The following is a 57,671-nucleotide window of genomic DNA, read 5'->3' on the forward strand; positions in this document are numbered from 1 at the left end:
GATCGGCCACATTGCAGCGAGTTCTGCGGGATCTGCGGTGCAGAGCCGACGCGGGCACCACCGGTCTCTCGGGATCGGCCACATTGCAGCGGAAGTGCTCGGGTTGGATGTGCGGGCGGCCGCGGGCGCACTACAGGTCTCTCGGGATCGGCCACATTGCAGCGTGGCCCCCGCCCCCGCGCCGAGGGGTCGCGCGGGGCACCACCGGTCTCTCGGGATCGGCCACATTGCAGCCAATTCGGACGTCCGCGCGGGCATCGCCTGCCCGGCGCACCACCGGTCTCTCGGGATCGGCCACATTGCAGCGCGAACACGGTGAACGCCGCCCACGCCGCGGTGGCGCGCACCACCGGTCTCTCGGGATCGGCCACATTGCAGCGATGCTGTCGATGATCACTGCGCGCCTACCTTGTTCGGCACCACCGGTCTCTCGGGATCGGCCACATTGCAGCATGCCGCCCTCCGCGTCCTCGGCGATCGGGAACATGCCACCACCGGTCTCTCGGAATCGGCCACATTGCAGCTACGGGTATCTGCCGCTCACCGGCGACACCATGTTCACCACCACCGGTCTCTCGGGATCGGCCACATTGCATCCAGAAGTGGAACAGAATGACGGCGAGCCGCACCACCATCACCGGTCTCTCGGGATCGGCCACATTGCAGCGACGACTATGAACACCGCCACTTCGGCCCCAGCGACCACCACCGATCTCACTATCGGCTTTGCAGGGTTGCAGCGAAACGATCGAGTAGGCGCTCGGCATCTGCTTGCTGGTCAGCGAGGCGCCGGCCGGGCACCTCGGCCGGGCCCGGCTGGACGCCGTCGCCGTCGCCACCGATGGATTTGAGCCGGCCGAGGTACACCTGGAGCTGCGCTGAGAGGGCAACGTGATCATCGAGCGGGCGCGGGGCGACGCCGCGGGGCTGGTCGGCGACGACCCCGACGTGGCCCGGTGGCCGGGGCTGGTCGACATGGTCTCCGCCGTGATCGCCGAGCAGGAGCAGGACTACCTGGACAAGGGGTAGCTGTCGGACCGCGACTCGCCCCACCGGTGGGCTCTCTCCGGCCGCTCGCCGAGCGTGCTAGTCAGTGTTGCCAAGTACCAGTACTTAGTGATACCGTCTACTAGTACTCAGCAACACAGAGTAGAAGGTGAGATCGACCGTGGGCAATCAGATGACGGAGATGCTCAAGGGCACTCTGGAGGGCATCGTTCTCGCGGTCCTGGCGATGCGGCCGGCGTACGGCTACGAGATCACGGCGCGGTTGCGGGAGCAGGGCTTCACCGATCTGGTCGAGGGAACGGTGTATGCGCTGCTCATCCGGGTCGAGCAGCGCGGCTTCGTCGACGTGCAGAAGGTGCCGTCCGAGAAGGGGCCGCCCCGAAAGGTGTATTCGCTGAACGCGCAGGGCCGCGAACAGCTCGACGGGTTCTTCCGGACGTGGAGCTTCCTCTCGGACCGGATCGGGCTGCTGCAGGCCGACATCGACCGCGCCACCACGACAACCGCCACCCCCAAGGGAGAGAACTGACATGGTCGCCAAGTGGATCGAAACCCTGACCGGATCGCTCGAGCAGAAGAAGCAGTACCGGCACGAAAAGGCCCGTATCGATCGCCTTTCCGATCCTTACGGGACCGCAGCGAAGGCGATGCACCGGTATCTCATGTACTACGGCGGCGTGACCGACGGCGACACCCTGATCACGATGTTCGGCGACCTGGCCGATCTCTGGGAACGGGCCGCCGCCGATGCGACGCCGGTGCGGGAGATCGTCGGCGACGATCCGGTCGATTTCGCCGAGACATTCGCCCAGGCGTATTCCGGCCGGCAATGGATCGACAAGGAACGCGCTCGCCTGACCAAGGCGATCGAGGACGCGGAGCAGCAGGAGCGGACATGACGACAGCGACATCCATCCGGGTGCAGGGCATCGAGAAGTCCTTCAAGGATGTGCATGTCCTTCGCGGGGTCGACCTGGACGTGCAGGCGGGCAGCATTGTCGCCCTGCTCGGCTCGAACGGCGCCGGCAAGACCACGCTCGTGCGCATCCTGTCGACGCTGCTCAGGGCGGACGCGGGCCACGCATCCGTCAATGGCTTCGACGTCGCAACGCAACCAGGCGACGTGCGCGAATCGATCAGCCTGACCGGCCAGTTCGCCGCCGTCGACGAAATCCTCAGCGGCCGGGAGAATCTCGTGCTGATCGCCAGGCTGCGGCACCTGGGCAACCCGGGGGTCATCGCCGACGGCCTGCTTGCCCGGTTCTCCCTCACCGACGCGGGCGAGCGAAAGGTGGCGACCTACTCCGGTGGAATGCGCCGCCGGCTCGACATCGCGATGAGCCTCATCGGCAACCCGCCGGTCATCTTCCTCGATGAACCCACCACCGGCCTGGATCCGCAGGCGCGGGTCGAGGTCTGGCAGACCATCAAGGATCTCGCCGACGCGGGCACCACGGTGCTGCTCACGACCCAGTACCTGGACGAGGCCGAGCAACTCGCCGACCGCATTGCGATCCTCCACCAGGGCACCATCATCCAGAACGGCACGCTCGCCGAACTCAAGCGACAACTACCGTCCGCCACCGTCGAATACGTCGAGAAGCAACCCTCCCTCGAGGACGTCTTCCTGGCCCTGGTCGGCGGGACCGGCCGGCCCGAGAACGGCCGGCCCGGGAACGGCGAGGCCGACGGCGCCGTCGGAACCGTGACCGGAAAGGACATTCCATGACCACGCACGTCATCGGCGACACCGGCGTCCTCACCGGCCGCTCGCTGCGGCACATCGTCCGCAGTCCCGACACCATCATCACCACCGCGATCACCCCGATCGCGCTGATGCTGCTCTTCGTCTACGTGCTCGGCGGCGCCATCAACATCGGGTCCGACGAGTCGTACATCGACTACATGCTCCCCGGAATCCTGCTCATCACGATCGCGTCGGGCATCGCGTACACCGCCTACCGGCTGTTCCTCGATCTGCAGGGCGGCATTTTCGAACGCTTCCAGTCCATGCCGATCGCCCGGCCGAGCCTGCTCTGGGCCCACGTGCTCACGTCCCTGGTGGCCAACCTCGTCTCGGTCATGGTCGTCATCGGGGTCGCGCTGCTGATGGGCTTCCGCACCGGCGCATCCCCGGGCGCCTGGCTCGCGGTCGCCGGCATCCTGATCCTGTTCACCCTCGCGCTCACCTGGATCGCCGTGATCGCCGGGCTCTCGGCGAAGACCGTGGACGGCGCGAGCGCGTTCAGCTACCCCCTGATCTTCCTGCCGTTCATCAGCTCCGCCTTCGTGCCCACCGCATCGATGAGTGGCCCGGTCGCCTGGTTCGCCGAGAACCAGCCGGTCACGGCCGTCGTGAACACGATCCGAGCCCTGTTCGCCCAGCAACCCGTGGGCAGCGACATCTGGATCGCCCTGGCCAGCCTCGCCGGCATCCTGGCCATCGCCTACGCCGTCGCCATCGCCATCTACCGGCGCAAGTTCAACTAACGGCCGAGCCGAACCGGCCGGACCGCCCGGGTAAGTTCCACGCATGTTCTCCAAGATCCTGGTGGCCAACCGCGGCGAGATCGCCGTCCGGGCGTTCCGAGCGGCCTGGGAGCTGGGTATCGACTCGGTGGCGGTGTTCCCCTGGGAGGACCGCAACTCGGTGCACCGGCAGAAGGCGACCGAGGCGTACCAGATCGGCGAGCGCGGCCACCCGGTGCGGGCGTACCTGGACATCGACTCGATCGTGCGCACCGCGGTCGCCGCCGGGGCCGATGCGGTCTACCCGGGTTACGGGTTCCTGTCCGAGAATCCCGATCTGGCCCAGGCCTGCGCGGACGCCGGCATCACGTTCATCGGGCCGTCGGCCCAGGTGCTGGAGATGGCCGGGAACAAGGCGACCGCGGTCGCGGCGGCCACCGCCGCCGGGGTGCCGGTGCTGCCGTCCAGCGCCCCGAGCGCCGACCCGGCAACGTTGATCGCCGCGGCTGACCTGATCGGCTTCCCGGTGTTCGTCAAGGCGGTCGCCGGCGGCGGCGGCCGGGGCATGCGCAAGGTGGACACCCCCGCGGACCTGCCGGAGTCGCTGGCCACCGCGATGCGGGAGGCCGACTCCGCGTTCGGCGACCCGACCGTGTTCCTCGAGCGAGCGGTGATCGACCCGCGACACATCGAGGTGCAGATCCTGGCCGATCACCGCGGCCCGCAGGGCGACCCGGCCGGCACCATCCACCTGTTCGAGCGGGACTGCTCGGTGCAGCGGCGGCACCAGAAGGTGATCGAGGTCGCGCCCGCGGTCGGGCTGGATCCCGCACTGCGGCAACGGATCTGCGACGACGCGGTCGCGTTCGCCCGGCACATCGGGTACGTGAACGCCGGCACCGTGGAGTTCCTGGTCGAGGGGGACGGACCGGACGCCCGCTACCACTTCATCGAGATGAACCCGCGCATCCAGGTCGAGCACACGGTGACCGAGGAGGTCACCGACGTCGACCTGGTCGGCGCGCAGATCCGGATCGCGTCGGGGGAGACGCTGGCCGATCTGGGCCTGTCCCAGGAGGGCATCCGGGTCAACGGCGCCGCCCTGCAGTGCCGGATCACCACCGAGGACCCGGCCAACGGCTTTCGCCCGGACACCGGCAAGATCAACACCTACCGCTCGCCCGGCGGCGGCGGGGTCCGGGTCGACGGCGGCACCGTGCACTCCGGCGCCGATGTCTCCGCGCACTTCGACTCGCTGCTGGTCAAGCTGACCTGCCGCGGCCGCGACTGGAAGCAGGCAGTGGCCCGCGCCCGGCGGGCCCTGGCCGAGTTCCGGGTCCGTGGGGTGGCCACCAACATCCCGTTCCTGATGGCCGTGCTGGAGGATCCCGACTTCGCCGCCGGGGGCGTCACCACCAGCTTCATCGAGACCCACCCCGAGCTGCTCACTGCCCGGCACAGCGCCGACCGCGGCACCCGGCTCCTGTCCTACCTGGCCGACGTCACCATCAACAAGCCGTACGGCTCGCGCCCACGCGGCCTGATCGAGCCGCACTTGAAGCTGCCCGCGGTCGACAAGAAACATCCGGCGCCGCCCGGCACCCGGCAGGCCCTGGTCGATCTCGGACCGGACGGCTTCGCTCGACGACTCCGCGATGCCCCCGACCTGCTGGTCACCGACACCACGTTCCGCGACGCCCACCAGAGCCTGCTGGCGACCCGGGTGCGCACCCGCGACCTGGCCATGATCGGCCCGGCGGTCGCTCGGCTCACCCCGCAGCTGCTGTCCATCGAGGCCTGGGGCGGCGCCACCTACGACGTCGCGCTGCGCTTCCTGTCCGAGGATCCGTGGGAGCGGCTGGCCACCCTGCGCGAGGCCATCCCCACCATCGCCCTGCAGATGCTGCTGCGCGGCCGCAACACCGTCGGCTACACGCCCTACCCGCAGGCCGTCACCGACGCCTTCGTCACCGAGGCGGCAGCGACCGGGATCGATATCTTCCGCATCTTCGACGCGCTCAACGACGTCAGCCAGATGCGCCCGGCCATCGACGCGGTCCGGGCGACCGGCACCGCGGTCGCCGAGGTCGCCCTGTGCTACACCGGCGACCTGTCCAACCCGGCCGAGAAGCTCTACACGCTGGACTACTACCTGCGGCTGGCCGAGCAGATCGTGGACGCCGGCGCGCATGTGCTGGCGATCAAGGACATGGCCGGGCTGCTCCGCGCGCCGGCCGCGCACACCCTGGTCACCGCGCTGCGCGAGCGGTTCGACCTGCCCCTGCACCTGCATACCCACGACACCGCCGGCGGGCAGTTGGCCACGCTGCTGGCGGCGTCCGCGGCCGGGGTCGACGCGGTCGACGCGGCCAGTGCGTCGATGGCCGGCACGACCTCGCAGCCGCCGATGTCGGCGCTGGTCGCGGCCACCGACTTCACCGGCCGGCAGACCGGCCTGGACCTGCACGCGGTGCAGGAGCTGGAGCCGTACTGGGAGGCGGTGCGCGCCCTGTACGCCCCGTTCGAGTCGGGCCTGCGGGCGCCGACCGGCCGGGTCTACCAGCACGAGATCCCCGGCGGCCAGCTGTCCAACCTGCGGCAACAGGCGATCGCCCTGGGCCTGGGCCACCGGTTCGAGGAGGTCGAGGCCACCTACACCGCGGCCAACGCGATGCTGGGCAATCTGGTCAAGGTCACCCCGTCGTCCAAGGTGGTCGGCGACCTGGCCCTGCACCTGGTCGGCGCCCGGGTCGATCCGGCCGAGTTCGAGGCCGACCCGGGCCGCTTCGACATCCCGGACTCGGTCATCGGGTTCCTGTCCGGCGACCTGGGTGACCCGCCCGGAGGCTGGCCCGAGCCGTTCCGCAGCAAGGCACTGGCCGGCCGCCGGTACTCACCGCCGGAGGCGACGCTGTCCGACGCGGATGCGGCCGACCTGGCCGCGAACCCCCGCCCGACCCTGAACCGGCTGCTGTTCCCCGGACCGGAGCGCGAGTTCCGGCAGTCCCGGCAGCAGTACGGCGACCTGTCCGTGCTGCCCACCGTCGACTACCTCTACGGCCTGCAGCCCGGCGCCGAGCACGTGGTCGACCTGCAGTCCGGGGTCCAGCTGTACCTGGGCCTGGAGGCCACCGGCGCGCCCGACGAGCGAGGCCTGTGCAACGTGGTCACCACGCTCAACGGCCAGCTGCGGCCCTTGCAGATCCGGGACCGCAGCGTCGACGTCGACGTGCCGGTGGCCGAGCGGGCCGACCCCGGCAACCCGTGGCAGGTCGCGTCGCCGTTCGCCGGCGTGGTCACCCTCGCGGTGAACGAGGGCGACGAGGTCGAGGCGGGCGGCACGGTCGCCACCATCGAGGCGATGAAGATGGAGGCGTCCATCACCGCGCCGCGGGCCGGCCGGGTGCAGCGCACCGCGATCAACGCGGTGCAGCAGGTGGAGGGCGGCGACCTGCTGCTCGTGCTCACCGACCGCGCCTGAACCCGGCGCGCGGCAGAGACGACGGAGAACACCGATGACCAGGATCGTCGCCGGCCGCTGGCGAGGTCGGCGGCTGGCCGTGCCGAAAGGGGTGACCACCCGGCCCTCGTCGGAACGGGTCCGGGAGGCCCTGGCCGGATCGCTCCAGGCGACCGGTGGGCTCGACGGCGCCCGCGTCCTCGACCTCTGGGCGGGCACCGGGGCGTTGGGGCTGGAGCTGGCGTCCCGGGGCGCGTCGTCAGCGGTGTTCGTGGAGAAGGACCGGATGGCGCTGACCGCCCTGCGGGCGAACGTCGACACCTTCCAGGACGCGCTCGGCCCGACGCTCGGCGTCGTCGCCGGTGATGTGCGCACCGTGCTGCCCAGGCTGACCGGGCCCATCGACATCGTCGTGGCCGACCCGCCCTACGACCTGCCCGATGCCGATGTCATCACAGTGCTGATCGCGCTCGTCGCCGCCTGTGTGCTGGCCGAGCACGCCGACCTGATCGTCGAACGCAGCGCCCGATCCGGAGAGGTGCCCTGGCCCGAGCCGTTGACCGCCGTCCGGGCGAAGAAGTACGGCGACACGCTCCTCTGCTACGGTCGCGCGCCATGAGCGAGGCTTGCCGAGTGAATGATGGGCACGGTCATGGTGGCGACCGATCCGGTCCGACCGAGCTCGCGAGGTGTCCCGGATCGGTGGAGCCATGAGCGAGGCGCCGCCGTCCACCGGTACCCATGCGGTGTGCCCCGGCTCGTTCGACCCGCCCACCCTCGGCCACCTGGACGTGATCGGCCGGGCCGCCGGACTGTTCGACCGGGTTACCGTCGCGGTGCTGGTGAACCCGGACAAGCGGGGCATGTTCGCCCTCGACGAGCGGCTCGAGCTGCTCCGGCAGACCACCGGCCACCTGCCGAACGTCGACGTCGACACCTTCCGCGGGTTGCTGGTCGACTATTGCCGGGCGCACGGCATCGCGGCCATCGTCAAGGGCCTGCGGGCGGTGTCCGACTTCGACTACGAACTACAGATGGCCCAGATGAATCACGGCCTGACCGGGGTGGACACCCTGTTCATGCCGACCAGCCCGGCCTACTCGTTCGTCTCGTCGTCGCTGGTCAAGCAGGTCGCGACGTATGGAGGCGACGTTCGCCACCTGCTGCCCGATGTGGTCGCGGACGCCCTGGCCGGCAAGCTCGCCGCACGCTGAACCACCCCGGACGCGCCGGCCGCCACCCATTTCCCAGGTGTTTCGGATTCGAATCGGTGACGTCCCGCACGGTCGCCGCCGGGCGTGTTGGCGGGGCTGCGGGTCCGCGGCTTGTCAGACTGGGGAGGCGTCGCCCGGCCGACCCGCCGGGCTCCGTGAGCCTGCCAGTCGACCCGTAGGAGGTTGCTATGTACCGGGTTTTCGAGGCACTCGACGAGCTGGTCACCATCGTCGAGGAGGCCCGCGGTCTGCCGATGACGGCATCCTGCGTGGTGCCGCGTGGTGACGTGCTGGAGCTGCTCGACGACGTCCGGGACGCGCTGCCCGGCGAGGTCGACGACGCCCAGGACGTGCTCGACCACCGCGACCAGATGCTCAACGAGGCGTCCGACCGGGCCACCACAATGGTCACCGAGGCGCAGGCCGAGGCGGATCGGCTGGTCGGTGGGGCGCGGGCCGAGGCCGAGTCGACCGTGACCGGCGCCCGGGCCGATGCGGACCGCACGGTGCACGACGCGGCCGCGCACGCCGAGGGCCTGGTCGCGCGGGCCCGCGACGAGGCCGCCCGCATCGTGCAGTCGGCGCAGGAGCAGCACGATTCGATCATGACCAGGGCGCACGCCGACGCCGAGCGGGCCATCGCCGCCGGCCGGGCCAGCTACGAGCAGTCGGTCGCGGACGGCAAGGCCGAGCAGGCCCGGCTGGTCACCCAGACCGAGGTCGTGCAGGCCGCCTACACCGAGTCGGCCCGCATCCTGGACGAGGCGCACGCCAACGCGGACCGGATGCGCAACGACTGTGACACCTACGTCGACAGCACCCTGGGCAACCTCGAGGAGACGCTGACCACGACGTTGCGGACGATCGGCCGGGGCCGGACCGCCCTGCGCGCCGGGGGCGTCGCCGACCTGCGCGAGGACCGCCTCTTCGCTCGAAGCTGAACCGGACATTACGATTCCGAGGCATGGTCGTCGATCAGCCTGAGCCGAGCCGCTACGAGTCGCTGACGATTGACGACGAAGGGTTCATCCGGCTTGTCTGGCCGGCTGACGTGACGATCACCGGGCCGTCCGCGCGGGCGGCGTTCGAGGCGGTGAACCGGCTCAGCGCCGACCGACGCCGGCCGATGCTGGTCGACATGGCGACGACCAAGTCGGTCGCCCGGGAGGCCCGGGCGGTCTTCGGCGAACGGAGCGCGGCCTCCCGGATCGCCCTGCTGGGCCGATCGCCGGTCGACCGGGTCATCGCCAACTTCACCCTCGGCGTGAGCCAGGTGCCCTGCCCGACCCGGTTCTTCACCGATCGGGCCAAGGCCCTGGACTTCCTGCGGATCGGCCTGCAAACGAGCGTGGAGTGAGCGACCCACCGGACGAGGACCGCCGGCTCGATGATCTGGTGGACCAGATCGTCCAGCTCGCGGCCGGCGATCTGTCGGTCCGGCTGGAGCCGTCGCCGGCCCGGGACTCGGTGGATGCGGTCATCACCGGTTTCAATCTGCTCGCCGACGAGCTGGACATGATGTACCGCACCCTCGAACAGCGCGTCGCCGAACGAACCGCCGAGCTCGCCCAGGCCAAGCAGGAACTGGAACGGCTGGCCCTGTACGACCCGCTGACCGGCCTGGCCAACCGAAGCCTGCTGGCCGACCGGATGGGCCAGGCGGTCGCCCGGGCCGAGCGCGGCGCCGGCCCGCCGGCCGTCCTGTTGCTCGACCTGGACGAGTTCAAGACGATCAACGATGGGCTCGGGCACACCGTCGGCGACCTCCTTCTGGTCGAAATCGCCCGGCGGTTGACCGCGGTGGTCCGGGACACCGACACGGTCGCCCGGCTCGGCGGCGACGAGTTCGCCATCCTGCTCCCGGACATCGACGAGGTCCAGGCCTTGCGGATCGCCGAACGGGCACTGGCCGAGCTGCAGAAGCCGTTCGCCGTGGGCGACCGAGCCGTCTGGCCGGCGGCCAGCATCGGCATCTGCTTCGGCACCCGCGGGCAGTCGGCCGACCTGCTGCTGCGCGACGCGGACACCGCGATGTACGCGGCCAAGGCCAGCGGCAAGGGGACCGTGCAGGTGTTCCGACCGGAGATGCACCATGCGGCCCGGGCCCGCCTGCAGATCGCCTCCGAATTGGGATCGGCCGTCGCGCAGGACCAGCTGAGGTTGATGTACCAGCCCATCGTGGACCTGCGGTCGGGAGTTCCGGTCGGCGCCGAGGCTCTGGTCCGGTGGCAGCATCCGACCCGCGGGCTGCTGCAGCCGGTGGACTTCATCGGCGTCGCCGAAAGCAGCGGGCACATCGTGGACATCGGCCACTGGGTGCTCCGGACGGCCATCGCCGAACTGGAGCACTGGCCGGATCGGCCGTCCCGGGAGTCGTTCAAGGTGCACGTCAATCTGCTGCCGGTCGAGGTGCGCTGGCCCGGGCTGGCCGAGCTGGTCGCCGACACCTTGCGCGAGCACGCCGTGCCGGCCGGCCAGCTGGTCCTGGAGATCTCCGAGACCGGCCTGATGACCGGGGACATCGGTGACCTGGAGGCGTTGCTGGCGCTGCGCCGGCTCGGCTCCGCGATCGCCATCGACGACTTCGGGACCGGCTACTCCTCGATCAGCTACCTGCGCCGCCTGCCCATCGACTCGGTGAAGGTGGACCAGTCGCTGATCGCCGACATCACCACCGATCCGACGCAGGTTCGATTCGTCGGTGCGATACTCCAGCTGATCGAAGCGGCCGGCCTGGCCGCGGTCGTGGAGGGAATCGAGAGCGTGGAGCAGATGAACCGGTTGACCGAGTTGGGCTGCCGGTACGGACAGGGGTTCCTGTTCGGCAGGCCCGTGCCCTGGAGCGCCATCATGAGTTCCCTGCTCGGGCCGACTCGCCCGGCCGTGTCGTGACCAGCGTCCGGTGCTGAGATCCGAACGGATCGCCGGGTGGGGACGCGACGCCCTGTTGCTGCCCCGGGTCGCCCTGCTGGCGGCCCGGGCGCCCCGCGACTGGCGGCGGGGCTGGGACCGGTACTGGGGCAGCGTCACGACCACCGGGGTCGGCGGCGACGTGCTGTGGGACACCGGCGACCTCGACGAGGTCCCGACCTATCGCACCCTGATCCTCGAGCAGCTGGACACCTCGCTCCCACTGGTCGACGCGGGTTGCGGGAATGGGCGGTTCACCCGCGGGTTGGCGCCGTTGTTCCCGACGACGATCGGCGTCGACCTCGCCCGGACCGCGATCAAGCTGGCCCGGAGGGAATCGGCCGGGTGCGCGGACCTGAGCTTCGACACCCTGGACCTCACCGTTCCCGACGCGGCCCGGCCGCTCGCGGCGGCCATCGGCGGGGATGCCAACGTCTTCGTTCGCGGGGTGTTCCACGTGCTCGCGCCGGCGGACCGGCCGGTGGCGGCGCGGAACCTGCGCACCCTGGTCGGCTCGCGGGGTCGGGTGCTGCTGGCCGAGACGAACTTTCCGGGCTCGAAGATGGACTACCTGCGGCACCTGGGCGCGTCGCCCCGGCACATTCCCGACCCGCTGCGCCGGGCAATCGTCGACACACCCGCCCCCCGACACTTCGGCGACGCCGAACGAAGGACTGCCTTTCCGGCGGCGGACTGGGCCGTCGTCGACGACGGCGTCGTCGACATCCTGGCCATCCCGATGCACGACACCCCGACGCCGGCCGTGGAACACATCCCGGGGTACTACGCCATCCTCGCGTCGACCGCGGTGTCGAACTCCGAAGCGTTGAACGCTGAGCCATCGAACACCGAGCCGACACGCCGTTGACGCCCGCGTGCGAGCGGCCAGCTTCTCACACAGAGTAGTTTCCTGTCGCTCAATGTCACAGAATCTCAGGTTTCCCGGCTATCATTTCGGGAAAGTCCAACGGAGGTCTGACCCCGTGTCTCGGGGCCGACTCCACGGGGAGTGTTCGGGGGAATGACCGGTGTCCACTGCTCCCGACCCTGCAGCTCCCGACCCCGCAGCTCCCGACTCAGCAGCCGACGCCCTTGCGGAGACGGTCCGCTCGGATGACGCTCGGGCCGACGCGGACGGCGATTCGTCCGAACCCTCGGACTCCGCTCCCCGGCCCGGGGAGGACCGTCGGCTGAACCAACTGATGGACAAGATCGTGCTGCTGGCGGCCGGCACCCTGGGCGTGCGGCTGGAGACCTCATCGGCCGAGGATTCGGTGGACGCGGCCATCACCGGATTCAACCTGCTGGCCGAGGAGCTGGAGACGGCACAGCGGACCCTGGAGGACCGGGTCGCCGAACGGACCGCCCAACTGGACGCGGCGCGCGAGCAGCTCGAGCGGCTGGCGTTGTACGACCCGCTCACCGGTCTGGCCAACCGGACCCTGCTGGGTGACCGGATGAGCCGGGCGGCGGCGCTGGCGGAGCGGGGCGCCGGCCCGCCCTGCGTCCTGCTGCTGGACCTGGACGAGTTCAAGACGATCAACGACGGCCTGGGCCACGGCGCCGGGGATCAGATCCTGGTGGAGGTCGCCCGCAGGCTGAACTCGGTGGTCAGAGCCGTCGACACCGTGGCCCGGCTGGGCGGTGACGAATTCGCGATCCTGCTGCCCGGCATCGCCGAGGACCAGGCGCTCCGTATCGCCGAACGGGCGCTGGTGGCCTTGCAGGAGCCGTTCACCGTGAGCGATCGCGCGGTGTGGACCGGCGCCAGCATCGGGGTCTGCTTCGGCCACCGCGGTCAGGATCCCCAGCTGATCCTGCAGGACGCGGACACAGCCATGTACGCCGCCAAGTCGGGCGGGCGGGGCCGGGTCGAGGTCTTCCGGCCCGAGATGCATCACGCCGCCCGGGCTCGCCTGCAGGTCGCCTCCGAGCTGGGCACGGCGGTAGAACTGGACCAGCTCCGGGTGGAGTTCCAGCCGATCAGCTCGCTGACCACGGGCGCGGTGGTCGGCGCCGAGGCGCTGATCCGCTGGCAGCACCCGACGCGGGGTCGGCTCATTCCGGGCGAGTTCATCGCCGTCGCCGAGGACAGCGGCCAGATCGTCGAGGTCGGGCACTGGATCCTGCGGGCGGCGATCCAGCAGCTGGCTCTCTGGCAGGACCTGTTGGGGGACAAACCGTTCCGGTTGCACGTCAACCTGTCACCGGTCGAGGTCCGCTGGCCCGGCGTGGCCGGCTTCGTCGCCGAGTGCCTGCGCCAGCACGATGTACGGCCGGAACAGCTCGTGCTGGAGATCCCGGAGTCGGTGCTGGCCAGCGGTGACGTCACCGGGATGGAATCGCTGATCGCGTTGCGCCGACTGGGCGTCGGAGTGGCGGTCGACGACTTCGGGACCGGCTACTCCTCGATCAGCTACCTGCGTCGGCTGCCCATCGACACCGTCAAGGTGGACCCGACGATCATCTCCGACCTGGCCGACGACGAGGCCCAGGTGCGGTTCGTCGGAGCGATCCTGCGGCTGATCGAGGCCGCCGGATTGGAGGCGATCGTCGCGGGGATCGAGACGCAGGCCCAACTCGATCTGCTGGCCGGGATGGGCTGCCGCCTCGGGCAGGGATACCTGCTGGGCCGGCCGGTGCCGCCCGAGCAGTTCCAGTTGCCGCCGCTCCGGCTCCGCTGATCGCGGCCGGCCGTCGTTTCGACCTTGGGCCCGGCGTGGACTACTCTGGAACGGTTGCCTTTCGGGCCGCGCGGATGATGCGTGCCCGACGTACGTGACAACCCGACCATCAACCGGAAAGCTGTCGACGACCGTCATGCCCGCTGTACCCGCGCCGCGCCACAATTCGCCCTGGGTGATCGACACCCGGACCCTGGGTCGTCGGCCGGGCACCATGCGCACGCTGCGGATCGCCGTGCCGCTGGACGCGCCCATGGGCCTGGACGTCCTCGCCGTTCCGGCCGGTGCCGAGGTCGACCTGGACCTGCGCCTGGAGTCGGTCGCCGAGGGCGTGCTGGTCTCCGGCACGGCCGCCGCGACGGCAGTGGGCCAGTGCTCCCGCTGCCTGATCGAGGTCACCGAACCGGTGGTCGCCGGTATCCGGGAGCTGTTCGCCTACCCGGACTCGGCGACCGCGGCGACCACCGAGGAGGACGAGATTCCGCTCGTCCTGGACGACCGGATCGACCTGGAGCAGGTGGTCCGCGACGAGATCGTGACCGCGCTGCCGATGGCGCCAGTGTGCCGCCCGGACTGCCGGGGACTGTGCATCCAGTGCGGCGGGCGATTCGATGATCTCGAGCCCGACCATTCCCATGAGATACTGGACCCTCGCTGGGCCGCTCTGCGGGACAGACTTGCAACCGAAACACCCGAGAGCACGGGTCGGCCACCGGCCGGGCCCGGCGAATAACGAAGGAGATCGATCGTGGCTGTCCCGAAGCGGAAGATGTCGCGCAGCAATACCCGCTCGCGTCGTTCGCAGTGGAAGACCACCGTGCCGACGCTGGTTGCGTGCAGCAACCGGGCGTGCGGCGCGTTGAAGCCGCCGCACCAGGCCTGCCCCACCTGCGGGCAGTACAAGGGCCGTCAGGTCGTCGGGGTCTGAGCCGTTGGCCGCAGTCACCGTCCCGCCCGCGAACAACACCCCGGACCCGCTGGCCATCAACGCCGCGCTCGGGGTGGAGCTGAGTGCCGACCTCGTCGTGCTCGCGCTCACCCACCGATCGTTCGCCTACGAGCACGGTGGGCTGCCGACCAACGAGCGGTTGGAGTTCCTCGGCGACGCCGTGCTCGGCGTCGTCATCACCGAGACGCTGTATCGCACCCACCCCGACCTGCAGGAGGGCCGGCTGGCCAAGCTGCGGGCCTCGGTGGTGAACATGCACGCGCTGGCCGGGGTCGGTCGGTCCGCAGGGCTGGGCCAGCAGTTGCGGCTCGGCCGCGGTGAGGAACTGACCGGCGGCCGGGACAAGTCGTCCATCGTCGCCGACGCCGTCGAGGCGGTGATCGGCGCCGTCTACCTCCAGCACGGGCTGGAGGTGGCCCGCGGCGTCGTGCTGCGGCTGTTCGCCGGCCTGCTCACCGCCGCCCCCCAACTGGGCGCCGGCCTGGACTGGAAGACCTCCTTGCAGGAGTTGGCCGCCGAACGCGGACTCGGCGTGCCCGAATATCGGGTGTCCGAAGAAGGGCCCGATCACGCCAAGGTGTTCGCGGCCCGGGTGTTGCTGTCCGGCGCCGCGCGCGGCACCGGGTCCGGCCGCACCAAGAAGGAGGCCGAGCAGAACGCCGCGGCTGCGGCCTACACGAGCCTGCAGGACGGCGGCCCTCCTGTCGACGGCGCGTCGGTGGACGGCGCGTCGGTGGACGGCGCCGTCGTGCGGAAGGACGCCGCGGCCGGTCCGACGCCGCACAGTGCCTGAGCTGCCGGAGGTCGAAACCGTCCGGCGTGGCCTGCTCGACCATCTGCGGGGCCGGCGCATCCGATCCGTGCGGGTACTGCACGACCGCGCCGTCCGCCGCCACCTCGGCGGCGCCGACGACTTCCAGCGGGTGCTCGCCGGGCGCACCGTGGCCGACGTCCGCCGGCGGGGCAAGTATTTATGGTGGGCCCTGGACGACGGCGACGCCGTGCTGGCCCATCTGGGCATGAGCGGCCAGTTCCGGGTCGGTTCCGCACCCGATGCCGATCAAGCCGGGCATCCGCACCTCCGGATCCGGTTCGCCTTCGACGACGGCGGTCCCGATCTGGACTTCCTGGACCAACGGACCTTCGGCGGCATGACCTTCGCCCCGGGTGGCGCCGAGCTGCCGGCCGCCATCGCGCACATCGCCCGCGACCCGCTCGACCCGCTGTTCGACCCCGCGTCGGCGATCGGCGCCATCCGGCGCAAGCACACCGGGATCAAACGCGCGCTGCTCGACCAGACCGTGGTGTCCGGCGTCGGCAACATCTACGCCGACGAGGCGCTGTGGCGCGCCAAGACGCACTTCGAGCGACCCACCGATCGACTCACCCGGGCGCAGGCCGGCGCCGTGCTGACCGCGGCCACCGACGTGATGACGCAGGCGCTGGCCGCCGGCGGCACCTCGTTCGACGCGTTGTACGTCAACGTGAACGGGGAGTCCGGCTACTTCGACCGGTCCCTCAACGTCTACGGGCGGGCGGACCAGGCATGCCCGCGCTGCGGCACGCCGATCCGCCGCTCGGCGTTCATGAACCGCTCGTCCTACTGGTGCCCCCGCTGTCAGCGCGCGCCCCGCGCGTAGGATCCGGCAAGCTCCGCCATAGGAGGCCGTGGAGCAACCCGGCTCCTCCGTCGCCGAATTGCCGCCAGCGGCCTCCTTCGTGCTCAATGGTGGCCTCGCACGCTCCGCCAACTACCCTCGACCGGATGCGCGTCACCGACGTACCTCCCAATCCACTGATCGTCCCGGCGCCCGTGGCGGTCGCCCGGCCGGTCGACCACGCCCTGCGGATCCTGACCAAGACGGCCGACCACGGCCGGCTGTGGATGGGTGTCGCCGCGGTCGGTGCGCTGGCCGGCCGGCGCACCCGGCGCGGGGCGATCCGCGGCATGGCCAGTCTGGCGGCGGCCAGCTTCGTGTCCAACGTGGTGCTCAAGCCGCTGTTCGGCCGGCGCCGACCCGATCCGGAGCGCACCCACCTGGCCCGGCGGATCGGCTCGGCGCCCTGGACGTCGTCGTTCCCGAGCGGCCACTCGGCGTCCGCCGCCGCCTTCGCCACCGGGGCGACGCTGGAGGTGCCCTGGGCCGGGCCGATCCTGGTGCCGCTCGCCGCCGCCGTCGCGTACTCCCGGGTGCACGTGGGCGTGCACTACCGCTCCGACGTCTGGGCGGGCGCGGCCGTCGGCATCACCGTCGCGTTGATCGGCCGGGCGATGTGGCCGGTCAAGCCCTGGGGGCCGGCCCTCACCGCCGCCGGCACCGCGCCGGCCCTGCCGGAAGGGGAGGGGCTGACGGTCATCCTGAATGCGAAGTCCGGCAGCTCGGACGGCGCCGCCGACTCGATCGCCCGGTCGCTGCCGAAGGCCCGGATCCTCGAGTGGGAGCCCGGCACCGATATCGAGGACCTGGTCACCGACCTGCCCCGAGCGCTCGGCGTCGCCGGTGGCGACGGCACGGTGGCCGCGGTGGCCCAGCTCGCGCACCGGCACCACCTGCCGCTGGCCGTCTTTCCGGCGGGCACGTTCAACCACTTCGCGAAGGCGCTCGGGCTGGACACCGACGCGCACACCGTCGCCTCGGTGGAGAACGGGATCGCCGGCATGGTCGACCTGGCCACCATCGACGGCGTCGCGTTCCTCAACACCTCCAGCATCGGGCAGTACCCCGAGATGGTGGTCCGCCGGGACAAGTACGCCAGGCGGATGGGCAAGTGGCCGGCCACGGCGTACGCGCTGCTCCGCACGTTGCGCCACGAGAAGCCGGTCGATCTGGTGATCAACGGCGAGAAGCACCCGGTGTGGATCGTGTTCATCGGCAACGGGCGGTACGTGCCGCGCGGTCTGGCGCCGGCGTGGCGGGACCAGCTGGCCGGCGGCGTGCTCGACGTGCAGTACCTGCGCGCGGACAAGAAGCTGTCCCGGACCCGGGCGATCCTGTACTCGATCATCGGGGTGGCCCGGTTGAGCAAGGTCTACGGCGAGTTGGAGGCCGCGCACGTGAAGATCGAGTCCCTCTCTGGCGCCAAGCCGGTCGCCCACGACGGGGAGATCACCGAGCCCAAGGAATCGGTCGAACTGGCGATCGACGACCGTCGACTGATCGTCTACCGGTCGCGCGCGTGAGGTGGCCGGGGCGGTCCGGCTCCGATCCGGACGGCCCCCCGGCCGTTCCGGAGGGCACGGTGCGGATGACCGCGTTCGTGCACGGCTACGTGCAGGGCGTCGGCTTCCGCTGGTTCACCCGCAGCCGGGCGATGGAGCTCGGCCTCGTCGGCAGCGCGACCAATCTGGTCGACGGGCGGGTGGAGATCGTCGTCGAGGGACCGCGGCAGGCCTGCGACGCCCTGCTCGCCTGGCTCCGGGGCGGTAAGACCCCGGGGTCGGTCGACCAGGTGGTGGAGCAGTTCGCGCCGGCGCGGGGCACGTTCAAGCGGTTCGACGTCGGCTGAGCTGAGCCCCCACCGCGACTCAGCCGGTCAGCTTCCCGGGCTGGGGCGGACCCGGCCGGTAGCGTCACCAGGCGGCGAACCAGCGCCGGCGGATCGTGGCGCAACCGAGCAGGAGGGGCCGACACTGTGCACCTGAAGTCCCTCACGATGAAGGGTTTCAAGTCGTTCGCGTCGTCGACCACGCTGCGCCTGGAACCGGGCATCACCGCGGTGGTCGGGCCGAACGGGTCGGGCAAGTCGAACGTGGTGGACGCGATCGCCTGGGTGCTGGGTGAGCAGGGCGCCAAGGCGCTGCGCGGCGGCAAGATGGAGGACGTCATCTTCGCCGGCACGGCGGACCGCCCCCCGCTGGGCCGCGCCGAGGTCACGCTCACCATCGACAACTCCGACGGGGCGCTGCCCATCGACTACGCCGAGGTGTCGATCACCCGGCGGATGTTCCGCGACGGCGTCGGCGAGTACGAGATCAACGGCCGCTCCTGCCGGCTGCTGGACATCCAGGAACTGCTGTCCGACTCCGGCATCGGCCGGGAGATGCACGTCATCGTCGGGCAGGGCCAGTTGGATGCCGTGCTGCAGGCCCGGCCGGAGGACCGAAGGGCGTTCATCGAGGAGGCCGCCGGCGTCCTCAAGCACCGCAAGCGGCGCGAGAAGACGATCCGCAAGCTCGACTCGATGCAGGCCAATCTCAACCGGCTCACCGACCTGACCGCCGAGATCCGCCGGCAGCTCGGCCCGCTGGGCCGGCAGGCCGCGGTCGCGCGGCGGGCCGCGGGGGTGCAGGCCGACCTGCGGGACGCCCGGATGCGGCTGCTGGCCGACGACCTGGTGCAGATCCTGACTAAGATAGAGCAGGACGCGGTCGACGAGCAGACCGCCGTCGACCATCGCAACCGGGTGCAACGCGACCTGGCCGAGGCCTCCGAACGGCTGGAGACGGCCGAGGCCGAGCTGCGCGAGTTGAGCCCGGCCGTGGTCCGGGCGCAGGAGACCTGGTTCGCACTGTCCGCGCTGGCCGAGCGGGTGCGGGGCACCGTCGCGCTGGCCCACGAACGGGCCCGGAACCTGTCCGCCCCGGTCCGGGACGCGGCCGAGTCCCGGCGCGACCCCGACGAGCTGGAGGCGCGGGCCGAGCGGGCCGAGGCCGAACACGAGGCGCTGGTCGAGGCGGTCGACGCGGCCGCCGACCAGCTCGCGCAGGCCTCCGAGGACCGCACCGCCCGGGAACAGTCGTTGCGGGCCGCCGACCACGAACTGGCCGCCGCCACACGGCTCATCGCCGATCGCCGGGAGGGCCTGGCCAAGCTGTCCGGGCAGGTGCACGCCGCCCGGTCCCGGCTGGCCGCCGGCACCGACGAGGTGCAGCGCCTGTCCGCCGCCGTCACCGAGGCCCGGGACCGGGCGACCGCGGCCCAGGCCGAGTTCGCCCGCGCCCAGGGCACCGTCGGCGATCTGGACTCCTCCGAGGTCGGCCTGGACGAGGCCCACGAGCAGGCCACCGCCGAGCGCGCAGAGCGCTGCGTCCGCGTTGCAGGCACGGGTCGACGCCCTGGCGCTGGGCCTGGACCGGCGGGACGGCACCGCCGACCTGCTGGCCGCCGGCGACGGCGCGCCGGGCCTGCTCGGCGGCGTCGCCGACGCGATCACCGTCACCCCGGGTTTCGAGACGGCCGTCGCGGCCGCTCTCGGGATGGTCGCCGACGCGGTCGCCGTGCGGTCCGTCCCGGACGCCGTCCATGCGCTGAACCTGTTGCGCAGCAACGACAGCGGCCGGGCGGGGATCCTGATCCAGGGGGCCCGCAGCCAGCCCGACCGGCGGTCCTGGCCGGAACTGCCGGCCGGCACGCACTGGGCGGTCGACCTGATCCGGGCACCGGACACGCTGCGGCCGGCGTTGACCCGCACCCTGGAACTGGTTGCCGTCGTGCCCGATGCGGCCGCCGCCATCGAGCTGATCGGCGCCGTGCCGGACGTGCGGTGCGTCACCGCCGACGGCGACGTCATCGGGCCCGATTGGGCGCACGGGGGCAGTGCCGGCGGGCAGACCCTGCTGGAGATCCAGGCCACCCGGGATCAGGCCGCGGCCGAGCTGTCCGCCGCGCAGACCCGGATCGCCGAGCTGGAGGCGGCGTCGGCCGCCGCCCGGGCGCGGGTCGCGGCCGCCGAATCGGCCGCGGCCGCCGCGCTGGCCGCCCTGAACGAGTCCGACGCGCACATGTCCGCCGTCGCCGAGGAACTGGGCCGCTACGGTTCCGCGGCCCGCGCCGCGGTCGCCGAAGCGAACCGGCTGGAGGAGCGCCGGCAGGCCGCCGAAGGGGCCCGTGACCAGCACCGGCACGCCGTTGACGAGCTGGCCGCCCGGCTGGCGGCGGCGGAGTCCGAGGACGCGCCCGTCGAGGTCGACACGTCGCTGCGCGACGAGCTGGCCGACGCCGCCGACGAGGCCCGCCAGCGTGAGGTCGAGGCGCGGTTGGTGCACCGTTCGGCCCAGGAACGGGCGGCCAACGCGGCCGGGGCCGGGGAGTCGCTGCGGCGGGCGGCCGCCGCCGAACGCGACCAGCGCCGCCGGATCGCCGCGGCCAACCAGCGGCGGGTGGCCCAGGCCGCCGTGGCCACCCAGGTCGCCGAGCTGGGGGAGCGGGTCGCCGGCCGGCTGGCCACCTCGCTGGCCGAGGCCGCCGCGGAGAAGGACACCTGCGCGCAACGCCGGGCCGAGGTGGACGCGGTGCTGCACGAGGCCCGGTCGCGGGCGGCCGAACTGCAGGGTCAGTGGGACAAGCTCACCAGCGCGGTGCATTCGGGCGAGGTGCTGCGCGCCCAGCAGACGATGCTGGCCCAGCAGCTGTCCGACCGGTCGGTGGAGGAGTTCGCCATCCCGGCCGAGGAGCTGATCGCGGCGTGCGGTCCGTCGATCCCGGTGCCGCCGAACCCGCAGGAGATCGCGGAGTACGAGGCGGCCAAGGAGCGCGGCGAGGACGTCACCGCGCCCCCGTCCATGCCGTACGACCGGCCCACCCAGGAGCGCCGGTTGCGCCGCGCCGAGAAGGATCTGACCGCGCTCGGCAAGGTCAATCCCCTTGCGCTGGAGGAGTACGCCGGGCTGGAGGAGCGGCACAAGTTCCTGTCCACCCAGCTGGAGGACCTCAAGAGCACCCGCAAGGATCTGCTGCAGGTGATCAAGGACGTCGACGAGAAGATCCTGGAGCTGTTCGAGGCCGCCTACTGGGACGTGGAGCGCGAGTTCAAGATCGTCTTCTCCACCCTGTTCCCGGGCGGCGACGGCGAGCTGGTACTGACCGACCCGTCGGACATGCTGGCCACCGGCATCGAGGTGAACGCCCGGCCACCCGGCAAGAAGGTCAAGCGCCTGAGCCTGCTCTCCGGCGGCGAGCGGTCGCTCACCGCGGTCGCGCTGCTGGTCGCCATCTTCCGCGCCCGGCCGAGCCCGTTCTACGTCATGGACGAGGTCGAGGCCGCGCTGGACGAGGTGAACCTGACCCGGCTGGTGTCGCTGATGGCCGAGCTGCGCGAATCGTCGCAGCTGATCGTCATCACCCACCAGAAGTTCACCATGGAGTCGGCCGACGCCCTGTACGGCGTGTCCATGCGCGGTGACGGCATCTCGCAGGTGATCAGCCAGCGGATCCGGGAGCGCCCCGATTCGGTCGCCGGCCACCGGCCCTCGACGGACGACGAGGCGCTGGTCGCTGCCGGCTGACCTGGTCGGTGGCACCCACGAACGCCGCTGAGTGATTCGGCTCACATCTCGGCTCCCAGTGTCTCGGTGACGGGTGGAAGCGCTCCTGCTGAACATTCGATCGCAACGACCGCGTTGCGGACCGATTCCTTTCAGCTGATCCCGCCCGCGGGACGTTTCCTTTTGGGGTGTCTTGAGAATGAAGCTGCGCATCAACCTGAAGCAGTGCCTGGCGGCCGCCGCCCTCGTGTCCACCGCCGCCTTCACCGTCGCCTGTTCCTCGGCGACTGCGGGCACGCCGTCCGCCGGCGGCACGGTCGCGTCCACCTCGAGTTCGGCCCCGACCTCCCCTTCCTCGTCGTCCTCCTCCTCGGCCGGCTCGACCAGCAGTCACTCCCGCCCGTCGGATCCGTCCACCGAGGCCGACGACCCGACGGTCACCGTCGTCGTCGAACCGGCCGCGCTGGATGCCACCACCGAGGTGTGGCTGGAGAACAGCTGCACCGACATCGGCACGCTGCTCGGGGCGCTGTTCGCGGTGCCGACGGTCGACGGCACCGCCACCGACGCCGAGTACCGGGACGCGTACGTGACCTACTACGCCGATCTGACCGACACGCTGCTGGCCATGACCGACCGGATGGCGGCGCTCGACGCACCCACCTTCACCGGCGGTCAGGACCTGCACGACGGCTACCTGGCCTACCTGGACGACCTGTCGTCGATCACCCTCGGCGCGGCGGTGATCATCCAGCAGGCGCCTGACCGGGCCTCGGTCGACGCGGCCGTCCAGCAGGTGAACGCCGAGATCGAGCAGCTCGGCCAGAGCGACTACGGGCTGAGCGATTTCCAGGGCGACCAGCTGCAAGCCCTGCTCGCCCAGGTGCCGGCCTGCGCGGGGTTGGTCACCACCTGACGGCCGGTTGATGGCCCGTTGAGCGGCTCGTTGAGCGAGCTGTAAAACCCCCTGTTGAGCGTCGCCCGGCGCCCGTTGAGCGATACGGACAGAAGGTGCAAACCGTGTTGAGCGGACGTTGAGCACCATCCCGCACCATGCCCCAAGAGGCAGGTGGGGGTGCACCACCGCACAGTTGTCGGGAGGCAGAAGATGCAGTCATTCGGGTCGTCCATGGGGCAGCCGGTCGCGACGTCGCCGGGTTCCGCGGCGGCGTCGTCAGGGTCGGTGGGGCCGGTGGCGACGTACGTCTACGCGAGCGATCCGATCTCCCAGGCCGGTGTGATCAGCCAGCTGCGGCAGCGTCCGGAGATCCGGGTGGTCGACGCCGAGCACCTGGGTGAGGCTGCGGTGGCGGTCGTGGTGGCCGACGGGATCAACGACGAGGTGCTGCGGGTGCTGCGCGCCCTGCAGCGCGGGTCGGTGCCGCGGACCGTGCTGGTGGCCCGGGTGATCGACGACGCGACGCTGGTCGCGGCGGCGGAGGCCGGCGTGGGCGGGTTGCTGCGCCGGGGTGATGCCGGCCCGGAATCGTTGGCGCGGGCGATCCTGCGGGTCGCCGCCGGCGAGGGTGAGGTGCCGCCGGACCTGCTCGGACGACTGCTCGGCCAGGTGGGCCGGCTGCAGCGGCAGGTGCTGGCGCCGCGCGGGCTGGCCTTCACCGGCCTGTCCGACCGGGAGGCCGAGGTGCTCAAGCTGGTGGCCAACGGGCACGACACCGCCGAGATCGCCGGCCGGCTCTCCTACAGCCAGCGGACCGTCAAGAACATCCTGCACGACGTGACCACCCGGCTGCAGCTGCGCAACCGGTCGCACGCGGTGGCCTACGCGGTCCGCGAGGGCCTGATCTGACGGTCACCGGGCGGTCGGCCCGCCCGCCGGGAAGATCTCGGTCACCGGGTCGGTGGCCTGGGCCAGCAACCCCTCGAGGGTGCGGCCGGCCCCCCGGGCGGCGACCTGGACGGTGCGGGCGGACAGCGGGTGTTCGGCCAGCCGCTGCCAGCGGTCCAGCGCGTCGAGGGCCGCCGCCGCGATCGCGGTGCCGGCCGCGTCGTCGACCAGGCCCAGCCGGCTGGCCGGGTCGTGGCCGGCGCCACCGAGCAGCCGGTCGAGTTCCTCGACGTGGTCGGCGGGCACCCGGAGCGCGCCGGCCCGCAGCTGGTCGAGCAGCCGGATCTCCTCGAAGGCGTGCGCGCTCGCGGTGATCTGCTCGGCGGCGGCTCGCAGGGCGTCCGGCTGATCGCACCCACCGGCCCGCAGGATCGCCTCCAGCGACACCAGCGCCGAGTGGGCCTTGAGCACCTTGGCGCGGTCGGTGAACTGGCGCAGCAGGACCGTCCGCAGGCGGTTCAGGCCGCTGCGCCGGGTCAGGTCGGCGGACAGTGCAGTGGCCGACGTCGCTTCCCCTCGCCGGATCAGGTCGACGGCCAACCGGACCCCGAACAGCCCGAGCCGGGCCAGCAGGTGCGCCCGTTCGAGTTCGGTGATCGCGATCGTGCTGGGTCGGGTGGCGAACCGGTCGGCGGTCAGCAGCAGGGCGTCACATTCCGGGCGGGGTGCGGCGGCCAGGGTGGCCAGGCTCCGGAACTCGGGTTCCCGCAACGTCTGGCCGGCATAGCCGAGCAGGCCGGCGACCGGCACGATCACCGGACACAGCCGGCGCAGGCGGGGGTCCGCCTGGTAGCGGCGGCCGACCCGTTCGGCGACCTCGAGCGCGTCGAGCCGGCACGACCCGATCTCGTCCGCGCGGGACAGCACCCCGACGGTGTTCAGCGACGAACCACGGAGCAGGTCGTCGTCGTGGAACGACTCCAGAAACCGCAGGTCGCTGGCGTGGGTGTGGCGCAGCAGGTACAGCACCGCGTCAACCTCCGGCGGGCGGTGATCGTCGGGGGTGAGGACCCGCAGCGTGCGGGCGGACAGGTCGGTGGAAATGGAGGCGATCCCCGGGGTGTCGACCAGGGTCACCTCCCGCAGCCGGGTGGTCGGCCAGAACACCTCGATCCGGTCCACCAGGTCCGGCGCGCGCCCGGCCAGATCCACCTCCAGCGCGCCGGATTCGCGGGTGAAGTAGGCGGTCTGCGCCGGTTCCCCGTGTGGGTGCACGACCACCTGCGGCGCGTCGCCGTGCCGGTACCAGGTGACGATCCGGGTGCACTCGCCGGCGTCCGTCGGCGCCAGCTCCTCGCCGAGCAGGGCGTTGAGCAGGGTCGACTTGCCCGCCTTGATCTTGCCCGCGATGGCCAGCCGCAGGGGCCCGGCGAGCCGGTCGGACAGCTGAACCAGCTGCGCCCGCGGTGCCGGGCCGGTGGCCTGGGTGGCGGCCGTGCGGAGCAGGTCGGCCACCGCCGACGTCAGCGGGTCAGCCACGATCGGCCGCTCCCCGGCCGGCCGGTCGGTCGGCGGGCGGCCGGCCGGCGGTGGGTGTGCGCGGATCGACCAGTCGGGACACCTCGGCGTCGACCTGGGCCAGTTGCTGCGCCTCCGACTCGAGCCGGGAAACCCGGGCCGACCGCTGCGCGAGCGGCAGCGCCATCGCCTGGCGGGCGGCGCCCAACGCGCTGCTCGACGAGCGGTGCAGGGTCATCGCGCGGAGCCCGAAGTCGTCCCGCAGCAGCCGCTGGGTGCGGCGCAGCGCGTCCCGACCCTCCTTGTTCATGATGAATCCCACCTCTTCGACGTACCGCCGGGCGGCCGACTTGGCCTGCTGGCGCCGGTGCGCGAGCATCCGCTTGCGTTCGTCCCGGATGATCTTCTGGCCGATACCGGCGGCCAGCACGACTGACAAGGGGGCGGCCACCAGGGTGCTGATGCCCAGCAGGCTGCCGGCCACCCCGAACAACACCATCGGCACGAACATCGCGGACCGGGTGGCCAGCATCATCGGGCCGAACCGTCCGCCGGGGGCGGACAGGCTTTCGACGGCGGCCAGGTTGACCCCGGACACGTCGGCGGGCGCGGACACGTCGGGGGTGACGGGGCCACCGGCGTCCAGGTTGAACCGCTCGGCGACCTCGGCGGCCAGTTCGGAGGTGCGTTCGGCCAGCACGTCGTAGTTGGCGACCGCGGCGGCCACCACGTGCCGGCGCAGCCAGGCCTCGATGTCGGGCCAGGCCTCCTTCGGGTCGCCGGTGTCGATGATCGCCTCCACATCGCGCAGCACCGACCTCAGGCGACCCTGCAGATCGTGTTCGACGTCGGCGACCAGGTCCTGCACCCCGTCGGCGAGCACCTGCTGCCAGGTCGCCGTCGCGGAGATCAGTCCGGCGGTGCGGTGCTGCGCCGACTTCAGTGTGGCCACCACCTGTTCGGCGCGGGCCGGTTCGGTGAGCACCGCCTGCTCGGCGTGGATCTGCCGGCCGATCTGTTCGGCGACGAACCCGACGTCCCGGGCGGCGGAGCCGGCGGCGGCCGCGGTGGCGGCGCGGACCACCCGGTGGGCGAGGAATTCGACCAGCGCGGTGTAGCCGGACTCCTCGTCCAGGGCCGGGTCGCGCCGCGACCGGAGCCGCAGGAACGAGGAGACTCCGATCACTGGAATGTCCAGACCGGCCGTGCGCAAATGCTTCTCGTCGATCTCGACGATCCGGCGCCATTCCGGGTACAGGTCGATCTTGGTGACCACACAGGCCGCTCGGGGGCACCGGTCGAGGGCCTGTCGCAGGAAGTCCAGCTCCGGCGCGGTGAGCTCCTGGGAGGCGTCGGTGACGAACAGGACGCCGTCGGCCTGGTCGAGCGCGCCCAGGGTGATGACGCCATGCGCGGAATCGAGGCCGCCGACCCCCGGCGTGTCGATCAGGCACAGACCGCCCCGCAGGAACCGGCGGGGCAACCGCACCTGGACCGACCGCACCCCACGGCGGTTCCCGGGGTTGCCGGATTCGGTGAGCCAGTCGGTCAGCGCGGTCAGCTCGATGGCCAGCTCACGGGGGTGGCCCGATTCGTCGACCTCCTCGAGATAGACGGTGGCACTGGCAGTGTCGCCGTAACTGACGAGGGTCGGGACCACCGTGACCTCGTCCGCGTCGACCGGGCACACCGCCGTCTGGAGCAGCGCATTGACCAGCGTGCTCTTGCCCCGTTTGAACTCGCCGACGACCGCCACGCCGATGGTGCGGCCGTCGAGTTTGCTCCGGGCACCGTCCAGGGTCTGCGCCAGATCAGGCCGGGCCTTGGCGATGGCCAGCTGCCGGCCGCGGTTCAGGCCCGTCAGCGCGCGGTTCACCAGGTCCTGCTCGCCGGCGAACGCGTCGGTGTCGCCGGGAGTGTCGCTGGGGGGGTCACCGTGCGGGGCCGGCGCGGGCATCAAGGCCGGTGGAGGCTCGGGTGCAGGCTCGGGCGCTCGAGGCGGGGCGGGCGCGGGAGCAGGCTCGGGTGCGGGCGCCGGTGGAGGCGCGGGAGCAGGCTCGGGTGCGGGAGGCGGGGCGGGCGCCACGTCGTCCGCCCATTCCATGAAGAAATTGCAGGCGACGCAGAAGACGGCCGCGTCTTCGTTGCCGGTTCCGCAATTGGAACATGGCTTCACGGTGTGCGTTCCCGATTCTCCGGTGCGCTCGGGCCGGTCCGTGCGCGATGATCACAGTATGACGATCGCGGGCGGCCGCCGGTGAGCGAATCGATCTGCCCGGATTGTGGCGAAAGAAATGCGCGCGGGACCGAATTCTGCGGCGGCTGCGGCGCCTTCCTGGCCTGGGACGCCACCGCCGCCGATGGCCCGTCCGCGCCGGCTGCTGCGGTCCCGCCGCCCGCCGGGCCGGTCGCGCAGGTCCCCGCCCCGCCCGCGCCCGCGGACCAACCACCGACGGCGGCGAGCAGCAATTCGCCCGTTCTCCCGCCCCCGCCGCCGAGGGTGCCCCCGGTGGCGCCTCCGGTGTCCCCGCCGCCGGCGATGGCGCCGGCCCACGTGTCGCCGGCAGCTTCGTCCTGGACGCCGGCGGGACCGCCGGCCTCCCGGCGCACCTGGTACCAGCCCTCGCCGGGGCCGGCATCGACCGCCCCGCCGCCCCCGCCCACGGTGGCGCCGGCCGCACCGGCGCCCGCACCCGTTCAGGCGGCTCCGCCGGAGCCGGAGCCAGATCCGGTCCCGCTGCAGATCCGGTGCCCGCGTTGCGGGGTCGCCAACGAGTCGGACCGGCGATTTTGCGGCAAGTGTGGTCTCGGGCTCGTCGGACCCCGGTTGCACGACGCGGGGCCGGGCGGGCCGCCCCCGCCGCCGGAGCGACTGTCATGGTGGCGGCGCATCTTCCGGCCCGCTCCGAACACCCGGCGGGCCGCCCGGGCCGCGTACCGGCAAAGCCTCCCGCTGCGGTATCGGGCGATCCGGTGGGTGCTGGCCCTGGTCGGCGTCGGCGCGATCGTCGGCAGTCTGTCGCTGATCGGCCGGAACCCGGTCGGCTGGGCGGTCGACCGGTGGAACGATCTGCGGGGCACGACCGTCCAGGTGACCGGTCTGCAGGCGCATTCCGAGCCCGAGGCCGAGGCGACCGACGCGGCGCCGCTGTTGCTGGACAACCTGTCCAATACGGGTTGGACGGCGCCGTGGACCGCGACGTCGGCGCTGGACCCGGTGGTGTCGTCGTGCCGCAACCCGGCGGATCCGACGATTCTCGGGATGCCGCCGAGTGTGGTGGTGGTCCTGCCGCAGGAGGTCGCGCTCAATCATGTTTCGGTGGCGGCCGGCCTGCCGAAGGACGACTCGCGGCGCGCCCAGCAGTTTCGGCCGAAAGCGCTGCAGCTCGCATTCACGGACGGCACCTGCCAGCAGGTGCAACTCGCCGACGCCGACGGCCTGCAGATGCTGCCGCTCGACACGGTGCACACCGGCGCGGTGCGGATCTGGGTCGTGGATGCCTACCCGCCGGCCTCCGACCAACCACAGGACGTCGCCACGGTCGCCGAGATCCGGCTGTTCCGGCGACCGTGATTGTCCGGTCAGCCGTTCGGGCTGGGCCGCACGACGATGCAGGTCGAGCCGAGTGACGGCGGGGCCGTGCACCGGGCCCGAGCGTCGGCCTGGGAATTGAATGGTCCGACGTAGAGCAGGTACGAGTCGACGACCTGGCCGCCGGCCGTGAGCCGGAGGTCGGGGAAGTCGGTGGTCCGCAGCACCTGGGCCGGTACGTCCTGGGCGACGAACTGTTGCCGGATCGCCTCCGTTCTCCCCAGCGGGTCCGAGTCGCTGGCCGGCACGGAGAAGAAGACCGATATGTACTGATCCGGCGTGAAGATGGGCACTGCCGCGGCCGGGCCGCCGCCCTGGCTGCCGGCGGCCGTCCCGGTCGGTCCGGTCGACCCGCCCGATCCCCCCTGACCCGGTGGGATCACCACGCCGGTCCCTGGCGGCTGCGGTCCGCCGGTCGCGGCAGCCCCGTCCGATGAACTCGGGGCGGTGCCGGCGTCGCCCGAGCCGGCTGCCGACGACTCCACCGCGCCCGACCCCGTCGCTGTTGATTGCGGCGATTCCGACGCCGGCGGCGCCGGCGTCGTCGTCGCGCACTGTTGTTCGGAGAATCCGCTGACCTGTTCCCCGCGGACCGCCTGGAGCTGGAAGCAGTAGGGGGTCTGCGGCGTTAGTTCCTTGACCACATACGCGTTCAGCTGGCCGTCGACTGCCAGGGCGCCGGTGGTCACGCCGTCCGGGGTCAGCTGATTGATCTTGTAGCTGTTGATGTTGGGTTGCCGTTCCCACTGCAGGGCAACCGATGTCGCATCGGGAGCGGTGACCGAGGTGAGCGCCGGGGTCTGCGGCGGCCCGGTGACGAGTTCGGCCTGCTGCTGGTCGGAGCCGCGGGTCAGCGCGAATGCGGTGAGGCCGCCCACCACCAGGACGGCGCCGATCGCGGCCACCACCGTCCACCTGGACAGCACCGGCCGCTGCACGAAGGCGCCGTCCATGGTGGTGCGCTGCGGGTTTCCCATGCCGGGGGGCAGGCCGGCCGGGCCGGGCACGGGGGGCGCCGGCGAATCGGGTTCGGCGACGACCTGGAACGGCAGCCGCTCCCTCGCCCCACGCAGGAACGGTTTGAGTGTCCGCACCCGCAGCTGAGCGTGCGCGGTGACGCCAAGCGGGAGATCCAGCGTGTCCGGCCCGATCAGGAACGCCAGGCGATCGTCCGGATCGGTCGCCGCGATTCGCAGCCGCACCGGCGCGTTGCCCCAGTTGGTGATCTCCAGGAAGTGGCGGCCGCGCCACCGCCCGCTCGACGTCACCGGAGTGATCTTGGACTGCAATCCGAACACCCGGCCGATCTCCAGATCGCCCTCGGCCAGGGCGGAGACCTCGGCGTCGACGACCGACTCGGCCCGCACGGCGAACGGGAACGTCCCGCTTCGGGTGCCCTGCGGCGGCGCGAAGACGACAACCGCGGTCGCCTCCTGTTCCGGGTACACCTGCACCTCGGGCGGGGAGATCGACGTCCATTCGGCGACATCCTCGCCCAGGGCGTCCAGCCGGAATCCCTCCACGATGCTGCCCAGGTTCCGCACGGTGACCACCGTCGTCGTCTGACCGCCCGGTTCCACCGTGAGCGCGGTCTGCTCCAGCCGGATGATCGGGTCGGTCATAGTGAAAAGTTAAGGGATGAGGGCGCCGCCGGTCCCGCCAATTCCTGCCCTTTCGGGCAATCAGACGTGCCCCGCTGGTTGGCCCCGGTCGCATTCCGCCACCGCCGCCGGCACGGCACAGTGGAGGGGTGATTCCTGAGGTCGACGTCGCGCTGCGCTCGCTCATCGAGCGGGAGGCGACCGCGGGCACCGAGGTCGAGGTGGTGTTCGATGCCCCGACCAAGGACTGGGCGGGCCGCCGCAACGTGCCGACGATCGATGTCTACCTGTACGACATCCGCGAGGACATGCGGCGCCGGGAACGCGGCCTGATCAATGAGTACGACGAACGGGACCGGGTCCGCGCCCGGCACCTGCCGCCGCGGCATTTCAAGCTTTCCTACATGATCACCGCCTGGACGCAGCGTCCCGAGGACGAACATCGGCTGCTCGCGGCCCTGCTGTCCTGCTTCCTGCGGCACGACGCGATCCCGGCCGAGTTCCTGACCGGCCCGCTGGCCGACATCGGGTTGCCGGTGCCGGTCACCGTGGCCCTGCCGCCGCCCGAGGACCGGTCGTTCGCCGACGTCTGGTCGGCGCTGGGCGGCGAGCTGAAGCCGTCCCTGGACGTCGTGGTCAGCGCGCCGGCCGACACCGGCCAGCAGTACCACGCCGGCCCTCCGGTGGAGCAGCCGCCGACGATCTCGCTCGGCGGCAACGACCCGCGCGGCGACGGCGCCGCCTGGCCGCCGCGGGAGGAGCGACACCAGGTCCGGCCGGTGGCGGTGGCCCTCGCCGGTGGCGGCGCGCCCGGTGCGGCGTCGAGATCGGCCGTGCGCGAAGCCGAATCGGGTGCCGCCGAATCGGGTGCCGCCGAATCGGGTGCGGCCGGAGCCGGTGCGGACCGGTCCGGTGCCCGCCCAGATGAATCGGGGAGGGACCGGCCGGTCGCCATGGTCCGGGGCCTGTCGTGGCGGGAATTCGCCGACAGCGGCCGCGGTGCGGGCCCGTCCACGACCGTCGTCGATGCCGACCCCCGTTCGGCGCCGCCGCCCGCGGCGGGCGCCGGCGATGACGCGCCGAAGCCCAAACCGAGGCGCCGGCGGTCCTCGGGTCTGGACCAGAAGTGAGCGAACCGGCCGGGCTGGCCTACCTGCTCCGCCGGGTGGGGTTGGTGGAGGACCGCATCCGCGCCCTGGTGCTGCACCGCCGGGCCGACGATCCGGCCCCCGACGATCCGTTCCGGGGGCTCTACCTGACCGACGAGGTGGTCGACCAGTTGCTCTCGCCCGCCGGACCGTCGCCCCGGCCGGACCGGGCGGTCCGCGAGCAGATCGAGGCGGAAGCAGACGGGGCCGTCGCCGCCGGCGAACAGGTCCGGCTGCGCCGGTTGGCGCGGGACGCGGGGCTGACCGACCTGGACACCGAGATCCTGGTGATCGCCCTGGTGCCGGACCTGGACAGCCGGTTCGAGCGGCTCTACGGCTACCTGAACGACGACGTCACCCGGCGGCGGGCCACGATCGGCCTGGCCCTGGCGCTGGCCGACGTGTCGGCGGCGTCCGCGTCGGCCCGCGCCCGTCTGATGCCCGGCGCGCCGCTGATCGACCGGTCGCTGATCGTGCTGGACGACGTCGACCGGCCGTTCCTGACCCGGGCCATGCGGGTGCCGGACCGGGTCGCCGCGCACCTGCTGGGGGACGACGGGGCCGACCCGACCCTGGTCGGGGTGCTCACCGAGCCGGTTCCGTTCCCCGGGGAGCGCGCGGACCGGCTGTCCCGGGCCCTGCGGGCCGGCCAGCGGCTGATCTACGTGCGGGAGTCCGGGGCCGGCATCGGATCGTCGGTGGCGGCCACCGCGCTGCGGGCGGCCGGGCGGCCGGTGCTGGGCGTCGAGCTGACCCGGCTGGCCCAGGGTAGGGACCCGCGGGAGGTGGTGACGGTGCTCGGCCGCGAGGCGCTGCTGCGCGGCGCGGGGGTGGTCGCCGGCCCGGTCGAGGCGCTGACCGACCATCCGGAGGCGCTGCGGCTGCTCACCGAGCTGCCGCTGCCGGTGGCCGTGGTCGGCCGGGTGACCTGGGACCCGGCCTGGACCGACGGCGTGCCGCTGGTGGTGGACGCGGGAGGTCTCACGCCCACGGACCGGATCGAGTTGTGGTCGGCCGAGCTGGCGGGGCGGGCCGGCGCATCGGCCGGTGGCGGCCCGGTCGACACGGTGGGCACGGTGGACACGGCGACGATTCCCGCGCACTTCGTGCTCGGCCCGAACCAGGTGGCTCGCGCAGTGGCGGCGGCGTCGGCGAACGCGGCGCTGGACGGCGGCCCGATGACGGCCGAGGACCTGCGCCGGGGCGCCCGGGCGCAGAACGCGGCCGGGCTGGAGCGGCTCGCTCGGCGGGTCGAACCGGCGGTCGGCTGGGACGACATCGTGCTACCGGACAACGCCCGCGGGTTGCTGCGGGACCTGGCCGCCCGGGCCCGCAACCGGGACCGGGTGCTGGTGGAGTGGCGGATGCGGGTGGGCGGCGGTCGCGGGCGCGGGGTGACCGCGCTGTTCGCCGGCGACTCGGGCACCGGCAAGACCATGTCGGCCGAGGTGATCGCCGGCGAGCTGGGCCTTGACCTCTACACCGTCAACCTCGCCACCGTCGTGGACAAGTACGTGGGGGAGACCGAGAAGAACCTGGAACGGATCTTCAGCGAGGCCGGCGGGGTCAACGCCGTGCTGCTGTTCGACGAGGCGGACGCGATCTTCGGCAAGCGCAGCGAGGTGCGGGACGCCCACGACCGGTACGCCAACATCGAGAGCGCCTACCTGCTGCAACGGATGGAGACCTTCGACGGGCTGGCCATCCTCGCCACCAACCTGCGGTCCAACATCGACGACGCGTTCACCCGGCGGCTGGACATGATCATCGATTTCCCGGCGCCCGACGAACGATCCCGGCTGTCCATCTGGCAGCACTGCCTGCGCCCTCCGGTGCCCGTCGCCGACGACCTCGACCTGGACTTCTGCGCGCGGGCGTTCACCATGTCGGGCGGCAACATCCGCTCGGCGGCGACCACCGCCGGGTACCTGGCCGCCGGCGCGGGCGGGCCGATCGGGATGGCCGAACTGATCTCCGCCATCGCCGCGGAGTACCGCAAGATGGGCCGGTTGGTGCTGGAGCGCGAGTTCGGACCGTATCTGATCAAGCCGCGGGCGGCCGCGACTGCGCCGGTGACGGCCGGCACGGTCCGATGATCCGGCCGGTTCTCAACCCAGCGTGCCGATCCCTGTACACCACGTGATCGGCGCCGTCCTATGGTGAAGGGGTGTCGGATTCCGTCAGGGGTGCCTACGAGGCGCTGGGCGCGCACCCGGGGATCCGGCGCGCCGTCGACCAGTTCTACGAGCGGATCGCCGCGGACCCCGCGCTCACCCGGTTCTTCGCCGGCGCGGACCTCGACCGGCTCCGCGCGCACCAGGTGGAACTGCTCGCCGCCGCCGTCGGCGGTCCGGGTCGCTACACCGGACGGGAGATGTCGCACGCCCATCGCGGGCTGCACATCACCGACGCCGCGTTCGATCGGGTCCTCGGCCACCTCAACGCGACGCTCGTCGACGTCGGGGCCGACGAGCGGACCATCCGTCAGGTTCTGCGTGCGCTCTCCCAAATGCGGCTCGACATCGTCGAGGACTGACGCCCGGTTGTCCGGATCTGCGTCATGATCTCTCCTGAGCGAGGCTTGCCGAGCGAATCATGGACACAGCGGCGGACTCCTCATCGGAGGGCCGAGCCGGCGAGGCGCTCCGCGAGGAGAGCGCCTGACGGATGTGCGACCGGTTCGGGACGCGACGGACAGCCACCGGCGTGGAGGGACGATGGACGACATCATTTGTCAGCAGTGCGGAACCCGGAACGAGCCGGGCACTCAGTTCTGCGTCGAGTGTCAGGCCTACCTGTCCTGGGGTGAGACCCGCGAGACCAACCTGGCGGACCTGCAGGCGCAGGCAGCCGCCGAGGCCGAGCCGGTCGTCGCCGACCCCGAACCGGCCGTCGCGCCCGAACCCGTCGCGTCCGAGCCGGCGCCCGACCCGGCACCCGTTTCCCGCCCGGATCCGACGCCGGCCCCGCCGCGGCCGGTCACGCGCCCGCAACCGGCGACCCGCCCCCAGCCGGCCACCCGCCCGCAGCCGACGACCGAGCCCGTCCGGGCGGTGCTGGAGCCGACCGCGATCGAGGTGGCGCCGGGCGGGGATATCGAGACGATCCAGGTGCAGGTGTACAACCTGTCGCAGATCGTCGACGCCTATCGGATCTGGGCCCCGGACGCCGCCGATTGGCTGGCCGTGTCCGAGCAGGAGTTGCGCCTGCTGCCGGGCAGCAACGACCGCGCCGCGATCACCGTGCGCATCACCGGCGGTCGCCTGGTGCCGGCCGGGGTGAGCACGGTGGTGATCCGGGTGCAGTCGGTGGCGCATCCGGAGATCACGGTGGACCAGCCGGTGGAACTGACCGTGCCGGGGGTCGAGGTCCCGTTGGTGCTCCGGCTGGAGCCCAGCGTGGTGCGGGTCCGGGACGACCAGCCGGGGCAGCTGCAGGCGATCATCGACAACGGCATCGGCAATCAGGCCCGCCGGGTCACTCTCAGCGGGCGTGATCCCGAGGGTGTCGTGCGGTTCGCCTTCGCGCCCGAGGTGCTGGACGTGCCGGCCGGGGCCACCGCCGCGGCCGCGGTCCGGTTGACGGCCCCGACCCCCGATCCCGGTCAGACCGCCACCCGGCAGCTCACGATCCTTGCGGTGGACGGCGAGGAGCAGGTCACCGCGAGCGCCACCCTGATGCAGACGGCGACCGAGGAGGCGCCGCTGTCCATGCGGGTGGAGCCGACCCTGGTGCGGGTCCGGGACGCCGACAACGGCCGGCTGGACGTCGTCGTGGACAACCGGGGCGGCCTGCGCACCCGGCGGGTGTTCCTCGGCGGGCGGGACCCGGAGCGGATCGTGCATTTCGCCTTCTCCCCGCCGTCGCTGGACGTGCTGGCCGGCGAGGTCGGCACCGCACGCCTGCGGATCGAGGCCCCACCACCGGCGGCTGGGCAGGAGGTGTCCCGCTCGTTCAGCGTGCTGGTGACCTCGCCGGGCACCCCGGACCTGGAGGCCACCGCCACCTTCGTCCAGGCGACATCGGCGGCGCCGGTGGACGTTCCGCTGGTGGTGCGGACGGACCCGAGCGTGGTGCGGGTCCGGGACGCCGCCGTCGCCCAGTTCGAGGTACTGGTGGACAACCGCGGCGGGCACCGGCCCCGCCGGGTGTTCCTGTCCGGTCGCGATCCGGAGCGAGTGGTCCGGTTCACCTTCTACCCGCCGTCCCTGGACGTGCTGCCGGGCGACATCGGCCGGGCCCGGGTGCGGATCGAGGCGCCGCCGCCCGACTTCGGTCAGGAGTCGACCCGGCAGATCACGGTGGTCGCCGCCGAGGGCGGCGGCCGGGACGCTCCGCCCCGCGAGGTGGAGGCGTCCGGCTCGTTCGTCCAGGTGACCTCGCCGAAACCGGTCGAGGTGCCGGTCGCCGTCCGGATCGAACCGAGTGTCATCCGGGTCCGGGACGCGCCGAGCGGGCAGTTCCAGGTCGTGGTGGACAACCGGCGTGGGAACCGGCCGCGGCGCGTCACGCTGTCCGGGGCCGACCCCGAGCAGACCATCGGGTTCTCCTTCTGGCCGCCGGTGGTCGAGGTCGGCCCCGGGCAGGTGGCCCGGTCGCAGGTGCGGATCGACGCCTACCCGCCCGAGCCGGGCCGCGACAGCACCCGACCGTTCACCGTCGTCGCATCGGTCGCCGGTCCGGACGGAAGCACAGACCAGGAGGTCGAGGGCACCTTCACCCAGGCGACATCACCGCCGCCGCCCGACGAGCCGATGACGATCCGGCTGGAACCCAGCGTGCTGCGGACCCGGAACCGGCGCAGCGCGTCGGCGACCGTGTTCGCCGACAACCGGGGCGGCTCCCGCCCCCGGCGGGTGCAGTTCCGCGGGCACGACCCGGAACGGACCGTGCGATTCTCGTTCAACCCGCCGGTGATCGATCTCGCGCCCGGGCAGAGTGGCTCGGTGCGGGTGGACGTCTCCGCGCCCAAGCCGGACGGCGGCGAGGAGGTCACCCGGCCCTTCACCGTCGCCGCCACCGACGGGAGCAAGGAGACCGAGGCGACCGGCAGCTTCATCCAGGAATCGATGGACTGGCGGCCGGTCTGGCGGGTGATCCTCACCCTGCTCGGCGCGGCGCTGATGATCGTCGGGGTGTTCATCCCGTGGAGTGCGGGGCCGTTGCTGCGTGGGATCGACTTCACCGGGGCCGAGATCGATCGGCTGTCCGATCAGCTCGACCTGGCCCAGTTCGGGGATGCGGTGGAGCAGGTGGTGTCCCAACCGTTGCTGACCGGGGGCGCGTTGATCATCGTGGCGGCGGTCGTCGCGGCGATCGGTGTGTTCGGCCCGAAAGGGCGGCTCACCCGGTGGGCGGCAGCGGTCGGAGCGGCCCTGACCGCCGCGTTCCTGATTTCGGTGGCGATCAACCTGGTGGTGGTCGCCCGGATCGACGTGGGATCGTTCATCGTCCTCATCGGCTGTGCGTGCGCGTTCATCGGTGGCTACCTGGCCCCGAAGCGCGGCTGAGGTCGATCACCACTGCGCGGCGGTGCCCGATCGGGCAGCGGCGCCGGCCCTCGAGGTCGTCCGTTTAACCCCTGTGCCGTCCGGGCGGACGGTGGGACGATCGAGGGGTCGACGGCGCCACGATCGGCTCACCTGCGCCGCGGGAGGGACCAGCCATGCGAACCCATGACCACGACACCGAGGACACCGGGCTCCGGCCCAAGGCGTCCCGCATCGATTCGCACCCGCCGGCCCACCTGCTGCAGGCCGCGGCCGCCGGGCGCAGCGACGTGCTCGACGGGCCGGGGATCCTCGGGCTGCAGCGGGCCGTCGGCAATGCCGGAGTGGGCGCCCTCCTGGAGGCGGAGCCGGCGCAGGAGCAGCGTTCGCCGGTGCACGACGTGATCGGCTCGGGTGGCGGCAGCCCGCTCGCCCCGGACGTCCGGGACGAGATGCAGGGCCGGCTCGGTCACGACTTCTCCGACGTGCGGGTGCACACCGACTCGGCCGCCCACGACTCGGCCAAGTCGGTCAACGCGCACGCGTACACCGTGGGCTCCAACGTGGTCTTCCAGCGGGACAAGTACGACCCCGCGTCGCACGAGGGCAAGACGATGCTGGCGCACGAGCTGACCCACGTCGTCCAGCAGCGCAGCGGCCCGGTCGACGGGACCGAGTCCGGCGGCGGGATCAAGGTCAGCGACCCGTCCGACCGGTTCGAACGGGAGGCGTCGGCGAACGCGGATCGGGCGATGGCCTCGCCCGCGCCGGCGGCCACCGCGCAGCTGTCCGCCGCCGGCGGGGCCGCGGTGCAGCGGCACGAGGAGGAAGAGGCGGTGCAGGGCGCATTCGTCCAGCGTCACGCCGATGGTGATGTGCAGCGCGAGGAGGCGCCGGCCGAGGAGGAGGACGAGGCCACCGCCCAGGGCTCCTTCGTCCAGCGCGAGGCCGAGGAGGAGGAGACGCCCGAAGAGGCGTGACGGCCGACGACTGTCCTGCCGGTCGGCGGGGTCCGCGGCGACGGCCCGCGGGCCCCGATCCGAGGCCGGCCATGATCCGGGGTGGGGTTCGCGATGACGGCTGCGGCCGAACACGCGGAGCCGGCGGCTGATCTCGCCGCGCGGCGCCGCGGGCCCGCGGACCCGGCGCCGGATCGCACCCCTGGCCCCGCGGCCGGACTGGCGCCCGGGCTGACCGAGGCGGCGAGCACGGCCCGCCCGGCCCGCCGCCCGTCGGCCAGCATGAACCCGCGATCGATGGCGATGCTGCAGCGCACCGCCGGCAACGCGGCCGTCGCGGGATTGGTGCGCGCCCGGCGGGGGGCCGAGGTGCCGGTCTCCGCGACCACCGGTTCCAGGCCGGCCGAATCGTTGTCCACCGACACCGCCGAGGTGCCGGTCCAGCGACTCGCCCCCGGCGCCGCGGGCGGGTCGACCGCGCCACCCGTCCCGCCGCCGGCGGCCGACCCGGCGTCGGACCCGAAGTTCCGCGCCGTCACCGGCGCGGTGAAGTCCGCCGGTACCGCGTTGCGCAAGCATCCGCCGGCCACGGCCGAGGTCGGGAAGGCGCAGGCAGCCGCGAAGGGCCCACCGGACGACAAGGCCGGGCAGGCGAAGGCCGCGCAGGCCGACGCCATGGCGGCGGCGAAACCGGGCGGGTTCGACAAGGCCGCGTTCATCGCCGCCGTGCGCAAGGCGATCGCCGACGCCGCGCCCAAGAACCTCGACGATGCCGACAAGTTCGCCGAGTCCGGCAAGGCCGACGGCGTCAAGAACCAGGTGATGTCGCAGGTCACCACCGGCCGGGACACGACGACCCGCGGCGTGCGGGACGAGACGGCGCGCACACCGGACGCCTCGGCGGGCAAGGACAAGCCGGTGACGCCGCTGGCGGCCGAACCAGCGGCCGCGACTCCGCCGGTCGACGGCGCCGCCGCGATGCCCGGCGCGGCGCCCGCCGAGCAGGTCAATTTCGCCGGCGGGCCGGCGCAGGTGGACCAGCAGATGGCCGACGCCCAGGTCACCGAGCAGCACCTGGCCAAGTCGAACGAACCGCAGCTGCAGGAGGCGGCGACCGCCAAGAAGGGGGCGGAGGCGCACGCCGCGGCCGCGCCGGCGGCGATCCGCGCGCACGAGTCGGCCGCGCTGGGCGAGGCCAGATCCGGCGCCGGCGCCGGCGCAGCGGCCGCGTTGGCCGGGATGGGCCGGGACAAGGCCGGCGCGCTGGCCCGGGTGGCCGGGGCCAAGACCGACACCAAGTCCAAGGACGAGGTCGAACGGGCGCGGATCTCCGGGGAGATCAACAAGATCTTCGACCAGACCAAGGCCGAGACCGAGGCCATCCTGAACGGCATCGACGGCAAGGTCACCGCCGAGTTCGACAAGGGCGAGGGCGCGGCCCGCAGTGCGTTCACGGCCAAGCACAAGGCCGACATGGAGAAGTACAAGGACGACCGGTATTCAGGGATCACCGGGGCGGCGCGGTGGACCGCGGACCTGTTCACCGGCCTGCCCGCCGAGGCGAACAGGATCTACGACGCGGCCAAGGCGCTGTACGAATCGCAGATGACGGTGGTCATCTCGAACGTTGCCGATCTGATCGGTCGGGAGCTGGACGCGGCCAAGGCGCGGGTGGAAAAGGGCCGGGCGCAGATCAAGTCGTTCATCGCGGCCCAGCCGGCGGCGCTGCAGAAGCTGGCCGGCGAAGCGGCCAAGGACGTGACCGGCAAGTTCGATCAGCTCGACGCCGACGTCGACGCCAAGCAGCAGTCCCTGGTGGACGACCTGGCCAGCAAGTATGTGGAAGCCAAGGGCAAGGTCGACGAGGAGATCAAGGCCGAACAGGAGAAGAACAAGGGCCTGGTCGACAAGGCCAAGGAGGCCATCGGCGGCGCCATCGACACCATTCTCCAGCTCAAGGCGCTGTTCACCGGGCTGCTGGCGAAGGCGGCCTCGGCGTTCACCAAGATCCTCGAGGACCCGGTCGCGTTCATCTCCAACTTCATGTCGGCCGTCAAGCAGGGCTTCCTGTCGTTCGCCGGGAACATCCTGACGCACCTGAAGAAGGGGCTGCTCGGCTGGCTGTTCGGTGCGTTGGCGTCGGCCGGGATCGAACTGCCCGACTCGTTCGACGTGAAGGGCATTCTCAAACTGGTCGGGTCGATCCTCGGGTTGACGTGGACGAACATCAAGGCCCGGATCGGCAAGCTGGCGCCGTGGGCGGCCGCGGCGATCGACGTCATCCAGAGCAAGATCGAGATCTTCACCATCCTGGCGACCCAGGGCATCGGCGGGTTGTGGAACTGGATCAAGGAAAAGCTCGGCGACCTGAAGTCGCTGATCCTGACGCCGATCATGGACTTCGTCAAGGAGAAGATCATCACCGCCGGGATCTCCTGGGTCATCGGCATGCTCAACCCGGCCGGCGCGCTGGTCAAGATCGTCCAGGCGCTCGTGGGCGTCGTGCAATGGATCATGGAGCGCGGTGCCGCGCTGATGGACTTCGTCGGCACCGTCATCGATTCCGTCACCGACATCGCCAACGGCGGGGTCGGGGGAGTGCCGGCCAAGATCGAGGCCGCACTCGGCAAGGCGGTGCCGCTGGTCATCGCGTTCCTGGCCAATCTGCTGGGCCTGGGTGGGATCTCGGACAAGATCAAGTCCATCCTCAAGGCCGTACAGGCGCCCATCAACAAGGCCCTGGATGCCGTCATCAAGGGCGCGCTGAAGGTCGCGGCGCCGTTGATCAAGGGGATCAAGGGCATCGGTGCGAAGGTCAAGGCGAAGGTACTCGGCGGGGACGACTCGCCGGCGGGGAAGCAGAAGCGGCTGGACAAGGGGATGAAGGCGGGAGTGGGTGCGGTCAACCGTTTTGCCGGCCGCTCAATCGGCGACAAGCTTCTGAAACCGGCACTGGGTTTGATCGGTAAGAGGTATGGCCTCGCGATTCTCGAGCCCACTCCGCAAGGTGATCGCTGGGCGGTACATGGTGAGGTCCAACGGGCCGTCCTGCCCACCGAGGCCAAGGTGGGAAAAGACGGCGGCGAAACGGTGGTCAAGGCCTTGGCGATGTCGGGGAAATCCCATACCCTGACGGCAAGTGCTGGGCCGCCGGTCGCGATTACCATGGCATCCGCCAATCCTGGTCGATTGGTGGGGAAAGTCGACGAGGCTCGAGGCAAGTTGCCCGAAACGGCATCTGTCGAGCAAAGGAGCGCACTTGATGCAATCGGATCCCTTGCGGCTCAGATCGAGAAGGAAGGCTCACGCGAATCGACAGGCGTCGAGACAGCGAAGAGACTGGAAGCCAAGCTGACTGAACTGTCGGCCTTAATAGTTTCGTACGGACACAAATTCAAAGCGACCGACCTTGACGACATTGACCCGCTCAACGACGTGAAACTTGCCATGCAGCAGGCCCAGAACGCCGCGGACGCAAAGCGTCTATCGGCCGTTGATCTCGCCACGGTGCGACTCCAGATCGAACGCACCATGGGAGAAGCCTGGGCGAACTTCGTTCGGGAAACCAGCCCAAATGTCTGGAATCTGTCCAGGGCGTCGCTCGTTGCCGTCTACGGCAGAACTCTGGCTGACCAGCTCATCAAGGGACCGAGTAACCCGCTGGAGGGCAACGGGCTCTATGATCCTCGACGGAACATGCTCTTCGTCCGGGCCGGCCGTACGCTGGCTGAGGTGGCCGCGACAATCGTTCATGAGGGCACGCACGCCCTCCAAGCCGAATTCGAGCCCAGGATGGCGAAGTTCGCCAAAGAGTTCCAGGCATTCAGTGTGCAGCGAGAGTTTCTCAGGCGGCTGTCGAAGGCATCGTGGAGCGCGGTACCCCCGCCGTACGACTCCCTGTTAAAGTGTGCAAGTGATGCGGATCTTCGTGACTGGATCGCCGGAAAGTACCCGGACCTCGAGGTCAAGGGCGACCTCAATGAACGAGCCAACATCCAATTTGTCAAGAAATACGTCGTACGAGAATACGGTTCCAAGTGAATGACGAGAGAATCGCCGAAGTCGTTCGCGCCCACCTCCTGGAGGACGGATTGGATGTCGTCGCCGTCGAGGTGCGTCATGAGGGCTTTGAAGTCGTCACCACCGGGTGGACTTGGCTCATCGACCTTCGATTTCAGTTCGTTCACGGAGACGAGCGGGTGGCAGTATACGACGCGCAACCCGATCTCATCGTCGATCCGGGAGTCCGTTGCTACGGACTTGCGGTGTCGCGCGGAAGTTCCTATCTATTGAACGATCCCGATCAATTGGGCGCCTTCTGGAGCCTCTTTGGCCGGAGTATCGGCGCACCGGAGCTGATGGGCGTCATCGAGCGATACCAAGGCACTGGGGCACCTGCTCACCTGGTGCTCACCAAAGCTGACTTGGAGCGGCGGGTGGGCAACCCGCCGCCATCCACCCTGGCGAGGGTCTCGGCGCCGGCTGTCGAGGTTGATGACCGCGGTGTCGCGCTGACCTTCTTCGCCTGGGGGATGAACCCCACGGGTCGGACGGGATCGGAGTCGCTCAAGGTCATCCAGTGGGACGTACGGGGTGTCTGGGACGGCACCCTACGGTGGTCCAACCAGATCGTCGATGCGGCCATGGCGGTGCCGGGGGGTTCGTAACTGGGCGACCTCGAGCGCTCGTCGTCTGCCCGCCGAAAGGCCTGGTCAGAGCCCACTGTCGTACCTCTGTTGTACGTTCCTGGCATGGCTGGATCGGGGTCCGAAGGCGGGTCGGCGGCGCTGCTGATCGACTCGCTGAAGGCTGCCGATCGGGAGCTGGCCAAGCTGCAGGCGCGCCGCGCGCGGCTGATGGTCGAGTTCGCCGCCACCAGGAGAAAGGCCGACCAACACCGGATCGCCGAGATGGAAGCGGAGGGCGCGGACCCGCGGTCCAAGGCCGGTGAATTCGCCTCGACTGAAATCGGCCTGGCCGTGACGACCACCAGGGCCAAAGTTGAGCGGCTGGTGTCGATGACCCGCCGGCTCCAATCCGAGACGCCCGACGTCTGGGACGCGTGGATCGCCGGTGACATCAACGAGTTGAAGGCCGAGCGGATCAATCACGCCTTGGTGAGACTCGTGCGGAACCAGTCCAAGCGTCTGCTCAACATGCTGGTGGTCCCGGTGGCGATCACCAAGACGCCGGAGTTGCTGGGCCGCTGGCTCAACCGGTTCGTGGCGAACGTCGAACCGGATCAGGCGGACGAGCGGATCCGGCGCTCACTGGAGGACCGGTACGCGTCCATCCGTCCGGACCTGGACGGAGTCAGCTTCCTCAGCGCGTGCATGTCGTCGCTGGCGGCGACGGCGGTGGACCTCCTGCTGGACGGCTTGGCCGGGCCGCCGAACCCGGCCGATCCCCGCACCAAGGATCAGCGGCGGGCGGATGCCCTGGTTGATCTCTTGCTGGGTCGGATCAGCAACGGCTGGCACGGACCCGACTGCTGGGACAAACAGGACGCCCCGACCGGCGTTTCCGGCGACGTCGGTGAACCGAGGACGGACTCGGCGCACGACGATGATTCCCCGGCGGACGACGGTTCTTCCCCGACGGCCAACCAGGAGTGGGACGAGGATGCGGACTGGGATCTCCCGGCAAGCGAGTTTCGTCCGGATCCGCGGAACGAGCCGGACACCGATTCGGCAGCGGCCGATTCGGCGGCCGAGTCGGTTGACCGCTCGGCCGACGACGGGCCGGTCAACGACGGGACCGCCGAGACGGCAGCGATCATCGAGGCGGCGAGAAGGGCCCGACCGACCGGCTGCCTCGGACAGCCGCCGCCGCGGGTGACGATCGGGGTCGTCGTGTCCATCCAGTCGCTGTTCGGGTTCACCGACACCCCCGGCGAACTGGCCGACCGGTCCGCGCTCGTACCGGCAGAACTCATCCGAGAGATGGCCGGCGACGAAGGGACGCTGTTCTACCGGCTGCTGACCGACCCGAGCGGCAACCTCCTGGACGTCGCCGAGATGGGTCGTTTCCCGTCGCGCAACCTGACCGCCGCGCTGCGGTTCCGCGACGGGGTGTGCGAGAACCCGATCTGCCATGTTTCGGCGCAGCGATGCGACCTTGATCATGTGGTGCCGTGGCCCGATGGGCTGACCGCCGCCGGCAATCTCGACGCCACGTGCCGGCACCACCACCGCGCCAAGACGCACGGCGGGTTCGGCGTGACCAAGGCCGGCGACGGCACCACCTGGACCACCCCGACCGGCCATCGGTACTCCGCCACCACCGACCCGTTCCCCGTCGAACCCTGGCCCGACACCGGATAGTGTGGCAGGCCGTTGGGGCCCGCCGGTTACCGTGAGCCATGGCCTCCGACCCCCGCCTGATCGCCCTGTACGACGACGACAACCCCGACGGACCCGACCACGACCATGCTCGCGCGCTGGCCGAGGAGCTCGGCGCCCGCACGATCGTCGACCTCGGTTGCGGCACCGGCCAGCTCGCCGTCACCCTGGCGCGACCGGGCCGCACGGTCATCGGCGTCGACCCGGACGTCACCGCGATCGAGTACGCCCGCCGCCGGGCCGGCGGTGAGGGTGTCATCTGGACGTCGGGCGATTCGACGGTGATGGGTGATCTGGCGGCCGACCTCATCGTCCTCACCGGCAACTCCGTCCAGCACATCGGCGAAGCGGACTGGCCGCGAACCCTGCGCGACATTGCCCGGACCCTGCGCGAAGGCGGGGTGTTGCTGTTCGACAGCCGCAACCCCGTCGATCGGGCGTGGGACCGGTGGACCGCCACTCCCAAGGCCACCCGCTCCACCCAGATCGGCGACCTCACCGAGTGGGTCGAACTCGACCACGAAGACCCCGACGGAACGGTGCACCTGGACTTCCACTCGGTGTTCGACGCCACCGGCGAGCACCTGACCGTCCGCCAACCGCTGGTGTTCCGCAGCGCCGGCCGGTTGACCAAGGACCTCACCGACGCCGGGCTGTCCGTCCGCGCCACCTTCGGCGACTGGACCGGCGGCCCCCTTCTGCCGTCGTCGCCGCGCATCGTCGTCGAGGCCGTCCGGTAACTCGCTGCCCGAAGGGGCAGCGAACGCTGCCCTCGGCCACGTCCGTCCGCACATCCCGCTCGCCTCTCAATGAGCGCACGATCACTTCAATCTCGTGTGTCCTAGCAAGGAGGCAGCATGCCGACCTACCTCTCACCGGGCGTGTACGTCGAAGAGGTCGATTCCGGGTCGCGTCCGATCGAAGGGGTGGGCACCGCCGTCGCCGCCTTCGTCGGCCTGGCCGAGGTCACCGCCGGCCCGCAGGCCATGCTCGGCACCTACCGGATCGTCGCCCTCGATGCCGGCGCACCCGAGGGTTCGATCAGCGTCGACATCCAGGGTGTCGAGGGTGAGGGCGGCGACGGCCTGTTCAAACTGGTGGTCCGGCAGGGCGACCAGGTCTTGGAGGAATACGACCGGCTGAACACCGGCCGCGGCAAGGCCAACGTGGCCACCGCCGTCAACGCCGCCTCGAAGGTGATCCGCATCGAGGAGACGGCCACCGGGCAGTCCATCGAGGCGCCCGTCGCCGGGAACAGCGTCAGCCTGTTCTCGCCCCCGCCGCCCGCCGCCGTGCCCAGCCCCCGGCTGAACTCCGACGACTACGTCGGCGACGTCGCCGAGCGCACCGGCTTCTCCGGTCTCGAGGCCATCGACGAGATCACCATGGTCTGCGTGCCCGATCTGATGAGCGCCTACCAGCAGGGCGCCATCGACGCCGAGACGGTCAAGGCCGTCCAGCTCGCGATGATCGCGCACTGCGAACTGATGGGCGACCGGATCGCCATCCTCGACCCGCCGCCGGGCCTGAACGCGCAGCAGATCAAGGAATGGCGAGTCGACAAGGCCGGCTACGACTCCAAGTACGCCGCCCTGTACTGGCCGTGGATCAAGGCCGCCGACCCGTCGAGCGGCAAGAACATCTTCATGCCGCCATCGGGCTTCATGGCCGGCATCTGGGGCCGCAACGACGACACCCGCGGGGTGCACAAGGCGCCGGCGAACGAGGTGGTGCGCGGGGCGATCTCGCTCGAGGTGCAGATCACCAAGAACGAGCACGACCTGCTGAACCCGGTCGGCATCAACTGCCTGCGCAGCTTCCCCGGCCGCGGCATCCGGGTCTGGGGCGCCCGCACGCTGTCCTCCGATCCGGCGTGGCGGTACCTGAACGTCCGCCGCCTGTTCAACTACCTCGAGGAGTCCATCCTCAACGGCACCAACTGGGTGGTGTTCGAGCCGAACGACGACGCGCTCTGGGCCAAGATCCGCCGCACCATCGCCGCTTTCCTGGTCAACGAATGGCGCAAGGGCGCCCTGTTCGGCCTCACCCCGGACGAGGCGTTCTACGTCAAGTGCGACCGGGAGACCAACCCGGCCGAGGGCATCGATGCCGGCCAGGTCGTGTGCCAGATCGGCGTCGCCCCGGTCAAGCCGGCCGAGTTCGTGATCTTCCAGCTGTCGCAGTTCTCCGGCGGCACCAGCCTGGTCGCCGAGTAACCAACCCAAGCCTGAAGAAAGGGAGCTGACATGGCTCTGCCAGATCTCGACAGCTCGGTCGGCCATTCATTCGGCCTTGAGGTCGACGGCATCACCATCAAGTCCATCACCGAGGTGAGCGGGCTGAAGATGGAGCAGGACGTCATCGAGCTCAAGCAGAACGGGCCCGACGGCAAGTACATGATCAAGAAGCTGCCCGGCCGCTGGAAGTCCGGGGAGGTCACCCTGACCCGCCCGCTCACCTCCGACCAGAGCTTCGAGAAGTGGGTCAAGGACTCGCAGTTCGGCAAGATGAGCGACGTCCGCAAGGGCGGTGCGGTGATCGTCTACGACTACGAGGGCAATGCCGTCAAGCGGTACAAGCTGACCGCCGCCTGGCCCAAGAGCCTGGAGATCGGCTCGCTGAAGGCCGGCGACACCAGCGTGCTCACCGAGAAGCTGGTCGTCACCTATGAGCGGCTCGAGGTCGAGTAATGCGCCGCGGTTTCTCCGGTTCGTCCGCCGCGACCCTGGACCCGGTCCAGGGTTCGGCGGCCCCGGATCCGGCCTCGCCGATCTCCGCCGCCCGACCCCCGGAACAGGGGCTGCGCACGGAGTTCAGCTTCATCCTGCCTCGCGGCTACAAGGACGGATCCGGCGTCGTGCACCGCGACGGGGTGATGCGGCTGGCCACCGCCCGGGATGAGTTGGTGCCGCTGCGGGACGATCGGGTCCGGGAGAACCCCGCGTACCTGACGGTCGTGCTGCTCGGCCGGGTGGTCACCCGGATCGGCACCATCGACGACGTGCACGCCGGCATCATCGAGAACCTGTTTGCCTCCGACCTGGCCTTCCTGCAGGACTTGTACCGGCGGATCAACCAGGAGGGGCACACCCGGGCCGCGGTGACCTGCCCGGCGTGTGAGCACCAGTTCGCCGTCGACGTTGCGGGTGGGCGCCTGGGGGAATAGTGACGTACGCGCCCGACCGGCTTTATGAGGAGGTCGCGTACATCGCCTACCACTTCCACTGGCCGCTCGACGATCTGCTCGATCTGGAGCATCGCGAGCGGCAACGCTTTGCGCACGAGATCGGAATGATCAACCAACGGATCGATCGAGGAAGGTGACCGGTGGCACGCTGGTGGCCCTGGGGCGGTGCGACAGCCGATTCCGCGAGTACGGGAACGGCTGTGCCGCAGGCCGCGCCGCCGCCGGACCCGGCGCCCGCCCCGATGCAGCGGGCGGCCTGGCAGGACCTGCCTCCGCTGCAGCGCACCGTGACGCCCACCCCGCCGATCGCCCCGCTGAGCGCGTTCACCTCGTCGCTGGCGACGGCGCACGACCCCAGCTTTCTCGCCCCGCTCGGGCACATCGTCGATCCCGACGGGCCCAGCGGGCACGTCGACGGGCTGGCCCGACCCGAGATGCCGCACACGATCTCGACCGGCCCCGAGCTGACCGTCGCACCGCCGCGGAAGCGCTCACCGATCACCTCGGCCGTGCAGCGGCTGATCGAGCCCCGGGTGCGGTTCACCGACCCGACCGTCACCACGACGGCCCCGGACGTCCAGCGCTCGGCCGAATTCACCGATCCGGTCACGGTGGCCCGGTTCGCCGAGCCAGGCCCCGACCTCGGATCCGGTGACCACGCGGCGTCCGAATCGGTCGGCTCCTCGGCCACCCCGATTGCCTGGTCGCTGCCCACCGTGTCCGCGGCCGCCCCGCCCGTACCCACAGCGCCGTTGCTCTCCGCGCCGCAACAGCCGCCGGTCACCAGCCTGCCGGTGGTGGCCGCTCCCGCGCCCAGGCCTGCTTCGGTCGGATCGACGAGTGCGCCGCCAGCGAGTGCGCCAGCGGTACAACGTCTTCCGGACGTCAGTCGGCCGACCGCGGCGTCCGAGGCCGGTTCCGCCGAGGCAACCGGGGCATTGCCGACGGCACCCCTCGCCGGGCAGACGAGCATGCCGATGGTTTCGCGGGTCACCGACGACGGCCCGGCCACCGAGGGCTCAACGACGGCCGGCTCAACGACGGGCGGCTCGACGACGGGCGGCTCGACGACGGGCGGCTCAACGACAGGCGGCGCCCCCGCCGGGCTCGACCCCACCTCCGCGCCCGACCTGCTGCCGGCCGCCCGGTCTGGTACCGGTTCCGCCGTTCAGCGTTCGGCGACCGCTCGCGATGTCGCGGCGGCGTCGGTCGGTTCGACCGCCGGTACGGCGCCGGCCGAATCCTCCTCCCCGGCAACGGCTTCGCTGCCCGACCCGACCCCGGCACCGGACCTGGCCCTGACCCCGGCCCCGGATCTGGCCCCGGCAGGTGATCCGGACCGGTCAACGGCCCCGGCCGCGGATTCCGTACCGGACGCGCCGTTGGCGGTGGCACCGACGCTGTCCGCACCGACGCTGTCCGCACCGACCGCATCCGTAGGGCCGTCCGGGGCGCCGGCGGTGCAGCGGAACGCCGAATCGTCGATCCCGACGTCGACCGACCGGCCGGCCGCACCACCGGTCCGCGGGTCGGGTCTGGGCGCGCCGCTGACCGCGGTTCCGAACCGCCCGCGCGAGAGGGTGGTGCACGAACCGCAGGCCATGGACTTCGCGTCGATCATGCGGATCATCGACTCCGCGGCCGCCACCGGATCGACCGAGATCAGCCTCCCCAGCGCGCCCTCGGCCGTGGCCCCCACCCGTCCGGTGGCGCCCACGCTCGGTGACCCGGGCCGTCCGGCCCGGCCGAGCGGGCTCGGCGCGCCGTTGACGTCGGGGGGTGCGCCGGCGGTGCAGCGATCGGCGTCACCGGTGCCTCTGCCGCCGTCGCCGGGCCCTGGACGGGCCGAGTCGGGGACGTCGCTTCAGCGCACACCGGAGGTCACCGCAGGAGCCGGACCCATCGTGCCGCGACACCCCGACGTGCCCGCCGACCTGCCCCGGCCCGATGCGGTCGGCGACACGGTAGGAACAGCGCCGCCGCCGGGAACATCGGCGGAGCACGCCCCGGCGTCCTCCGCTGAGGCAACTGCCGCCGCTGACGAGTCGGCCGGCGACGTCGCCGACCCGGTCGTTGCGCCGACCCTCGGCGTCGAGGCTCACGATGCTCTTGAGGCGCCCGGCGCGGACGGCGGTGACGCACACGAGGCGCCGTCCCCGGCTCTGCCCCAGCTACCGCTGGCCGGTGCCGCACCGGCGCAGCGGCTCGACGCGGGACCTTCCGTCCAGCGGCTCGCCGCCGACCCGACCCCGGCCGCGCCGCTGATGATGGCGCCCCTGTTGGGTGACACCTCGCCGTACCGGTCGACCCCGACACGCCCGGCCGTGCCCGCAGCGCCGGGTGTGTCGGCCGGCCCGGTCCTGCCCGCCGCATCGGCCACCGCATCGGCAGGTGCGCCGGCTGTGCAGAGGTTCGGGCTGCCCGGCGCGTCGTCGCTGCTGGACAGCGCCAGGAAGAGCGTCGGGGGCTTGACGAACTCGGCCCAGGGCGCGGTGGGCGGTCTCCGGGATCAAGCCGGCGCGTACGTGAGCCAGGCCCAGCAGGCCGCCGGCGGCTACGTGAGTCAGGCGCAGGGTGCAGCGGGCGGGCTCCGGGATAGGGCGGGCGGGATCGTGGAAGGCGCGCGGGGGTACGCGGATCAGGCCCAGGGCGCGGCCGGCGGCTACCTCGACCAGGCCACAGGCGCGGCCGGTGGCTACCTGAACCAGGCGCAGGGCGCGGCGGGCGGCTACCTCGACCAGGCCACAGGCGCGGCCGGTGGCTACCTGAACCAGGCGCAGGGCGCGGCCGGTGGCTACCTGAATCAGGCGCAGGGCGCGGCGGGCGGCCTGGGCGACTCGGCGGCGGGATACCTGCGCTCGGCGCAGGGCGCGGCGTCGAGCGCAGTGTCAAACGGGATGGGTTCAGCCAGCCAGGCGGTGGAGAGCGCCGCCGGCAGCGCGAGTTCCGCCGCGAGCGGGGCGGTCCACCAGCTGTCCGGGGCTGCGTCCGGACTGGCCGATCAGGCGTCCGGCGCACTGAGCCAGGCCGGTGGCGCGCTCGGGCAGGCCGCGTCCGGCGTCACCGACGCGGTCGGTGGCGCCGCCGGTGGCGCGATGCACGCGGCCACCGGAGCCATCGGTGCGGCGGCGGGAGCGGCCGGAGCGGCAGAGGTGTTGCCGACCAACCTGGACGAGCTGGCCCGGCGGCTGTTCGACCCGCTGTCCGCCCGGCTCAAGTCCGAGCTGTGGCTGGACCGGGAACGTGCCGGAATGGTCACCGACCTGCGCCGATAGGGCGCGCACCGCAGCACGGAACCGAGAGAAGTGAGGAGGAAATCCGATGGCCGAGTTCAAGGATCCCGCCGTCAGCGTCTGTTTCAAGGTCAAGATCGACGAATTCCCGCTCGGCCTGTTCAACAGCTGCGAGGGCCTGGGCTGCGAGATCGTCATCGAGCAGCGTGAGGAGGGCGGCAACAACGCCATGATCTGGCAGCTGCCCACCCGGATGAAGTTCACCAACGTCAAGCTGACCCGGCCGATCGGCGAGGACAGCAAGCACCTGACCACCTGGTTCGCCAGCATGATGAGCGGCGTCAAGCCGACCACCATGGTGATCTCGGCGATGACCGCGGACGACACCGTCGTCGCCGAATGGTCGCTGGCCGGCGTCATCCCGGTCCGCTGGACCGGCCCGAGCCTGAACGTCGACTCGGCCAAGGTCGCCACGGAGACGCTCGAGGTCGCCCACCACGGCATCCTGCCCGGCGGTGCGTGATGGGCTCCTCGTTGACCGGGGCCGGCGGCAAGCCCACCCCGCCGGCGCCCACGGGCGACCGGACCCCGCAGAAGGTGGAGAAGGCCAAGCTGACGATGTACGACTCGTCACCGGCCACCGGCGGGCGCAAGCTCGACGGCGAGATCGCCACCATCGAGTTCCAGTTCAACCCCAAGGAATTGACCATCGCCAAGAAGGCGAAGTGGGAGAGCAAGTCCACCAACGGGGCCAAGGCCGCGCCACCCCCGGAGTTCAAGGGCCCCGAACCCGGCCAGCTCTCCCTGGAGATGTTCTTCGACGCCACGGCCAAGCACGACGGTTCGGTGGTGGAGGCGGTGGACAAGCTGTTCGCCTGCACCATGCCGACCGAGAAATCGCACGCCAGCAACAAGCCGACGCCCCCGCTGGTGGTGTTCCAGTGGGGGGCCATCAAGAGTTTCCCCGCCTACGTCACCCAGGTCAGCGCCAAGTACACGTTGTTCACCCCGGAGGGCACCCCGATCCGGGCGGTCTGCACGGTGACGCTGCAGGAGATGCCGCAGGAGAAGGGCAAGCAAAACCCGACCTCGGGATCCATTGCCGCGCGGGCCATTCACACGGTGGTCACCGGGGACACCCTGGCGTCCATCGCCTACCGCGAGTACGGCGACCCGCAGCTGTGGCGGCCGCTGGCCACCTTCAACCGGGTGGACGATCCGGCGCGGCTCCCGCTGGGCAGCTCGCTCATGCTCCCCTCGGCGGCCGAACTGCTCGAGCCGACGGTGAACTAGATGGCCCCCACCTCGTCCAGCTTCCTGGTCGACATCGACGGCTCCCCGCTGGCCGCCGACGCCAAGGCGCTGCTCGTCTCGGCGATCGTCGACGACAGCCTGCGGCTGCCGGACTTCTTCCTGCTGCGCTTCCGCGATCCCGACCGTCTGGTGATCACCAAGTCCGGCGCGAAGATCGGCTCCAAGGTCAAGGTCTCGGTGGCCAGCGACGCGACGCCCAGCCCGCAGCAGCTGATCGAGGGGGAGATCACCGCGCTCGAGGCCGAGTACGACGCCACCGGTACCTACACCGTGCTGCGCGGTTACGACCAGGCCAACCGGCTGCTCCGCGGTCGGCGCACCGAGTCCTACACCCAGAGCACCGCCTCCGACGTCGCGACCAAGGTCGCGCAGCGGGCCGGGCTGTCCGTCGGCGAGGTCGAATCGACCAGCACGGTGTACGAACACCTCTCGCAGGGCGGCGTCACCGACTGGGAGTTCCTGGACGGGCTGGCGCGCGAGATCGGCTACGAGGTCGCCGTCCGGGACGGCAAGTTCTTCTTCGGCAAGCCGAAGAAGGCCGACTCGGCCCCCGCGGGCGGCGGCGGCCCGGAACAGCAGAACCCGCTGGTGGTGCGGCTGGGCACCGACCTGCTGCGGTTCCGGTCGTTGATCACCGCGGCCGAGCAGGTCAAGGAGGTGCAGGCCCGCGGTTGGGATCTGGCCCAGAAGCAGGCCCTGGTGGCGACCGCCCCGGCCAAGACCACCTCGGCGGTGCTGGCCACATACAACCCGGTCGACATCGCCAAGAAGTTCGGCGACCCGGTGTACGTGGCCACCGACGTGGCGTTCCGCAGCCAGGCCGAGGTGGACACCGCCGCGGCGGCCATCGCCGAGCAGATCGCCGGCGCCTTCGCCGAATTCGAGGGCGTCGCCCGCGGCAACCCCCAACTGCACGCCGGCGCGGCGATCTCGGTCGACAACGTGGGTGCGCCGTTCGACGGCAAGTACACCATCACCTCCAGCCACCACCGCTACGACCCGAACACCGGCTACACGACGACGTTCTCGGTCACCGGGCGGTCCGAGCGCAGTCTGTACGGGCTGGCCAACGGCGGCGGAACCGCCCGGCTCGGACAGGGTCCGGTGGTCGCCCAGGTCAGCGATTCCAAGGACCCGTTGGAGCAGGGCCGGGTGAAGCTGACGTTCCCGTGGCTGTCCGAGACCTACGTCAGCGACTGGGCCCGCACCGTGCAGCCCGGCGCCGGCAAGGAGCGCGGCGCGCTGGTCCTCCCGGAGGTCGGCGACGAGGTGCTGGTGCTGTTCGAGCAGGGTGACATCCGCCGCCCGTACGTGCTCGGCGGCCTGTTCAACGGGGTGGACACCCCACCGAAGGGCACGCCCGACCTGATCGACGGCAGTTCCGGGGCGATCAACCGCCGCTCGTTCGTCTCCCGGCGCGGCCACCGGATCGACCTGATCGACGAGGACGGCCGCACCGAAGGCATCACCCTGTCCACCACCGGCGACAAGCTGCAGCTGAAGATGGACTCGGTCGACACCAAGATCACCGTGCACAGCGACGGCAAGATCCTGATCGAGGGCAAGGGCGGGGTGATGATCGACTCCGCCAGCAGCAAGCTCGAACTCAAGGGCGGCGAGGTCTCGATCACCTCGACCAGCGGCGTCAAGATCGACGGCGGCAGCGGCGGTGTCGACGTCCAGACCAACGGGTCGCTGTCGCTCAAGGGCACCACCGCCAAGATCGAGGGCCAGGCCAGCGCCGAGGTCAAGGCCAGCGGCGTGCTCACCCTCCAGGGTTCGCTCGTCAAGATCAACTAGGAGACGACAATGCCGCCAGCCGCCCGGGTCGGTGATCCGACCGGACACCCCGGGGTGATCGGGCCACCGGGAGTGCCGACCGTCCTCATCGCCGGCATGCCCGCCGCCACGGTCGGCACCCCGCACATCTGCTCGTTCCCGCCGCCGGCCGTGCACCCGCCGACCGTGATCGTCCCGCCCGGCTCCCCGACCGTGCTGATCGGTGGGATGCCGGCGGCCCGGATGGGCGACATGTCGGCGTGCGGTGCGCCGATCATCGTGGGCGCGCCCACCGTGCTGATCGGAGGATGACGATGAGCGAGGCTTGCCGAGCGAACCATGAGCACCTCTACCAGCGCCGCGTCCGGCTCGCCGAGCGTGCGAGGCGTCCCGGAAAGGCGATGGCATAGTGGGTATTGATTTCGTCGGCGCCGGCTGGGCGTTCCCGCTGGCCACCGACGCCACCGGCGGCGTCGCCCTGGTCGTGCGTGAGCGGGAGATCGAAGAGGCGATCCGGTTGATCCTGGCCACGTCCCCGGGCGAGCGGCCGATGCGCCCGGAGTTCGGCTGCCGCGTGCACGACCACGTGTTCGACCCGATCAATGCATCCACCGCCGGTGCGATCGCCTCCGACGTCCGCTACGCACTGGAGATGTGGGAGCCGCGGATCACCGTGCACGACGTGCTGATCAGCTTCGACGACGCCGACCTGGGCACCCTGTACATCGACATCCACTACTCGATCCGCGGGGTGAACGACCCGCGGAACCTGGTGTTCCCGTTCTACGTGATCCCCGACGAGCCCGAACCGCTGACCATCACCGCGGCCCCGGCCATCCCGGCCGCGCTGGCCATCGCGGAACGGAGAGGCTGAACCATGGTGCTGCCCGCCCCCAACCTGGACGACCGGCACTTCCAGGACCTGGTCGATGACGCGAAACGCCTGGTGCAGCAGCGCTGCCCGGAATGGACCGACCACAACGTGTCCGATCCCGGGGTGACCCTGATCGAGGCGTTCGCGCAGATGGTCGACCAGTTGATCTACCGGCTCAACCGCGTCCCGGACCGGCACTACATCAAGTTCCTCGAGCTGATCGGCGTGGAACTGCGCCCGCCGGCGGCGGCCCGCGGGAAGGTCACGTTCTGGCTGTCCGCGCCGCAGCCGCAGACCGTCGTCGTCCGCCGGGAGACCGAGGTGGCCACGCCCCGCACGGATGTCGCCGATCCGGTGGTGTTCTCGACGGTCAAGGACCTGGACATCGTGCCCTGCTCGTTCGACCGGGCCGCTGCCATGCCGGTGGGCGGCGAGGCCGTCGACCACAGCGTCGCGCTGCGGTCCGGCGGCGAGTTCGAGTGCTTCCAGAGCTCGCCGCAGCCGGGCGACTGCCTGCTGATCGGGCTGTCCAACGCGGTGCCGTCGTGCGCGATCGTGCTCCGGATGGACTGCCGGGTGCGGGGTGTCGGCGTCCGGCCGGACTGGCCGCCGCTGATCTGGGAGGCCTGGACCGGCTCCGGCTGGTCGCCGTGCGACGTCGACCGCGACGACACCGGCGGCCTGAACAAGGCCGGCGACGTGGTGCTGCACGTCCCGGAGAACCACGAGACCTCGATCCTGTCCCGCAACCGGGCCGGCTGGATCCGCTGCCGGCTGCTGGTGCCGGAGGAGGGTCAGCCGACCTACACCCAGTCGCCGCGGATCCTGTCGATCTCCGCGTTCACCATCGGCGGCACCGCCCGCATGGTGCACGCCGAGGTGGTCCGCAACGAGGACCTGGGCACCTCCGACGGAACCCCCGGGCAGAAGTTCGTCCTGCAACGGCGTCCGGTGGTGCCCTGGGAGGAACCCGGCGTGCTCCAGGTCATCGACGACGACGGCGTCACCGAATGGGCGCCGGTCGAGCACTTCGCCGAGGCCGATTCCGACGAGAAGTGTTTCCACATCGACGCGTTCGCCGGCGAGGTGCAGTTCGGTCCGGCCGTCCGGCAGGGTGACGGCACCCTGCGACAGTACGGCGCGGTGCCGCCGAAGGGTGCCCATCTGCGGCTGTCGGTGTACCGGACCGGCGGGGGAGTGCGCGGGAACATCTCCACCGGGATGGTCCGGGTGCTCAAGACCAGCGTGCCGTACGTGGCCCGGGTGGAGAACCGGACGCCCGCCGTCGGCGGCGCCCGGGCCGAGGACATCGAGGACGCCAAGCTGCGCGGCCCGTTGGTGCTGCGGTCCCGGGGGCGGGCGGTCACCGCCGAGGACTACGTGGAGTTGACCAAGCAGGTCGCGCCTGAGATCGCCCGGGTGCACTGCATCGGCGTCGACGGCGGCGGCGTGCGGGTGCTGGTGGTGCCGTTCGTGGCCACCGACGACGTCGGGCGGATCCGTCGGGACGACCTGACCCCGCTGCCCGAGTCGCTCAGCCGGATCGCCGGTTACCTGGACGAGCGCCGGCTGGTCGGCACCCGGCTGGTCATCGAACCGCCCGAGTACCAGGGCGTCACCGCGGTAATCAGCGTGCGGGCGCGGCCCCGGTACCGGCCCGAGGACGTGCGCCGGGAGGTGTTGCAGGGGGTGTACCGGCTCTTCGACCCGCTGCACGGCGGTCCGGAGGGCGCCGGCTGGCCGCTGGGCCGGGCGGTGCAGGCGCATGAGGTGAATGCCGTTCTGGCCAGGATCCCCGGCGTCGACATGGCCGAGGACGTCAACGTTCAGCTGTTCCCGGCGGACGCGTCGTCCGGCCGGCGCGGCTCGTCGGCGCAGCGGATCCCGTTGTCGCCGACCGCGCTGGTGTTCTCCTACGAGCACCAGGTCCGGGTGCGCGGGACATGAGCGCAGGGTGGGTGGGAGGGTTCATGATCAGTGCGAACCGTCAACGCTTGACGTCCGGCGCCCGATGAGAGGTCTGGTCCCGGGGCTGGCCAGCCCGTACCCGATCGGCGAATCGCTGCCGGGGGTGTTCCGCGGCGACTCGTTCACCCAGCGCTGGTGCAGCGCGATGGACGAGGTGGTGGCCCCGGTCATCACCACGTTGGATTCGTTCTCCGCGTACCTGGATCCGGCGACCGCCCCGGAGGATCTGCTGCCCTGGCTGGCCGGCTGGATGGGGATCGCGCTGGACGGGCACCAGAGTGCTGAGCGGCAACGGGAGCTCGTCCAGATCGGGGTCGAACTGCTGCAGTGGCGGGGCACCGCCCGCGGGGTCCGGGCCGCGGTTCGGGCGCTGTTCGACCTCGACCCGGAGCTGATCGAGTCGGGCGGCACCGCTTCGTCGACGCAGACGGGCACCCCCTTGCCCGGCAGCGACCGGCCCGAGCTGCTGGTGCGGCTGCGGGTGCCGGATCCGGAGGGGTTCGATGTCCGCCGGCTCGACGCGCTGGTCGAGATGGCCAAGCCGGCGCATCTGCCGCATCGGGTCGAGGTCACCGGGTGAGCCGGCCGGCCGGCTGACCGTCAGGTCGTCTCCAGCTCCAACTCGGCCTGGGCGGCGGCATGGTCCCGCCGCGCCCGGGCGGCGGCGCTGTCGTCGCCGGCGTCCCGGTGCAGCTCGGCCAGCAGCTGCCAACCCAGGTCCTGGTAGCGGTCCAGCTGCACCGACTGCCGCGCGGCGGCCACTGCCGGACGGATCTGGCCCAGCGCTCGGTACTCCTGCGCCAGGGTGGCGGCGGCGGTGGCCGCCAGCACGCGCAGCCGGTCGCGCTCGCCGACCACGTAGTCGGCCGGCCCGTCCTCGGGCAGCAGGTCACCGCGGTACCGGCCCAGGGCCGCGGCCCGCAGGTCGGCCGCCGCCGGGTCGGCTCGGCGGGCCGCCCGGTCCGCGTCGTCCAGACCGTGTTC

47 protein-coding genes, 1 pseudogene and 1 CRISPR repeat array (1 of these 49 running past the window's edge) are annotated in these 57,671 nt (G+C 71.3%); of the genes and pseudogenes, 44 read left to right on the top strand and 4 right to left on the bottom strand.

Translation table 11 applies throughout. The annotated features are described in order from the left end of the window. The first annotated feature begins 54 nt into the window (after nt 1-54). Nucleotides 55-667: a CRISPR direct-repeat array (repeat unit 36 nt; unit sequence GCACCACCGGTCTCTCGGGATCGGCCACATTGCAGC). Nucleotides 668-891: 224 nt separating this feature from the next. The 22 genes and pseudogenes from ACILSK_RS02255 (at nt 892) to ACILSK_RS02360 (ending at nt 23,705) form a co-directional block, all read left to right on the top strand. After that, nucleotides 892-1,029, top strand: a complete 138-nt coding sequence (locus tag ACILSK_RS02255) for a hypothetical protein (protein WP_395725495.1) — start codon at nt 892-894, stop codon at nt 1,027-1,029. A gap of 139 nt (nt 1,030-1,168) precedes the next feature. Continuing rightward, complete coding sequence (locus tag ACILSK_RS02260) at nt 1,169-1,537, top strand: PadR family transcriptional regulator (RefSeq protein WP_395725827.1); 369 nt, start codon at nt 1,169-1,171, stop codon at nt 1,535-1,537. Between the two features lies 1 nt (nt 1,538). Further along, nucleotides 1,539-1,907: a DUF1048 domain-containing protein gene (locus ACILSK_RS02265; protein WP_395725496.1), complete on the top strand. Its 369-nt coding sequence runs from the start codon at nt 1,539-1,541 to the stop codon at nt 1,905-1,907. After that, complete coding sequence (locus ACILSK_RS02270) at nt 1,904-2,737, top strand: ABC transporter ATP-binding protein (protein ID WP_395725497.1); 834 nt, start codon at nt 1,904-1,906, stop codon at nt 2,735-2,737. The genes ACILSK_RS02265 and ACILSK_RS02270 overlap by 4 nt, the downstream gene beginning before the upstream one ends. After that, the gene (locus ACILSK_RS02275; protein WP_395725498.1) at nt 2,734-3,498 is read left to right on the top strand and encodes an ABC transporter permease; all 765 of its coding nucleotides are present in this window, start codon (nt 2,734-2,736) and stop codon (nt 3,496-3,498) included. The genes ACILSK_RS02270 and ACILSK_RS02275 overlap by 4 nt, the downstream gene beginning before the upstream one ends. 43 nt (nt 3,499-3,541) lie before the next feature. Next, nucleotides 3,542-6,958, top strand: coding sequence for a pyruvate carboxylase (locus ACILSK_RS02280; protein ID WP_395725499.1), 3,417 nt, complete (start codon nt 3,542-3,544; stop codon nt 6,956-6,958). Between the two features lie 34 nt (nt 6,959-6,992). After that, the gene (gene rsmD / locus ACILSK_RS02285; RefSeq protein WP_395725500.1) at nt 6,993-7,556 is read left to right on the top strand and encodes a 16S rRNA (guanine(966)-N(2))-methyltransferase RsmD; all 564 of its coding nucleotides are present in this window, start codon (nt 6,993-6,995) and stop codon (nt 7,554-7,556) included. 91 nt (nt 7,557-7,647) lie between these two features. Then, nucleotides 7,648-8,151 carry a pantetheine-phosphate adenylyltransferase gene (coaD, locus tag ACILSK_RS02290; protein WP_395725501.1) on the top strand — a complete coding sequence of 168 codons (504 nt, stop codon included), beginning with the start codon at nt 7,648-7,650 and terminating at the stop codon, nt 8,149-8,151. A gap of 188 nt (nt 8,152-8,339) precedes the next feature. Beyond that, nucleotides 8,340-9,092: a DivIVA domain-containing protein gene (locus ACILSK_RS02295; protein ID WP_395725502.1), complete on the top strand. Its 753-nt coding sequence runs from the start codon at nt 8,340-8,342 to the stop codon at nt 9,090-9,092. Between the two features lie 23 nt (nt 9,093-9,115). Next, the gene (locus ACILSK_RS02300) at nt 9,116-9,508 is read left to right on the top strand and encodes an STAS/SEC14 domain-containing protein (protein ID WP_395725503.1); all 393 of its coding nucleotides are present in this window, start codon (nt 9,116-9,118) and stop codon (nt 9,506-9,508) included. Next, nucleotides 9,505-11,043, top strand: coding sequence for a putative bifunctional diguanylate cyclase/phosphodiesterase (locus tag ACILSK_RS02305; RefSeq protein WP_395725504.1), 1,539 nt, complete (start codon nt 9,505-9,507; stop codon nt 11,041-11,043). The genes ACILSK_RS02300 and ACILSK_RS02305 overlap by 4 nt, the downstream gene beginning before the upstream one ends. A 10-nt stretch (nt 11,044-11,053) precedes the next feature. Continuing rightward, complete coding sequence (locus ACILSK_RS02310) at nt 11,054-11,929, top strand: class I SAM-dependent methyltransferase (protein ID WP_395725505.1); 876 nt, start codon at nt 11,054-11,056, stop codon at nt 11,927-11,929. Nucleotides 11,930-12,263: 334 nt separating this feature from the next. Next, entirely contained in the window at nt 12,264-13,745 is a 1,482-nt protein-coding gene (locus ACILSK_RS02315) for a putative bifunctional diguanylate cyclase/phosphodiesterase (RefSeq protein ID WP_395725506.1), read from the top strand. Between the two features lie 136 nt (nt 13,746-13,881). Then, on the top strand, nt 13,882-14,478 hold the full coding sequence (locus tag ACILSK_RS02320; protein ID WP_395725507.1) for a YceD family protein: 597 nt from the start codon (nt 13,882-13,884) through the stop codon (nt 14,476-14,478). A 15-nt stretch (nt 14,479-14,493) separates the two neighbouring features. Continuing rightward, complete coding sequence (gene rpmF / locus ACILSK_RS02325; RefSeq protein WP_395725508.1) at nt 14,494-14,673, top strand: 50S ribosomal protein L32; 180 nt, start codon at nt 14,494-14,496, stop codon at nt 14,671-14,673. 4 nt (nt 14,674-14,677) lie between these two features. After that, nucleotides 14,678-15,487: a ribonuclease III gene (gene rnc / locus ACILSK_RS02330; protein ID WP_395725509.1), complete on the top strand. Its 810-nt coding sequence runs from the start codon at nt 14,678-14,680 to the stop codon at nt 15,485-15,487. Further along, the gene (gene mutM, locus ACILSK_RS02335; RefSeq protein WP_395725510.1) at nt 15,480-16,334 is read left to right on the top strand and encodes a bifunctional DNA-formamidopyrimidine glycosylase/DNA-(apurinic or apyrimidinic site) lyase; all 855 of its coding nucleotides are present in this window, start codon (nt 15,480-15,482) and stop codon (nt 16,332-16,334) included. Before rnc ends, mutM begins: the two co-directional genes overlap by 8 nt. 125 nt (nt 16,335-16,459) lie before the next feature. Next, entirely contained in the window at nt 16,460-17,875 is a 1,416-nt protein-coding gene (locus ACILSK_RS02340) for a phosphatase PAP2 family protein (protein WP_395725511.1), read from the top strand. A gap of 65 nt (nt 17,876-17,940) precedes the next feature. Then, nucleotides 17,941-18,201, top strand: coding sequence for an acylphosphatase (locus ACILSK_RS02345; protein WP_395725828.1), 261 nt, complete (start codon nt 17,941-17,943; stop codon nt 18,199-18,201). A gap of 126 nt (nt 18,202-18,327) precedes the next feature. Next, nucleotides 18,328-21,919 (top strand): annotated as a pseudogene (gene smc, locus ACILSK_RS02350) (chromosome segregation protein SMC). A gap of 178 nt (nt 21,920-22,097) precedes the next feature. Continuing rightward, nucleotides 22,098-22,814 (top strand): hypothetical protein, encoded by a 717-nt coding sequence (locus tag ACILSK_RS02355; protein ID WP_395725512.1) that lies wholly within the window; start codon nt 22,098-22,100, stop codon nt 22,812-22,814. A gap of 267 nt (nt 22,815-23,081) precedes the next feature. Continuing rightward, a complete protein-coding gene (locus ACILSK_RS02360) occupies nt 23,082-23,705 on the top strand; it encodes a LuxR C-terminal-related transcriptional regulator (RefSeq protein ID WP_395725829.1) in 624 nt (207 codons plus the stop codon). Between the two features lie 3 nt (nt 23,706-23,708). Here the strand turns inward: ACILSK_RS02360 and ACILSK_RS02365 are convergent, their stop codons facing one another. Together ACILSK_RS02365 and ACILSK_RS02370 are read right to left on the bottom strand one after the other, a co-directional pair. Further along, nucleotides 23,709-25,223 carry a dynamin family protein gene (locus ACILSK_RS02365; RefSeq protein WP_395725513.1) on the bottom strand — a complete coding sequence of 505 codons (1,515 nt, stop codon included), beginning with the start codon at nt 25,221-25,223 and terminating at the stop codon, nt 23,709-23,711. Further along, nucleotides 25,216-27,159 carry a dynamin family protein gene (locus tag ACILSK_RS02370; protein ID WP_395725514.1) on the bottom strand — a complete coding sequence of 648 codons (1,944 nt, stop codon included), beginning with the start codon at nt 27,157-27,159 and terminating at the stop codon, nt 25,216-25,218. Before ACILSK_RS02370 ends, ACILSK_RS02365 begins: the two co-directional genes overlap by 8 nt. Before the next feature lie 870 nt (nt 27,160-28,029). Here ACILSK_RS02370 and ACILSK_RS02375 point away from each other — a divergent pair. Next, complete coding sequence (locus tag ACILSK_RS02375; RefSeq protein ID WP_395725515.1) at nt 28,030-28,776, top strand: hypothetical protein; 747 nt, start codon at nt 28,030-28,032, stop codon at nt 28,774-28,776. An 8-nt stretch (nt 28,777-28,784) separates the two neighbouring features. On the opposite strand, the gene ACILSK_RS02380 is transcribed toward ACILSK_RS02375, so the two are convergent. Further along, nucleotides 28,785-30,416 (bottom strand): fibronectin type III domain-containing protein, encoded by a 1,632-nt coding sequence (locus ACILSK_RS02380; protein ID WP_395725516.1) that lies wholly within the window; start codon nt 30,414-30,416, stop codon nt 28,785-28,787. A 128-nt stretch (nt 30,417-30,544) separates the two neighbouring features. Here ACILSK_RS02380 and ACILSK_RS02385 point away from each other — a divergent pair, with 128 nt between their 5' ends. The 21 genes from ACILSK_RS02385 (at nt 30,545) to ACILSK_RS02485 (ending at nt 57,267) form a co-directional block, all read left to right on the top strand. After that, nucleotides 30,545-31,525, top strand: a complete 981-nt coding sequence (locus tag ACILSK_RS02385) for a DUF4255 domain-containing protein (protein ID WP_395725517.1) — start codon at nt 30,545-30,547, stop codon at nt 31,523-31,525. Beyond that, nucleotides 31,522-33,639 carry an ATP-binding protein gene (locus ACILSK_RS02390; protein WP_395725518.1) on the top strand — a complete coding sequence of 706 codons (2,118 nt, stop codon included), beginning with the start codon at nt 31,522-31,524 and terminating at the stop codon, nt 33,637-33,639. Before ACILSK_RS02385 ends, ACILSK_RS02390 begins: the two co-directional genes overlap by 4 nt. A 71-nt stretch (nt 33,640-33,710) precedes the next feature. After that, the gene (locus ACILSK_RS02395) at nt 33,711-34,079 is read left to right on the top strand and encodes a group 1 truncated hemoglobin (RefSeq protein ID WP_395725519.1); all 369 of its coding nucleotides are present in this window, start codon (nt 33,711-33,713) and stop codon (nt 34,077-34,079) included. 181 nt (nt 34,080-34,260) lie between these two features. Further along, the gene (locus tag ACILSK_RS02400) at nt 34,261-37,053 is read left to right on the top strand and encodes a hypothetical protein (RefSeq protein WP_395725520.1); all 2,793 of its coding nucleotides are present in this window, start codon (nt 34,261-34,263) and stop codon (nt 37,051-37,053) included. Between the two features lie 155 nt (nt 37,054-37,208). Further along, nucleotides 37,209-38,012 carry a DUF4157 domain-containing protein gene (locus ACILSK_RS02405; RefSeq protein ID WP_395725521.1) on the top strand — a complete coding sequence of 268 codons (804 nt, stop codon included), beginning with the start codon at nt 37,209-37,211 and terminating at the stop codon, nt 38,010-38,012. Nucleotides 38,013-38,402: 390 nt separating this feature from the next. After that, a complete protein-coding gene (locus ACILSK_RS02410; protein ID WP_395725522.1) occupies nt 38,403-42,032 on the top strand; it encodes a hypothetical protein in 3,630 nt (1,209 codons plus the stop codon). Further along, complete coding sequence (locus tag ACILSK_RS02415) at nt 42,029-42,658, top strand: hypothetical protein (RefSeq protein WP_395725523.1); 630 nt, start codon at nt 42,029-42,031, stop codon at nt 42,656-42,658. Before ACILSK_RS02410 ends, ACILSK_RS02415 begins: the two co-directional genes overlap by 4 nt. Nucleotides 42,659-42,742: 84 nt before the next feature. Then, the gene (locus ACILSK_RS02420; RefSeq protein ID WP_395725524.1) at nt 42,743-44,314 is read left to right on the top strand and encodes a DUF222 domain-containing protein; all 1,572 of its coding nucleotides are present in this window, start codon (nt 42,743-42,745) and stop codon (nt 44,312-44,314) included. 38 nt (nt 44,315-44,352) lie between these two features. Next, nucleotides 44,353-45,072, top strand: a complete 720-nt coding sequence (locus ACILSK_RS02425; protein WP_395725525.1) for a class I SAM-dependent methyltransferase — start codon at nt 44,353-44,355, stop codon at nt 45,070-45,072. 117 nt (nt 45,073-45,189) lie between these two features. After that, nucleotides 45,190-46,548, top strand: a complete 1,359-nt coding sequence (locus tag ACILSK_RS02430) for a phage tail sheath family protein (RefSeq protein WP_395725526.1) — start codon at nt 45,190-45,192, stop codon at nt 46,546-46,548. Between the two features lie 30 nt (nt 46,549-46,578). After that, a complete protein-coding gene (locus ACILSK_RS02435) occupies nt 46,579-47,022 on the top strand; it encodes a phage tail protein (protein WP_015747190.1) in 444 nt (147 codons plus the stop codon). Beyond that, nucleotides 47,022-47,498, top strand: coding sequence for a hypothetical protein (locus tag ACILSK_RS02440; protein ID WP_395725527.1), 477 nt, complete (start codon nt 47,022-47,024; stop codon nt 47,496-47,498). The genes ACILSK_RS02435 and ACILSK_RS02440 overlap by 1 nt, the downstream gene beginning before the upstream one ends. Next, nucleotides 47,498-47,656, top strand: a complete 159-nt coding sequence (locus ACILSK_RS02445) for a DUF6760 family protein (protein ID WP_395725528.1) — start codon at nt 47,498-47,500, stop codon at nt 47,654-47,656. Before ACILSK_RS02440 ends, ACILSK_RS02445 begins: the two co-directional genes overlap by 1 nt. Before the next feature lie 63 nt (nt 47,657-47,719). Continuing rightward, the gene (locus tag ACILSK_RS02450; protein ID WP_395725529.1) at nt 47,720-50,794 is read left to right on the top strand and encodes a hypothetical protein; all 3,075 of its coding nucleotides are present in this window, start codon (nt 47,720-47,722) and stop codon (nt 50,792-50,794) included. A 46-nt stretch (nt 50,795-50,840) separates the two neighbouring features. Then, nucleotides 50,841-51,275, top strand: a complete 435-nt coding sequence (locus ACILSK_RS02455) for a phage tail protein (RefSeq protein ID WP_395725530.1) — start codon at nt 50,841-50,843, stop codon at nt 51,273-51,275. Then, nucleotides 51,275-52,045: a peptidase M23 gene (locus ACILSK_RS02460; RefSeq protein ID WP_395725531.1), complete on the top strand. Its 771-nt coding sequence runs from the start codon at nt 51,275-51,277 to the stop codon at nt 52,043-52,045. Before ACILSK_RS02455 ends, ACILSK_RS02460 begins: the two co-directional genes overlap by 1 nt. Further along, entirely contained in the window at nt 52,046-53,866 is a 1,821-nt protein-coding gene (locus ACILSK_RS02465; protein WP_395725532.1) for a VgrG-related protein, read from the top strand. It abuts the gene before it with no gap. Nucleotides 53,867-53,875: 9 nt separating this feature from the next. Then, complete coding sequence (locus ACILSK_RS02470; protein ID WP_395725533.1) at nt 53,876-54,157, top strand: PAAR domain-containing protein; 282 nt, start codon at nt 53,876-53,878, stop codon at nt 54,155-54,157. A 97-nt stretch (nt 54,158-54,254) separates the two neighbouring features. Further along, nucleotides 54,255-54,719: a GPW/gp25 family protein gene (locus ACILSK_RS02475; RefSeq protein WP_395725534.1), complete on the top strand. Its 465-nt coding sequence runs from the start codon at nt 54,255-54,257 to the stop codon at nt 54,717-54,719. A 3-nt stretch (nt 54,720-54,722) separates the two neighbouring features. Next, complete coding sequence (locus ACILSK_RS02480) at nt 54,723-56,666, top strand: putative baseplate assembly protein (protein WP_395725535.1); 1,944 nt, start codon at nt 54,723-54,725, stop codon at nt 56,664-56,666. 64 nt (nt 56,667-56,730) lie between these two features. Then, entirely contained in the window at nt 56,731-57,267 is a 537-nt protein-coding gene (locus tag ACILSK_RS02485; RefSeq protein WP_395725536.1) for a phage tail protein, read from the top strand. Nucleotides 57,268-57,287: 20 nt separating this feature from the next. Here ACILSK_RS02485 and ACILSK_RS02490 read toward each other — a convergent pair whose 3' ends face one another. Further along, nucleotides 57,288-57,671 carry the end of a winged helix-turn-helix domain-containing protein gene (locus ACILSK_RS02490; RefSeq protein ID WP_395725537.1) on the bottom strand. The gene runs 2,622 nt beyond the window's last position, so only the last 384 of its 3,006 coding nucleotides appear in the window; its start codon lies off the right edge, out of view — the gene reads right to left on this strand; its stop codon occupies nt 57,288-57,290.

Origin of the sequence: Nakamurella sp., from assembly GCF_044224575.1 — a bacterium.
GTDB lineage: Bacteria > Actinomycetota > Actinomycetes > Mycobacteriales > Nakamurellaceae > Nakamurella.

Bases quoted from the DNA above. Each gene is read 5' to 3' on its own strand.
- ACILSK_RS02440 (WP_395725527.1), top strand. From the start codon at position 47,022: ATGCGCCGCGGTTTCTCCGGTTCGTCCGCCGCGACCCTGGACCCGGTC.
- ACILSK_RS02355 (WP_395725512.1), top strand. From the start codon at position 22,098: ATGAAGCTGCGCATCAACCTGAAGCAGTGCCTGGCGGCCGCCGCCCTC.
- ACILSK_RS02455 (WP_395725530.1), top strand. From the start codon at position 50,841: ATGGCCGAGTTCAAGGATCCCGCCGTCAGCGTCTGTTTCAAGGTCAAG.
- ACILSK_RS02275 (WP_395725498.1), top strand. From the start codon at position 2,734: ATGACCACGCACGTCATCGGCGACACCGGCGTCCTCACCGGCCGCTCG.
- ACILSK_RS02405 (WP_395725521.1), top strand. From the start codon at position 37,209: ATGCGAACCCATGACCACGACACCGAGGACACCGGGCTCCGGCCCAAG.
- coaD (WP_395725501.1), top strand. From the start codon at position 7,648: ATGAGCGAGGCGCCGCCGTCCACCGGTACCCATGCGGTGTGCCCCGGC.
- ACILSK_RS02480 (WP_395725535.1), top strand. From the start codon at position 54,723: ATGGTGCTGCCCGCCCCCAACCTGGACGACCGGCACTTCCAGGACCTG.
- ACILSK_RS02435 (WP_015747190.1), top strand. From the start codon at position 46,579: ATGGCTCTGCCAGATCTCGACAGCTCGGTCGGCCATTCATTCGGCCTT.
- ACILSK_RS02370 (WP_395725514.1), bottom strand. From the start codon at position 27,159: ATGCCCGCGCCGGCCCCGCACGGTGACCCCCCCAGCGACACTCCCGGC.
- ACILSK_RS02420 (WP_395725524.1), top strand. From the start codon at position 42,743: ATGGCTGGATCGGGGTCCGAAGGCGGGTCGGCGGCGCTGCTGATCGAC.
- ACILSK_RS02280 (WP_395725499.1), top strand. From the start codon at position 3,542: ATGTTCTCCAAGATCCTGGTGGCCAACCGCGGCGAGATCGCCGTCCGG.
- ACILSK_RS02295 (WP_395725502.1), top strand. From the start codon at position 8,340: ATGTACCGGGTTTTCGAGGCACTCGACGAGCTGGTCACCATCGTCGAG.
- ACILSK_RS02425 (WP_395725525.1), top strand. From the start codon at position 44,353: ATGGCCTCCGACCCCCGCCTGATCGCCCTGTACGACGACGACAACCCC.
- rsmD (WP_395725500.1), top strand. From the start codon at position 6,993: ATGACCAGGATCGTCGCCGGCCGCTGGCGAGGTCGGCGGCTGGCCGTG.
- ACILSK_RS02315 (WP_395725506.1), top strand. From the start codon at position 12,264: ATGGACAAGATCGTGCTGCTGGCGGCCGGCACCCTGGGCGTGCGGCTG.
- ACILSK_RS02460 (WP_395725531.1), top strand. From the start codon at position 51,275: ATGGGCTCCTCGTTGACCGGGGCCGGCGGCAAGCCCACCCCGCCGGCG.
- ACILSK_RS02380 (WP_395725516.1), bottom strand. From the start codon at position 30,416: ATGACCGACCCGATCATCCGGCTGGAGCAGACCGCGCTCACGGTGGAA.
- ACILSK_RS02465 (WP_395725532.1), top strand. From the start codon at position 52,046: ATGGCCCCCACCTCGTCCAGCTTCCTGGTCGACATCGACGGCTCCCCG.
- ACILSK_RS02345 (WP_395725828.1), top strand. From the start codon at position 17,941: ATGACCGCGTTCGTGCACGGCTACGTGCAGGGCGTCGGCTTCCGCTGG.
- ACILSK_RS02320 (WP_395725507.1), top strand. From the start codon at position 13,882: ATGCCCGCTGTACCCGCGCCGCGCCACAATTCGCCCTGGGTGATCGAC.
- ACILSK_RS02470 (WP_395725533.1), top strand. From the start codon at position 53,876: ATGCCGCCAGCCGCCCGGGTCGGTGATCCGACCGGACACCCCGGGGTG.
- ACILSK_RS02270 (WP_395725497.1), top strand. From the start codon at position 1,904: ATGACGACAGCGACATCCATCCGGGTGCAGGGCATCGAGAAGTCCTTC.
- ACILSK_RS02265 (WP_395725496.1), top strand. From the start codon at position 1,539: ATGGTCGCCAAGTGGATCGAAACCCTGACCGGATCGCTCGAGCAGAAG.
- ACILSK_RS02485 (WP_395725536.1), top strand. From the start codon at position 56,731: ATGAGAGGTCTGGTCCCGGGGCTGGCCAGCCCGTACCCGATCGGCGAA.
- ACILSK_RS02430 (WP_395725526.1), top strand. From the start codon at position 45,190: ATGCCGACCTACCTCTCACCGGGCGTGTACGTCGAAGAGGTCGATTCC.
- ACILSK_RS02300 (WP_395725503.1), top strand. From the start codon at position 9,116: ATGGTCGTCGATCAGCCTGAGCCGAGCCGCTACGAGTCGCTGACGATT.
- ACILSK_RS02340 (WP_395725511.1), top strand. From the start codon at position 16,460: ATGCGCGTCACCGACGTACCTCCCAATCCACTGATCGTCCCGGCGCCC.
- ACILSK_RS02400 (WP_395725520.1), top strand. From the start codon at position 34,261: ATGGACGACATCATTTGTCAGCAGTGCGGAACCCGGAACGAGCCGGGC.